The sequence below is a fragment of the Ruegeria sp. CDSA236 genome (genome assembly GCF_059611285.1).
The window spans coordinates 1-57,205 of the sequence record NZ_JBXWPG010000011.1 but is presented as its reverse complement, the minus strand read 5'-3'; the positions used below and the strand labels follow the sequence as shown (position 1 = coordinate 57,205).

The window sequence follows — 57,205 nt, the reverse complement described above, 5'->3', positions numbered from 1 at the left end:
ACGCCTCATCGGTGGCGGCGCTGATTGAAAACGTCGGTTCGGGTGCTGTGACCGCAACCTTTAACGAGATCGAAAACGCGGATGTGGCCATCATCATCGGGGCCAACCCGATTGAGAACCACCCCGTTGCGGCGACCTATTTCAAGCAGTTCACCAAGCGCGGCGGCAAGCTGATCGTGATGGACCCACGTGGTGTCGGCATGCGTAAATTTGCCGATGAGATGCTGCAATTCCGCCCCGGTGCCGATGTCTCGATGCTGAACGCGATCATGAACGTGATCGTAGAGGAAGAGCTGTATGACAGCCAGTACATCCACCGCTGGACCGAGAACTGGGAGGCCGAGAAGGAACACCTGCGCGCCTTCACCCCCGAAGCGATGGCCCCGATCTGCGGTATCGAACCCGATCAGTTGCGCCGCGTGGCGCGCATCTTTGCACAGGCCAAGGCCGGGCTTATTTTCTGGGGTATGGGTGTCAGTCAGCATATCCACGGCACTGACAATTCGCGCTGCCTGATCTCGCTGGCGTTGATGACCGGCAACGTTGGTAAACCCGGCGCGGGCCTGCACCCGCTGCGCGGTCAGAACAACGTGCAGGGCGCGTCGGACGCGGGCCTGATCCCGATGTTCCTGCCCGATTACAAAACGGTGACCGATGACAACATCCGGGCACAGTTCACCTCGGTCTGGGGATCTGAGGATTTCTCGAACGAAAAAGGCCTGACCGTCACTGAAATCATCGATCAAGCATATGCGGGCAATATCAAGGGCATGTATATTCAGGGTGAAAACCCAGCCATGTCCGACCCCGATGTTGGCCACGCGCGGGACGCGCTGGCCAAGCTGGAGTTGATGATCGTGCAGGACATCTTCCTGACCGAAACGGCGAACTACGCCGACATCATCCTGCCTGCCTCGGCGCTGTATGAAAAGAACGGCACCGTGTCGAACACCAACCGTCAGGTACAACGAGTGCGTCCGGCTGTGGCGCCTCCGGGCGAGGCGCGCGAGGATTGGAAAATCACCGTCGAACTTGCGCAGCGCATTGGTCTGAACTGGTCTTATTCGGATGTGTCCGAAGTGTTTGCCGAGATGAAGCTGACGATGGAGTCTCTCGACAACATCACCTGGGAGCGGCTGGAGACCGAAACAATCACCTACCCGTCGCTGTCTGAGACCGATCCGGGCCAAGCGATTGTGTTTGGTGATGGCTTCCCTCGTGCCGATGGGCGGGCCAAGTTCACTCCTGCCAGTGTGATCCAGCCGGATGAAGCGCCGGATGAGGAGTATCCGATGATCGCCACCACGGGTCGTCAGCTTGAACATTGGCACACAGGGTCAATGACCCGCCGAGCCACGGTGCTGGATGCGGTTGAACCAGAGGCCAACTGTTCGATGAACCCGCGCCAGTTGAAGCTGATGGGAATTGAACCGGGCGAGACCATTCGCCTGACCACCCGTCGCGGCTCGATCGAGATCATGGTGCGTGCCGACCGGGCGATTGCAGAGGACATGGTGTTCATCCCCTTTGCCTATGTTGAGGCGGCGGCGAATATCCTGACCAACTCGGCCATCGACCCTTATGGTAAAATCCCTGAGTTCAAATTCTCGGCCATTCGAGTTGAAAAGATCGAAGACGCAATCGCGGCTGAGTAAGAGTGTCGGAGTAGAATTTTTGAGGGCGGCCTTGCGAGGTCGCCCTTTTAGGTTTCCGCGACGTCAACGCGGAAATAGGCATTTCCCACTCAGCTTTGCGCCATTTGCGCCATATTTCTCTGGTTTCAGCAATTTTGAGCCTAAGAAAACGCCACCAAAGCGCCCATTTTGCGGTCGTCAGGTTAGGTCTTGATTGGGTTTGGAAACGAAATTGGGGAACCGATTGCGCAGGGCCCGAACCTGTGGGCAGTCGGGCCTAGGCGCCGAAGCCGAAATAGATGGTAGTAGCGCGATCAGAGCAACAAGGGCTGAATGAAACCGCAAGACGTGTATAACGATTTGAAACAGGCTGAGCTTTCGTTTGTTGTATTGCCGGGTATGTCGGTTGATGCGATCCTGAGCGAAGTCCTTAGTTTTTTCCTGTCCAGAAACTTCCTGATGTTTCTGCCTGCTTTGATGCTGCTGCTCATTGGTGCGACGCCGTCATTGTTTGCTGAACCGCTAAACGGGCTGGGGCGCACGATCTATTGGATGTGCGGATTGCTGGGGTATATGGGCTCGGTGGTGCTGATGTTGCTTTTTGAAGCATTCTGCAGCCGATATCTGGGCATCAAACGGTTTTTCACCCCGCTGACATGTTTTCCCATTGCGTATGGGGCGATGCAGTTTGCCCAATTCGCAACGACAATGGTTTTCAGTACATTTCTGTCTTTCAGCTTTGAAAACTCGCCGCTTTTGCTGCCTCAGTACTTTCTCGTCGTTGGAATTGAAGTGATCGTAATCGTTTGGGTTTTTCCACCTTATCTGGCCCGCCTGCGCGCCAGCGATCCGCAACCCGAGGACGAGCCGGATAGCAGAGTGGAATCCCGTGTTCCTGTGGCCAATGGTTTAGTGTCCGCCAATGGGCAAAATTTTTTGGCCAAGGACATTTTGTTCGTTCAGGCTCAGCAGCACTATGTCACCCTGCGTGTAGATGAAAAAGAAGTGCTGGTGCGTTCAACGTTCAAAGGCATCCTATCGCAAATGCCAGAATGCTATGGCCTACAGGTGCATCGGTCCTTTTGGGTTGCCAATCGGTGTGTGGATATTGCTCAAAGCCTGAATGAAGTCGGATATCTGGTTCTGGGCTGCGGCAAAAAGATCGCTATCGCCCGTAGTCGGCACGGCGCCGTGCGTGATTGGCTGTCCGAGATGGCGTCAGCGGAAAGCCCGGCAACAGTCAAAGCTTCACCACAACAAACCTGACATCGTTCGGCAGAAACATCCGGCTTATCGGTTCGTTTAGATAATCCACCTTCCCATCGCTACTGGGTACAGAATACGCAGTGGATGGGAAGGTGGACAGTTCAATATTTTTAGTAATGAAAAGACTTGAATTTTGATCTTTTGCTTTCCCCGATTTTGAGTTTTTCCCCCTCTATAATCAGGTCGTACTGGTCAACACGTCACTCGATAAAGGCGCCGCAAAACCAGGCGCTGCCTTCTTTTCCTGCATAGGCACGGACCTGGCAATGAAATTGGTACGAAACGTCAAAAATTCGAAACGAATGGCAATGAAAATTCGTGTCGCACGAAATGAATAGAGCGACTTGTGCATTCGCTGTCATGTTAAGAAGTTGATAGTTAAGGGGTTAATGAAATTCCCTGCCTTCCTGTGATTTGGCCCGAAACTGTTGTCACAGATGCAGAGTTTCGCGCAGGATTAGTAGTCGCGCTCGAAAAAGACACCCAATCCCGTTTCCCCCCGCCCGTCAACGGTTCCGCGCATGGTGATATTATCGGTGACGTCCAGATTGAGGTTCACTTCGGTATTTCCTTCGGTGTTCACGTTAAAGTCGGTATAGAGATTGTCACCCAGATACGCCCCGGCGCCCAAAATTCCGCCGCTTGACGTTGCTCCGATATCGACTGTGTCGACACCGGTCGACTCCCTCAGACCCTTGGTTGCATCTCCTCCTGCACCGCTGAGCTGCGCCAGCGATGCCGCCATCTGGGCAATGACAAAGGGCGACAGCTCAGAGAAACGATTGCCAAACAACAGCATGGCCAGCGCCTCTTCTGCTGGCCGTTCCGGATCCGAGAACACGTTGACTTCGGGGGCGTCCAGCGGCCCGGCGATTTCGATTGTAGCGGTCCCGTCCGAGGTGCTGTTTGAGGATTCAAATTCGATATAGGGTGTCAAGTCGCCTTGTAGGGTCACGATACCTTTTGTCAGGGCCAGCCTGCGGCCCAGAATGTCGAAATTGCCTCGGATTAGAGCGATCTGACCCGAAGGAATGATCGAGGTTGTTGTACCGCCTATGTACAGCTGTCCGCCGAGTTCGGCATTCACGCCTCGACCTCGGACAAACACGGCTTTGGGGGCGAGCAGAGCGATGTCCAGCGCAATACGGGAATCGCTTTGGGTGGCATCGTCCTGTTTTACCAAACGGGCACGTTCCCGAGTCCTATAGCTGGCCGCGTTTTCGTTGATATGTTCGATCTCTGGTATGGGCGCAGCGCCAACCGCACCCGAGGCGGCGGCGAGGTTAATATTGGTTTCCTCGAATGTAATTTGCCCGACTATTGTGCTGTTGCCCGCCAAAGCTCCGGTCATTGCGATTTGCCCGTTCAGGATCGTCTCGTACAAAAGCTGATCCGTCAGCACGAGACGATTGAGCGTGGTCGTAATTTGCGCATTGAACGGAGGCGTCAGGTCAATCGGGCCCGCGACGGTGAAATTACCCCCGGCGCGGGTTCCACCATTTAGGGAGATGTTGGCGCGGTTGCTGGCCAACTCGACCGCGCCGCTGATGCCGGTAATGGTCTGACCGGCACCCGGTATCGCCAACGAGGTTCCAGAGGTCGTGATCGACCCGCTGAGCGCCTCAAGCGAGGGTTGGCCATTCAAGCTAAGGTCGTACCGCGCAGTCCCGTCGATTTGGTTGGGGGTGATGAACAGGTTTGCGATACCGATATTAACCCCGCCTTGCGCATTCAGATCGGCGTTTCCTGTGGTTTCATCGAACGTGCCCGAGATTTCGCCGGTGATCTGTGCCGGACCCTGCGCCGAAGAGTTGATGGTCCAGACGCCTGCCTTGCGCTTTGCGGTCCCATTGGCGGTGATTGTACCTGGAAAGTCTGGGGCGAAACGCTCGACCTTGTTTAGCTCGGCGTCAAAGTCCAAGTCTGCCGATCCGTCAGAGCCGACCGACCCCGTCAGCGACGCGTATGAACTGTCCGGCCCACGCAAGCTGACTCTTCCTTCAAGGCCCGAAGCTGTTGGTGCGGCGTTGCCTTCCAGCGTCAGTGGTCCTGACAACGTCTTGGAAATCCGCGCCAGATCGTCCAGTTTTACCGAATAGCTCAGCCCGCCGGTCTCTTTGCTGACCTGACCCGAAGCGTCTGCGGTCAAGGCGGTGCCCCGCAGTTTGAAGTTTTGGACATTCAGACCCTGATCACTGTTCTCGGCATCGACACGCAGCGTCGTTCGACCTTCGATCAGTTTGTCGACGAGACTGATGCCAATCTGGACGTCCTGCGCATCGACATCGCCGGCTATGTCGAAGGTCTGGCTGGACAAAGCTCCGTTGCCATTGATATCCGCGGTAACCGACCCGGCAAGATCCCGGCCCGCGAGGTCCGAAAATAGCGAAAGATCAGGGACAGTCACCTGTGCCTGACCATCAAGAACCAGATTGCCGGTTGGGTCATTGATCGACGCGCTCACCTGTGCTGTCAGGGCCCGTCCGTTGATGGTGGCTTTGCGTATGTCGATAAGGTCTCCCGTTTTCGCACCATCCCAGGTGATCACGGTTTTGCCTGCAAGCAGAGGATCGACTTCGGACATACCTGTCTGCAGATCCTGCGTCGTAATGCTGGCCGTGCCATCAAACTCTTGCGTCTGCAGGGTGCCTTTGCCGTCCATTTGGGCGCTGAGCGACCCGCCCAGCTGCCGCTGGGCCAGCCCGGAAAAGACCGAGAGGTCGGGCGCGTTGAGGCTGGCCTGACCGTCGATTGTCAGATTGCCATCAGGCGTGGTCACTTCGCCACTTGCCTGTGCCTGCGCGGCCTGACCGTTCAGTTTGAACTCGCGTATGGATATTCCATCCGCCCCACGGCGAGCATCCAGAGCGATGGTGGTCTGGCCGGTGATTACGGGGTCGATATCGTTGCGGCCCGTAGACAGGTTGTTGCCCTGAACAACAATTTTGCCATCAAAGCTGCCCTCAAGCGGAGAGCCCTTGCCCTGAACCTCTGCCGACGCCGACCCTGCCAGTTCCAACTGGGCAAGGCCAGAGAACCGGGACAGGTCGGTAGCGTCCAGCGTTGCTTTGCCATCAACAGCCAATCCGCTGGTTAATCCGCTAATCAGCGTGTCCAGGGCCAGAGTGTAATCTGACCCGACCAGTTCGAAACCGGACAATGTCAGCGACTGGTCATCGCCATACTCAAATTGCCCGTCCAGCGTGATGCGGTCTCCGACGGCTGTGTTCAGGTTCGGATCGGTCAGATCTATGCCAGTGACGCTGGCCTGCAGATCGCCGTTCACCGTAAATCCAAGGGTCTGATCGAGCACGCCTTGCGCGATAATTTGCATGCTCTCAAGTTCGGCCTGGGGGGATTTGAACTTATCTGCTGTCAGGCTAAGATCCCAGAGATTGCCGTTCTTCTGATCAAACAAGGTCGAGATCTGCGCGGACTTGATCGTTTTGTCACCACCGCCAACCGGAAGCGTGACCGCCTGTCCCTGCGGCGGGGTAATGCGTCCCTGCAAGGCGGCAAACTGCAATGTGCCACCTTCGGCAAGGGCCAACTTCCCCTCAAGGTTTAGGGCCTGCGTTGCAAGCTGAAGATCGGACAGGTCCAGCGCCCCTTCGGGCAGGGTCTGACCCTGCACGAACAGCCGCGAGTCCGTCCCGAAAAACGGGTCGATGGCAGGGCCGACGAAAGGAGTCAGGTCTCCGTTCAGATCGGCGGTAAATGCTATGCCTTCCGCAGTGTCGTCAGGGGTCGAACCAAGCCGAACCTGCCCGGCCAGACGCTGCTGCCCGTCACTGCTCAGCCCGATATCGGCGGTGAAATCCGTCAGCGGTCCGGCGCCTTTTGCCGTCAGCTCGATCGTTGGGCTGTCGGGAATGTTCAAAGCGGTCGAAATAAGCCCGCCGGATGCCTCGGCCACGTTCAGGTCCAGATTGATCTCGCTTGTCGAGTTGTCAAACCCGGCGGTCAATGTGATCTCATCTCCGGCACGGTCCAGCCGCACCACGTCGAGATTGGTGTCCAGCGTTCCATCAGCAAGCGACAGATTTCCGGTGACGGATAAGTCGGCGGCCACCCCAATCAGCGGCTGCCCCAGCGACAACTGATCCACGCGGATTTCGCCGATTTCAACTGCGACAGGCAGCTCGGGCAGCTGGAATGTCTGGGTTTCCGCAGAAGGAGGAGGGGCATCTTTGGTTGTGGTGCCCGGCGCGCGGGCTACGTCGATCTCTTGCGCTGTCAGCGCATTGACCGAGAACCGCCCCCGTATCAGGGCCAGTCTGTTCCAATCCAGTTCGGCATCTTTGATGGTCAGCCAGACGCCCTCATCATCCGATACCGTGATCTCTGCGATTGTGGCCCGTGCGCTCAGCGCGCCTTGCAAGCCTTTGACGGTTACGTTCTGATCATCACCGGACAGGGTATCCTGCAGAAACTGCTCTAGCATACTGCCGCCTTCGTCCTGCGCCAGAACGGGGTACGGCACCCACAGCAGAACCGCCGCAACAACTGGATATGAGAAACGATGTGTCAAAATGCCTGACCAATTCCGATGTAAAACTGCAGACCATCTCCGGTGTCGCCCTGAACGGGAAGGGCCAGATCCAGACGCAGGGGGCCAAAGCCGCCAAGGTCGTATCTGATCCCAAGCCCGGCGCCGGAATGGCTCTCAGCGGCGCTGCTGACAAAAGAGGACGTGTCTACAACACCATAATCATAAAACCCGACCAGCGATATTGTCTCGGTGATCTTGCCGCGAACCTCGCCGGACAGCCCGAGGAAAGACTTGCCGCCAGCAACCTCATTGCCAACAGGGATGCCGAGGCTTTCATAGGGCTGACCGCGCACAGTGCCCGCACCGCCCGAAAAGAACAGGAAATCGGGTGTGACCCCGTCCAAGGCGGGTCCTACAATTGACCCAATCTGGACCCGTCCTGCCAGCACGAGACGACCTTGCGTCCGCAGACTGGTATAGGCACGCGCGTCCGCAAACATCCTGAGGCCTGTTTCTGTGTCGGACAGGCCGACAAATGGCATCACACGGGCATCCAGGTAATAGCCATTGGTGGCGCTGACCTTGCTGTCCCTTTCATCCCATTCTGATCGGAACGGCATGATAAAATAGCGGAACTTACGCCCGTCGCCATAGGCGTCATCTGCATCCGACCACTGAAACCCGGCGGATGCTTCGGCGTATAGGCGGTCTGAAAATGTGCGTCTTGCACCATAGGCCAGTGACGTCACCGTCACGTTGTAATTATCGGTGTTGCGACGTTCCAGAAGGGCGCTCCAGAACGTGCTGTCATCGGGGCCCAGCCGGTCAGGCTGATCCAGCCGCAGCCCGATGCGCCCGTCCAGATCCTCGGCCCCGCCAATATTGCGCAACGATGCCTCAAACCGCAGGCGTTGGGCGCGGCGGAACACGTTGCGATGCGTCCAGGTCGTCGACAGCTCCATCCCGTCGCGCGAGGCCACTTCCAAACCGAAGGTCAGGCGGCGTTTGGGCATGTCTTCAAGATAGACATCGAAATCCAGGGAGCCATCAGGGTTAGGAGTGTCGTGCTCTTCGATCGAGACAATATTAAACGTGCCGGTGCGGCGAAGCCGGGTTCCGACCTTTTGCACCTGCTGGGGGGAATACACCTCTCCGGTTGGGAAGCCGGCGATTTGTTCGACGGACCTGTGGCGAACATCGCTGTCGCCTTTGATGTACATTTTTCCAAAGCTCAGACGCGGTCCCGGGGCGAGGTCAATGCGGGAATCCAGCTTTGCCTGGGCGTGGCGGGCAATGACTTTCTGGCCGCTGACCTCGGCCTTGGCATGACCAGCGTCACGCCATCCCTGCACGCCTGCTGACGCGGCTTGCTGAATGGCGCCGGTGGTGGCCAGTTTGCCCGTCGCATAGTCTTCGGGAAGAACCGTTTCGGTCGCGATCGGCCGGACCACCGCCTGGCCAAATGTGAAGGTTGGGCCGGTTTTAACAGCAATCACGATTTTGTTGATCTGATTGGGCACGTTGAGTGAGCTGAGTTCCGCCGCCTCTTTCCCGTCCAGTTTAATGCTGACGACGGGACTGAAATAGCCTTCGTCATAAAGGATCTGAACAATGGTGGTATAGTCCGACAGGGCCGCTGACAAAAGTTCAAGCGGCGTGTCCAGCCCGCGGGATTCTGCGGTTGTCACCGATGCGGTATCTTCGATCCGTTCAACCAGCGCTTTCGGAGCGCCCGGTGCCGTGAGGACGGTTTCCAATGCGGCCAGCGACGTGGGTAATGTGGCGACGACTATTCCGAACAGACAATTTCTCACAAAGCTGCATTGTCTTATTCGCTGCATCTATTGGCTCCAGCTGCCCCAACTAGAAATTAATTTCGGCGCCTTTTCGGATGTGGCGGCCCCTTAAAGATAGTTAGAACATCTGTAATCGTGTAGGGGAAGCGTTTATCGTTTGGCCAAGAAAATTAGCGGAACAAGTGATGGCTCAGTGCCAGTTCAAAGGCCAGCATTGCGGAACCAGCGAATGATCGCCGCGCGATCTTCCGGTTCCATATAGGTGACATTTGCGGGTGGCATGGCGTGACTGACACCGGCCTGCAGGTAAATCTGTTTCGCATTGCGGGCGATGTCACCTTGGGTTTCCAGAAGAATGCCCTTTGGCGCCCACAGGATGCCGTCCCAAACCGGTTCGCGCGCATGGCACATGGAACAGCGCCCCAGAACGACATCATGTGCCTGTTCGAACCCGTCTGCTGCTGCGTATTTCTGTTCAAATGCGGTGAGCGGCTGCGCCTCGGCCTCCTCCAGAGGTTTGTACATAGGCGCGGTGGACAGCCACATGATGGCGATGAATAGCAGAGCGGTCACCAGCCAGGTCCAGGTCGGATCACCGGCGCGGGCGTGGCGTGTATTGAAGTAGTGACGGATTGTGACACCCATCAGAAATACCAGCGCCGCAATGATCCAGTTGTATTGGGTGGCAAAGGCCAGCGGGTAGTGGTTCGAAAGCATCAGGAAAACCACAGGCAAGGTCAGATAGTTGTTATGAGTCGAACGCAACTTGGCGATCTTGCCGTATTTCGGGTCCGGGGTGCGGCCATTCTTAAGGTCGTCTACGACGATGCGCTGGTTCGGCATGATGATGAAGAATACATTCGCTGTCATGATCGTGGCGGTGAATGCGCCCAGATGCAGCATCATCGCGCGCCCGGTGAATATCTGGTTGTACCCCCAGCCCATCACCACCAGCAGGACAAACAGCAGCACCATCAGTAATGTTGGGCGCTCACCCAGACCGGATTTGCATAGGAAGTCGTAGATAAGCCAGCCCATAGTCAACGAGGCAGCCGAGATCAGAATGCCCTGCCACAGCGCTAGATCGGCCTTTTGGGCATCAATCAGATAAAGCTCTCCACCAACCCAGTAGACGATCATCAACAGCGCAGCTCCGCTAAGCCAGGTGGCATAGCTTTCCCATTTGAACCAGGTCAGATGATCCGGCATCCGCTCGGGTGCGACGAGGTATTTCTGAATATGGTAAAAGCCGCCGCCATGTACCTGCCATTCTTCCCCGTCGGCGGGGCCGGGGATATCCCGATTCAGGCCAAGGTCCAGAGCGATGAAGTAAAAGGATGATCCGATCCAGGCAATAGCAGTGATTACGTGCAGCCAGCGCACAGCAAATGCCATCCAATCCCAGAACACGGCGAATTCAAACATGAGAGTTCTCTCCAGTAGGTTATCGTCACCCTAGGCAAACTGGCTTTTCTTCGGTATTCCCGTATATTGTCAAACTGTATCAAAAAAAACGATAAGATGTCCTATCTCGACAATATTCGCACCTTCGTTCGTGTCTATGATCTGGGCAGCATGTCTGCTGCCGGGAGGGATTTGCGTGTTTCACCGGCGGTGACTTCGGCGCGAATATCACAGCTTGAGGATCATTTGGGCGTGCGTCTGTTTCAGCGGACTACACGTAACCTCAGCCCGACCGAGCAGGGACGTGCGTTTTACCCCGGAGCGGTTGCGGTCCTGGATGCTGTAGATGAAGCCGAGGCGCAGGTTGTTCACCTGACCGAAGCTCCCCGCGGGTCACTATTCGTAGCCGCGCCTTTGGGCGTCGGGCGCAGGTTATTAGCCCCACATGTGCCGGATTTTCTCTCGGAATACCCCGAAATTGATGTGCGATTGCGCCTGACCGACAGGTCAGTGGACCTGACGACCGAAGGATTGGATCTGGCCTTTTTCATTGGTCAGCCCGAGGACAGCACCCTGCGTATTCGCAAGATCGCGGATTGCGCGCGGGTTCTGTGTGCCGCACCGGACTATGTAAAACGTAGGGGGATGCCGCAAAACGGAGCCGATCTTGTGTCCGACAAGCACGAGTGTCTTAACCTGCGGTATCCCGGTGCTGCAGAGTTTCAGTGGATGCTGGAAACTCCAGACGGGCCAAGACGTTATGCCGTGTCGGGCCGGTTTGAATGCGATGACGGAGACGTTTTGACCGATTGGGCGTTGTCAGGGCAGGGGATCGCGATGAAACCTGTGTTTGAGGCAGCGGAACATCTCAAGGCAGGACGTCTGGTGGTGGTTGCGAAGGAGACACCTCCTGTCTCTGTTCAGATGGCGTGTCTCTATACCCATCGACGTCACCAGGATCCCAAGGCGCGTTTGTTCATGGATTTCATGATCGCGCGAATTGGCAAGGTTGTTCAAAACTCGGACATCAACGGTTAGCAAAGGCTCCCGGCCGCGCGTAGCTTTTCTCGAAGGGCTGTAACCGTCACTATCCGCGCCGCGCCCAACGGGTGCGGCGCCCGGCTCAACAGGAGGAGGCCCGGCAGGGGCGATAGACGGGCGGAAGGTTCGCCCGGTCAGTTAGCTGCCACGATACGTGGAGTAGCTGTATGGCGAAAGCAAGAGCGGCACATGATAGTGGGCGTCTGCTTCAGACATACCAAACCTGATTGGAATCTCATCCAGGAACAGCGGTTCGTCATCCGCCTGGCCAGAGGCGCGCAGATAGTCACCCGCGCTGAAAACAAGCTCATATTCCCCGGTTTCAAAGTTTGCTTGCGGTAGTATTGGGCTGTCTGTTCGCCCGTCTGCATTGGTCAGCATCTCAGCCAGTTTGTGGCGTCCGTCCTGGGTAATCGCGTACAGAGCAATTTTCAGCCCCTCTGCAGGACAGCCTTTGGCGGTGTCCAGAACATGGGTTGTCAGGTATCCTGCCACGCGTTTCTCCTCATATTCCAATCACCGCAACGAGTGGCTGTTGAAAACCGCAAACTGCAATCGAGTATTGTTTGACGCAGTCTGGGGCGAAACCCGAGACTTTGGGAATGCCGAAAGAAAAGGAAACAGCGTTCGGATTGATTTGATAATACTGCTTCCAATTCTGCGGTAAAGCGTAGGTAGTGTAACACAACTGAGACGGAACATTCATGCAGCCCCCTCGCTATCCCCGTGACATGATCGGATACGGAGCCAACCCGCCAAACGCCCAGTGGCCTGGCGGAGCAAATCTGGCCGTTCAGATTGTGCTGAACTACGAAGAGGGTGGCGAGAACTGCGTGCTTCACGGTGATGCCGCGTCTGAGGCCTTTCTGTCCGAGATTGTCGGCGCAGCGCAATGGCCAGACCAGCGTCATTGGAACATGGAATCGATCTATGAATACGGGTCGCGGGCAGGGTTCTGGCGTCTGCACCGCTTGATGCAGGACTTGCCCATAACCGTTTACGGTGTTGCTTCGGCGCTGGCACGGTCGCCCGATCAGGTTGCCGCCATGAAAGACGCAGGTTGGGAGATCGCAAGTCACGGCCTGAAATGGGTCGAACATAAGGATATGTCTGAAGCGGAAGAGCGCGCTCAAATAGAAGAGGCCATCCGCCTGCATACCGAGGTCGTGGGGGAACGTCCCTATGGTTGGTATACCGGCCGGTGTTCCGAGAACACCGTGCTTCTGGTGGCAGAAGAGGGGGGCTTTGCCTATGTGGCGGACACCTATGCGGATGATCTGCCCTATTGGATGCAGGCCTCTGGCCGGGACCAGTTGATCGTACCATATACACTCGATTGTAACGATATGCGCTTTGCAACGCCGCAAGGTTTCAATTCGGGCGATCAGTTCTATTCCTATCTCAAAGACAGTTTCGACGCGCTTTATTCCGAGGGTGAAGCCGGTGCGCCCAAGATGTTGTCGATCGGTCTGCATTGCCGCCTGATCGGTCGTCCAGGTCGGGTCATGGCGCTGAAACGGTTTCTGGATTATGCGCGTGGGCACTCGGATGTCTGGTTCGCGACCCGTCTGGAGATCGCCCAGCATTGGGCAGCGCAGCACCCGCCTGTATCAGGTCCAAAGCCGTCAGAAATGGCGCGGGACGCTTTCGTTGCCGCTTATGGCGGGATCTTCGAACATTCGGCTTGGATTGCAGAGCGCGCCCATGGGCTGGAACTCGGCGCGGCTCACGATACTGCCGGCGGGTTGCATAACGCACTGACGCGCATGTTCCGTTCGGCCTCGGAAGAGGAGCGGCTGGGCGTGCTGACCGCGCACCCGGATCTGGCAGGCAAGCTGGCACAGGCCAAGCGACTGACGCAGGAAAGCACGGCGGAACAATCCTCGGCGGGGCTGGATGCGTTGACGGATGCCGAACGCGATGCCTTCACCGATCTGAATAGGCGCTATACCGACAAGTTCGGATTTCCCTTCATTATTGCTGTGCGCGATCATGACAAAGCCTCTATCCAGCAGGCGTTTCAGCGGCGGATAGATCAGGACCGGGACACAGAATTCGCCGAGGCCTGCCGACAGGTCGAGCGTATAGCAGAATTCCGCCTGAGGGATGTGTTGCCTTCATGAAACAGATCCGGACTGTTCCTTTAACGCCTGACGCTTTTGCCCCGTTCGGAGATGTGATCGAGGCATCGGGCGACCCGGACAAGATCATCAACCAGGGCCAGTGCGGGCGTTTTCACGACCGGGCGGCCCTTGATTTCGCGGGCGGCCGCGCCGGGATCAGCCTGTTTAACGCCAACCCCCGAACCCTGCCGTACCATTTGGATATGGTTGAACGGCATCCTGATGGCAGTCAGGCCTTTGTTCCCATGACCCATCAACCCTTTCTGGTCGTTGTAGCACCAGATGTTGACGGGCAGCCGGGCGAGCCGTGTGTCTTTGTCACCCGGCCCGGTCAGGCGGTGAATTATCATCGTGGGACTTGGCACGGCGTTTTGACACCGTTGCATGGCCCTGGATTGTTCGCCGTTGTTGATCGGATCGGCGATGGGCCCAACCTGGAAGAATACTGGTTCGATACCCCTTATCAGGTGGTGTCGTAGCCAAATGAAGCCGCAGCATAAGCGGTAAGACCCCCGTGAATCTGACAGAGAGGACAGTAACTCATGGCTGACACTTCAATAGGGACACCCGAACAACTTCGGGATCCAAATTATACCCCGGCGCTGCACAAGGCAGTTCCGCTGGGCATTCAACATGTTCTGGCGATGTTCGTTTCGAACGTGACGCCTGCGATCATCGTTGCAGGGGCCGCCGGGTTCGGGTTCGGTTCGAACTCCCCCGATTTTCCCGAACTGCTGTACCTGATCCAGATGTCGATGCTGTTTGCCGGCGTCGCGACCTTGCTGCAAACGGTGACGATTGGCCCGGTAGGAGCGGCTTTGCCTATTGTTCAGGGCACCAGCTTTGCCTTTCTGCCGATCATGATCCCGCTGGTTGCCGGCAAAGGCGTCGATGGTCTGGCCGCATTGTTTGGCGGTGTCATTATCGGTGGGGTGTTCCATGCCCTGCTGGGCACGGTGATTGGCAAAATCCGTTTTGCCTTGCCACCTCTGGTCACAGGCCTTGTGGTGACAATGATTGGTCTGGCGTTGGTCAAGGTCGGCATTCAATACGCCGCCGGAGGGGTTCCGGCCATTGGAACGCCCGAATACGGCTCGGCGCTGAACTGGTCGGCTGCAATGGTCGTCGTGGTCGTGACGCTGGGGCTCAAGTTCTTTACCCGCGGAATGCTCTCGGTCTCTGCCGTTCTGATCGGTCTAGCGGTTGGCTATGCCTATGCGCTGATGGTCGGGATGATCACCTTCGAGGCGATCGGAACCAGCTGGAGCCGTGCCGCAACCTTCGCCCTGCCTATGCCATTCAAATATGGTTTCGAGTTCTCATTCGCCGCCATCATCGGGTTCTGCCTGATGGCCTTCGTCTCGGCGGTTGAGACGGTGGGCGATGTCTCGGGCGTGACCAAAGGTGGCGCCGGGCGCGAAGCCACGGACAAGGAAATCACCGGCGCGACCTATGCGGACGGCTTTGGTTCGGCGCTGGCGGGCGTGTTTGGCGGCTTGCCCAACACGTCGTTCAGCCAGAATGTCGGGCTGATCGCCATGACCGGCGTCATGAGCCGCAATGTCGTCACCATCGGTGCCTTGTTCCTGATCCTGTGCGGTCTGGTGCCCAAGGTTGGCGCTATCATTCGCACCGTTCCGATCGAAGTACTGGGCGGTGGCGTCATCGTCATGTTCGGGATGGTTGTCGCCGCGGGTGTTTCGATGTTGTCCGATGTGGATTGGAATCGGCGCAACATGGTGATCTTTGCCATTGCGCTGTCAATCGGGTTCGGCCTGCAGCTTGAGCCGGGCGCGGTGCAACATCTTCCCGATACTCTGGGCATCCTGATGAAAAGCGGGCTGCTGCCTGCGGCTTTGATTGCCATCGTGCTGAACCTGATCCTGCCGGATGAGTTGGCGGATGAGGCAACCGAAGAGGTCTCGGGCGGCATGTCGGGGCACGGGTCGGGCAGCCTTCCCGGCAAGTAACCAAATGAAAATCGGCGGATCGCGTTAGATCGCGGTCCGCCTATGTGTCGGCCATCATACGAGCGACATCCAGCATGCGGGCTGAAAACCCCCATTCATTGTCATACCAGCCAAAAACACGAACCTGAGTTTCCCCGATCTGCCGGGTTTCTGGCCCTGCAATGATCAGAGATTCCGGCCGCGTCCGCAAATCGGATGACACCAGCGGCTCATCCGTCCAACCCAGAACGGGAGACTCTGCAACGGCTGCACGCAGGGCGGTTTCAAAACCCTCGGCAATCATCCCGCGTTCCAATGTCACGATCAGATCGATTGCCGAGACGCTTGCGGTCGGCACCCTGACTGCCGCGCCCGAGATGCGCCCGGCCAGATGGGGCAGGACTTCGTCTATCAAGTGCATAGCGCTGGTGGTGGTCGGGACCATCGACAGCGCTCCGGCGCGTGACCGTGCCAGATCACCACGCGGAGCGTCGATCATCGGTTGGCTGTTGGTGTAGCAGTGGATGGTGGTCATATGGCCCGACGCGACACCAGCGATCCCGTCCAGAACCTTGACCAGCGGAGCCAGCCCGTTGGTGGTGCAAGAGGCATTTGACACGATCCGCGCATTGCCCAGCTGATCCTCATTTGCACCCAGAACGATTGTGGCCTCGGTCGCGGGCGAGGGGCCGGAAATCAGTACTTTCCTTGCCCCTGCGGTCAGGCCCTGACTGGCAACATCCGATGTCCGGGCAACGCCGGTGCAGTCCATCAGGACATCTACACCGGACAGATCAACCCGGCTGAGGTTGGGGCTGTGTGTAACAGGAATAGCGTGCCCATCGACAACCAGTTGCGCAGTTCCCTGTTCCACTTTGCCCGGATAGGGCCCAAAAGTGCTGTCGTACTTGAACAGATAGGCGCAGGTCTCTAGCGGTGCGATGTCGTTGATCAGCACCAGTTCGATGTCGTGACCGAGCGGCATGGCCAGAAGCTGCCGCAAAATCGTGCGGCCGATGCGGCCGAATCCGTTAATTGCGAGTTTCATGTGCAAGCTATGGCAGGGGCTTGAATTAACCTCAATGCCAGTTTCCTGTCCGGGTCAGTTACAGCTGACCTGTGAAAAGAACTGGCCCGAGATGTTCTGGTACATGCTGGCCACAATCGGCTTGCACCCGGTTGCCTGCTGAATAGCCGCGATGGCCTGAATAGTGCGCAGCCGGGGCGGGGGGCCGAATGGGTTGAGATTGTTGTTATCACGTGTGGCACGGTATACGACCGGAGCTTCCGAAACCTGGGTAATGGCCCAGGTACGGCTCATGACGTTGACGGTATTCGTCTCTTTGGCGGTTGCAGGGTTCACATCCAGGGCCGTCAGGCCGATTGCAGCCGCCAGTGCCAGCGTTACATTGCGCAGTGCCATCGTACAATCTCCTGAACTAAAACCGTTTGTTATTCCACCAGATTACCGCGCTTGCCGAGTTCCGCCAAGGCCGAATTTATCCTAGCGCCCGCCTGGTGAAAGAGGCATCTGGCGGTTCACATCTTTGTACAGCAGATACCGGAACCGCCCGGGACCGCCCGCATAGCACGCCTGAGGGCAAAAGGCGCGCAGCCACATAAAGTCTCCGGCTTCGACCTCGACCCAGTCCTGATTCAGCCGGTAAACGGCTTTGCCTTCCAGCACATACAGCCCGTGTTCCATGACGTGGGTTTCGGCAAATGGGATCACGCCGCCGGGTTCAAAAGTCACGATGTTGACATGCATGTCGTGGCGCAGGTCTTGCGGATCCGCGAAACGTGTTGTGGCCCAGCGACCCTCGGTGCCCGGCATTTCGATCGGGGCGACCTCTTGTTCATTGGTGATGATCGGGTCCGGCTTGGGCAGGCCGGGCACTGCCTCATAAGCCTTTCGAACCCAATGAAACCGCGCTGGCTGCTCCGTATGGTTGCGCAACGCCCATTTGGAACCAGCGGGGATATAGGCATATCCACCAGTTTCCAAAACGTGAACACTTCCCTCAAGCGTCAATGTGACCGCCCCTTCGACAACGAACAACACCGCCTGCGCTGCGGGGTCCGTTTCGGGCGTATCGCTACCGCCACCGGGTTGGACCTCCATGATGTATTGCGAAAAGGTTTCGGCGAACCCGCTAAGGGGGCGTGCCAAAACCCACAGGCGGGTGTTTTCCCAGAAGGGCAGATAGCTGGTGACGATGTCGCGCATCGTACCCTTGGGTATAACGGCATAGGCCTCGGTGAACATGGCGCGATCTGTTAACAGGGTGTCCTGTCCGGGGTGTCCGCCATGGGGCGCATAATAAGTCGGGTGTGCCATCAAATGCCTCTGGTTCGTGTTTCGTGCACTATGCGAGGGACGCTCGGTATGGCCTAGCGTCAGAGTTGCAATAGGTTTCTTCGGGATAATTTGAAGGTTGCAGACTAGGGCTTGGCCCTGTGCCTTCCCGGGTATATCCTTGAATGTAAATTGGTTGCAGAATTGCGAGGCGGTATGAGAATTTGGGGATCACTATTAGTTGCAGGTGTTCTGGTGCTGAGCATTGGTGTTGCCGGCAGCGCGAAACCGCTGTCGCGCATCATCGCAGAGTCGGGGTTGAGCCCGGATGATTTCACATTGCTGAGTGCAACCACAGACACCATGCTGGGCAGTGGTTTGCCGCAGGTTGGTGCCGAAAGTGAATGGATCAGCACCGAGACCGGGGCCAAGGGCACCGTCCGTGTGCGCGAGGTCCGCGATAATTGCGTGCATCTGCAGCATTTTATCCGACCTCCGAGTGCCGAGCAGACCCGTGAGATCAGAACCCGCAGGTGCCAGGATGCCAATGGTAACTGGATTTTTACACCCTAATTGGGTTGCTATACCCGCGCGCGACGCAGGTTATTGACGGCTATACGGTCGCCAGTCTCCGGTTACTGCACCCGTTTAATCTCATATGGGGTGGGTGACGTCCCGTCACCCAACTGGACATCATGACGGTGGCTAAGTCATTCTCGGCCCAAAGGTAATGCCCGTGTGTCGGGGCGGAGGAGAAAACTCATGAACATGTCATTCGGCCTGCGCGAGGAAAACCGCGAATTGCTGACCCGCGTAACAGAGATGATCCGAAATGAAGTCATGCCGCTGGAAGAAGAGTTCCATGCTGAAATCAACAAAGGTGACCGCTGGCAATATACCGACCGGCAGGCGGATATCCTTGAAGGGTTGAAGGCCAAGGCCAAGGCGGCGGGATTGTGGAACTTCTGGCTGACCGACAGTGAAAAAGGGCTGGGTTTGACAACTGTGGAATACGCCTTTTTTGCTGAAGAAATGGGTAAGACCCCGCTGGGTGCCGAAATCTTCAACTGTTCGGCCCCAGATACGGGCAACATGGAAGTATTCGAGCGGTACGGGTCCGAAAAGATGAAGCAAGAGTGGCTCAAGCCGCTGCTCGATGGGCAAATACGTTCGGCCTATCTGATGACCGAACCGGATGTCGCCTCGTCTGATGCCACCAATGTTTCGATGTCCTGTGTGCTGGACGGCGAATCCTACGTTCTGAATGGCGAGAAATGGTGGGCCTCAGGCGCCGGTGATCCGCGGTGCAAGGTCTATATCGTCATGGTCCGGACTGGCGGTGATGACTTGCCTGTTCACAAACGCCAGTCGATGATCGTGGTGCCGGCGGGAACGCCCGGGATCGAGGTGCTGCGCCCGATGGAAGTCTACGGCCATGATGATGCGCCGCACGGGCATATGCATATTCGCTTTACCAATGTCCGGGTGCCTGCCGAGAATATCCTGCTGGGCGAAGGGCGCGGGTTCGAGATCGCTCAGGGTCGGTTGGGGCCGGGACGCATTCACCACTGTATGCGCGCTATTGGGCAAGCAGAGATGGCCCTGGAGCAGATGTGCAAACGGTCGCTGCAACGCGAAGCATTTGGCAAGAAGCTGGCGCAGCTTGGGGCGAATTTCGATATCATAGCCGAATGCCGGATGGAGATCGAAATGGCCCGGCTACTTTGCCTCAAGGCTGCTTGGTACATGGATCAGGGCGATGCGCGCGCGGCGGCCCCATGGATCAGCCAGATCAAGGTCGTGGCACCGCGGGTCGCATTGAAAGTGATTGATGAGGCGGTGCAGATGTATGGCGGGCAAGGGGTAAGTCAGGACACGCCGCTGGCGACCGCGTGGACGCATGTACGGACCCTGCGGCTGGCCGATGGGCCGGACGCGGTGCATCGTCGTCAGGTCGCACGGACTGAGCTGAAAAAGCATACACAGGAAAAGGTCTGAGGTCTCAAGTGGATTTGAAATCTGATATGTTCAGGTTGCCCTATTTCAGACTACGCGCGGATGGGGTTTTTGTCGGCAATGACCCGGCGCGGGGCCCGTGGTCTGCCGAACATTGCCATGCTGGTCCGGTCAGCGGTCTGATCGTGCGCGCCGCGGAATCTGAAATTGGTCCCGGTAAGATGCTGACCCGGCTGACGGTCGATCTGCTGCGCCCGCTGCCCCTGTCCGGGTTGCGGGTTGCGGCCGAGACGATGCGGCACACCAGAACGCTGGCGACCACTCGGGTTACTGTGCACGATCTGGACAACACTTTATGCGCCGTAGCCACAACTATGCACCTTGCCCGCCGCGACCTTGGCCCGGTTCCCAATGTCGCTCTCTCATCTCCGCAACTGGCGGACTCGGTGGACGGCCCATTTCCCATCGGCGAAATTCGGCACGATCTTCCTGGGTTCGCGACCTATTCCGATGTCCTCTATCCCAAGGGTGGAAATCAGGGCGTCGGTCCCAAAACGATCTGGATGCGCACGCCTCCGCTGCTTGGGGACGAGGTGCAATCTCCGATTCAGGCGCTGTGTCCACTGGCAGATTGCGGCAATGGCATTTCGTGGAATGCCCCCACAACCGAGATGGGGTTCATGAATACCGATTTGACGGTTCAGGTGCACCGCGAGCCGGTCTCGGATTGGCTGGCCTCCGAGTCTGTCTGCCATTGGCAGCCCTCGGGTATCGGCATGTCGCAATCGGTTTTGTATGACACCGAAGGGCCGGTTGGAACAGCCCTGCAGACCCTTGTGTTGTTCCCACCTGCCTGAGCCATCGGCCAGCTTCTGCGCGCCCGGCCCAAATGGGATTGCCGGGCGCAGGCCGACACCCTATCTTTCGCCCATGCGCTGGCTTGTGACCCTAGTGACCTGCTGTTTGCCGATCCCGGCGATGACGCACCCGCATGTCTTTATCGACACGGGGCTGGAATTCATTGTGGACGATTCCGGGCAGCTGACCCATGTCCGTGTGACCTGGGCCTATGACGAGTTCTACTCATTGCTTGTCCTCGAAGACATGAAGCTGGATCAGGATGGCGACGGTCTTCTAAGTGAAAGCGAACAGGATTTCCTGTCCGGGTTCGATGCACAGTGGGATCAAGGCTATAACGGCGATCTGGTCGTCTGGTCCGAGGCTGAGGTATTGCCGCTTTCTGGCCCACTGGAGCCGAAAGCATTGATGGAGGACGGGCGCATCGTGACCTCGCATCTGCGCAGTGTCGAAGGGGGGCCTGTACCGGCCACCGCCTTATCGGTGAAGGCGTTTGATGAGACATATTACACCGCATATGACCTGACGCGCCCGGTGACGGTTTCGGGGAGTAAGACCTGCCAGATTGACCGCTTCGAGCCGGATGTCGACGGACAGCTTGCCCAAATGCAGGCGTTTCTGCTGACGCTGGATGCCAATTACGACCTTGAGGAAAATGACATCCCGATGGTGGGCGAAAACTTTGCAACCGAGATCCGTATTTCATGTCCAAATACCTAATTGTCCCGTTTGTTCTGGCGGTCGGAGTTCTGCTCTGGTTCTGGTTCAGCGGCGGGTTTGACCAACTTGCGGCATGGGCTGCCGGTGAACAGCGTGCTTTCCAGAACCAGATTGCGCGGTCTCTGCGCGCTGCCCGCGCCGAACAACCTCAGGCGGTCATGACTTTGTTGACGGTGTGCTTCGCTTACGGGTTCTTCCACGCCATCGGTCCTGGGCATGGCAAAGTCCTGATCGGTGGCTATGGGCTTGGTCGGCGTGTGGCGTTCTGGCGGCTTTCAGCGATCAGTGTGTTGTCCAGCCTTGGACAGGCCGTAACCGCGATTGTTCTGGTCTATGCCGGTGTGCTGGTGTTCCAGATGTCTCGGGAAAGACTGGTCGACACAACGGAGCAAATCATGGCCCCAGTCAGCTATGGGGCGATCACTGCGATCGGGCTTTGGCTAGTGTTTCGCGCCTTGCGGAGCTTTGCCAAACGCAGCCGGGATCACGGCGCAGATCATCATCACCACGATCACGAAACCTGTTCGGATTGCGGCCACCGGCATGGTCCGTCTGCGGATGAGGTGGCGCAGGTCGGTAGCCTGCGCGAGGCGGCGTTGCTGATCGCTGGAATCGCCGCACGCCCCTGTACCGGGGCGCTGTTTGTGTTGATCCTGACCTGGCAGATGGGCATCGCCATCGTTGGCATCGCCGGGGCGTTCTGCATGGCGCTGGGCACTGCGACTGTCACCACTCTGGTAGGGTGGACCTCATTCGGTCTGCGCGGGGGGATGCTGGCCTCGGCCTCAGCGACGCGGTTTGCACAGGTGCTGGCCCCAACCATCGAGCTGGTCGCCGGGTTGTTGATAGCGGTGATAGCTGGCGGGTTGTTGCTGAGCGCGCTTTAGTCGAACACCGGGTTCGGATAGCCGACCCGCGCAAGATACAGCCCCTGTGGCGGGCAAACCGGCCCGCAGGCGGCACGATCCTCAGCTTGCAGCGCGTCGCGCACATCTTCGGGCGTCCAAGACCCGGCGCCGACACGTTCCAGCGTGCCAACAAAGCTTCGCACCTGATTGTGCAGGAACGAACGTGCCCGGACGTGGAAATGAACCTCGGGACCTGAAAAGCCCTGCACCTGTTCCACACGCAACTCATCCAGCGTCTTGACCGGGCTGGTCGCCTGACAGATCGAGGACCGGAACGTGGTGAAATCATGCCGTCCGATCAGCATATCGGCTCCAGCCTGCATCGCCTCAATGTCCAACGGTTGGCTGACCTGCCAAACCTGCCCCGCGTCATGGGTTGCAGGCGCGCGGCGCATCAGGATGCGAAACAGATATTGCCGTTCAAGCGCCGAGAACCGCGCATGCCAGTCATCGTCCACCCGTGCGGCTTTCACGATGGCCACTGGTTGCGGCTTGAGGTGATAGTTCAGCGCTTCGGACAGTCGGAAAGGGTCCCATTCCTTGATCAGGTCGCAATGGGCGACCTGTCGTAGCGCGTGGACACCGGCATCGGTGCGACCCGCCGCAGCGATCGTATGATCCCCCGGTTGTATCTGCGACAATGCCTCTTCGATCGCCCCCTGAACCGAGGGCTGACCTTTCTGCCTTTGCCACCCGGCAAACGGCTTTCCGTGATATTCGACTTTCAACGCGTATCTGGGCATGGGCCGCTGGTACCGTGCTGCGCGGCGGCGGGCAAGGGGCCGGAAAGCGCTGGCATGTCGGACGGTGGCTACCTATCTTGAGCGAAACGATAAAAGCGGGGCGACGGCTTGGTCATCTCATCTATGGCAGACAGTCTTGTGCGCGGCATGGAATCCGTGGGCGACAGCGTTTCCGAAGCTCTGTTCGAGCCGGTCATCCGCCTTGGTGTCACCGGGTTAGCGCGTTCGGGCAAAACGGTGTTCATCACCTCGCTTGTTGCAAGCCTGCTGGACCGTGGGCGAATGCCGGGCCTTGTTGCGCAGCATGAGGGACGGATCAACGCAGCTTACCTTCAGCCGCAGCCTGATGATACCGTGCCCCGGTTCGATTATGAAAACCATCTTGCTGCGCTGACCGGGCCAAACCCGCATTGGCCCGAAAGCACCCGCGCCGTGTCCGAGCTGCGCCTGTCGTTCAAGGTTCGCCCTGCCGGTCTGCTGTCTGGCCTGAAGGGGCCGCGAACCGTGCATCTGGATATTGTGGATTATCCGGGCGAATGGTTGCTGGACTTGGCCCTGCTGGACAAATCATATGACGACTGGTCAACCGAAACGCTGACCCGCATCACAGAGCGGGCCGAGGCACAAGAGTTTCTGGCGCAGGCCAAAGCGGTCGCGCCGGAGGCAAAACATGATGAGCCGGTGGCGCAATCTTTGGCGCAGGCGTTCTCGGGCTATCTGAACACGGCGCGCGATGCCGGGTTCTACGATTGTACGCCGGGACGGTTCCTGTTGCCGGGTGATCTGGCGGGATCACCGGTTCTGACCTTCGCGCCGCTGCCAGTCGAAGGGGTCGCCACCCGTAACAGCCTGCACCGCGAAATGGCGCGGCGCTACGAAGCCTATAAATTGCGCGTGGTCAAACCGTTCTTTCGCGAACATTTTGCCCGGATCGATCGACAGGTTGTTCTGGTTGACGCGCTGGGTGCGATTCACAAAGGGCCAAAAGCGGTTGAGGATATGCGCAAGGCGATGGGGGATATCCTGTCGGCCTTCCGTCCGGGGCGCAACGCGTGGCTCAGCCAGTATCTTCTGGGCAAACGGGTCGAGCGCATTTTATTTGCCGCCACCAAGGCCGATCATTTGCACCACCTGCAACATCCACGTCTGACCAGCATCATGGAGGCATTGACCCGCGACGCCCGTGACCGCGCCAGTTTTGCCGGGGCCGAGACCTCGGCTGTGTCACTGGCGGCTTTGCGGGCAACAACCGAAGAGATGCGAACCCATGAAGGAGTGCCGCTTGCCTGCGTGCGGGGCACTTTGCTTGACGGCAAGCAGGCGGCCTTCTACCCCGGTGAGTTGCCCGAAGACCCGGCTCATTTGTTGGGGGCAGCCCGCAGCGGAGCAGAAAGCTGGCTGGGCGAAGACTATGGGTTCATGAGTTTTGCGCCTGCGAACCTGACCCTGCGATCGGGTGACGGCCCGCCCCATATCCGACTTGATCGCGCGGCCCAGTTCCTGATCGGAGACCGGCTATGACCGTAACGCTCCGCCCTGCGCGCAGCACGGATGCTGGCGCGACGGGGAAAATCCTGCATGGTTTTGCTTGTGAAAATGAGTGGATGCCAGAGCTGCATTCCTGTGCCGAAACCATCGCCTTTTGCGGCGTGATGATTGATCGCGACTGGATCACCGTTGCTGAAAACGAGGATGGTGTAGTTGGTTTTCTGGCATTGAATGGTTCAGAGGTCCATTCGCTTTACCTGCGTGCGTCAGCGCGCAATCAGGGCATTGGGCAGCGCCTGTTGGATCAGGCGAAATCTGGCCGACAAAAGCTGTCCCTGTTCGCCTTTCAGGCCAACCATGGCGCGCGAAGATTCTACGAGCGCAACGGATTTGCCGAGATTGCCCGCGGTGACGGGGCCGATAATGACGAAAACCTGCCGGACATCAAATTTGTCTGGAACAGAGAAAGGGCTGCTGATGGCTAAGGGTCCGGTTCTGATCGATCTTGATCCCGAGGAACCTGTTGCGGATGTCGCTTTGGCACCGCCCGTTCCGGATGCGGGCGAACCACAGGGGAAGGCGATGCAGGCCGCCGCGCGTCTGGCTGCACGGAAACCGTCGGCCCTGTCACGCTGGTTCTGGGGACTGGCGGCGGCGGTCATCGGCGCGGTTGTCTCGGTGGCGGCATGGGATTTTGTGACCGCTTTGCTGTTGCGCGCGCCGGTTTTGGGATGGGTTGTAACTGGTCTGATTGGCGCGTTGCTGCTGGTTGCCCTGATCATCGCTTTGCGGGAACTTGCTGCGATCGGGCGGCTTTCGCGTGTGGATGGCATCCGTCGCGCCGCAGACACCGCGTTGGCAGAGGCGGATCTGACGCAAGCCCGCGCTGTAACCAACCGGTTGTTGGCATTTTACAACGGGCGCGAGGACGTTCGATGGGGCCGCGATAGGCTGGCCGAACGTATCGCCGAGCCTTTCGATGCCTCAGATCTGATGGCTCTGGCCGAGGATGAGCTGCTGGCCCCTCTGGATGCCGCGGCCAGTCGAGAAGTCGAGGCCGCTGCGCGTCAGGTCGCGACGGTGACCGCTCTGGTTCCTTTGGCTCTTGCGGATGTGGCGACGGCTTTGGCCGCTTCGCTGCGGATGATCCGCCGCGTTGCCGAGATCTATGGTGGGCGGGCCGGTTTTCTGGGCAGTTGGCGCCTGACCCGGGCGGTCTTTGTGCATCTGGTCGCAACCGGCGCCGTGGCAATGGGCGACGACTTGCTTGAACCGGTGCTGGGTGGGTCTGTCCTGAGCAAACTGTCGCGGCGGTTTGGCGAAGGCCTGGTGAACGGGGCGCTTAGCGCGCGCGTCGGCGTGGCCGCGATGGAGGTCTGCCGTCCTTTACCGTTCTCGGACCGTCACAAGCCCTCGACCCGGTCGATGATCAAGCGTGCGCTGGCGGGGCTGTTTTCGAAAACTTGACCTGAGACAAAGCGTTCCTGCCAGCCGCGCATCATAACAAAGCAGGAGGCACCCATGACAGACCATGGACACAGCCAGCAAGAAATCGCGGCACGTATCAACGCGCCGCCGGGGCGTGGCGTTTTGCGTGATGTGGTTTACGGCGGGATCGATGGATCAGTCACCACTTTTGCCATCGTTGCGGGCGTTGCCGGGGCGGGGCTGTCACCGTTCATCATCATAGCGTTGGGGCTGGCCAATGTGCTGGCTGACGGGTTTTCGATGGCGGCGGGGAATTACTCGGGCACCAAGGCTGAACTGGATAACATCCGGCGCATTCGCGCGATCGAGGAGCGTCATATACATCTTTACCCCGATGGTGAACGGAACGAGGTGCGCGAGATTTTAGCCCAGAAAGGACTGTCGGGCCGTGTGCTGGACGAAGCCACCGATGCGATCACGGAAAACCATGACAACTGGATCGACCTGATGATCGAGGGAGAATATGGCCTGGGCAGCGTCGATCCGCATCCGCGCAAAGCTGCGGTGGCGACGTTTTTTGCTTTTCTTGTGGCCGGCATGGTTCCGCTTTTGCCGTTTCTGTTTTCGGTGGACCGGGCATTTGCTGCTTCGGCCTGGATGACGATGGGTGTTTTCTTTGCCATTGGTGCCCTCAAAAGCCGCTGGTCGCTGGCTCCGTGGTGGCGGTCAGGGATCGAAACGCTGCTGATTGGTGGGGCCGCTGCCGCAATCGCCTATTTCGTCGGTTCACTGTTTCACCCCTAGCGGTCGGAATTGTCGCAGTTTGCCCGGTGCCGCAGACGGCTGCCGCTCGACCCGCTAGGTTGGGGCGCAACTTCAGCAGGTAAGGTGCCCGATGCAAGGTTCTGGGAAAAATATACTTGTTCTAGGCGCTTATGGGTTTATCGGCGCGGCGATGATGCGGTCTCTTTCGGATCGAGGTGCCAATGTATGCGGCCTTGTGCGCGATACAAACCTGGGTGAGAAAATCCTGCCCGGGATGTCTTTGGCTCAGGGAGATTTGCGCCAGCTCACGCACCCACACGATTGGCGGGAAATTCTGTCAGGTTTTGATTGTATCGTGAACTGCGCCGGGGCGTTGCAGGACGGACCAAAGGACGATCTCGAGGCGGTGCATCACACTGCGATTGCCGCCCTCGGGCAGGCCTGCGCCGCGCGCGGCATTGCCGTGATACAGATTTCTGCAACCGGAAGCAGCCCAGAGGCCGACACGGAATTTATGCGCACCAAAGCCTCCGGGGATTCCGCCTTGCAGGCCAGTGGTGTGCGGCTGTGGATTCTAAGGCCGGGCCTTGTGATCGGGCAGACTGACTATGGTGGAACGACCTTGTTGCGCATGCTGGCCGCAATTCCGCTTGTGCAACCGATCGCCTATCCGCAGACGCTCGTTCAATGTGTTGGAATGGCCGATTTGTGCAGCGCCGTGGCGGCGGCCGTTGATGAGACGTTGCCACAGGGAACCTATGATCTGGTCGAGGATCAGGCTCATTCGCTGTCCGAGGTTCTGGACGAAACCCGCCGTTGGATGGGGTTCCCTAAGGCACGTGTTCGGATAACGGCACCGGCTGTGGTTGCTAAGTTCGCCGCCGGTTGCGCCGATCAACTTGGGCGCTTGGGGTGGCGGTCGCCCCTGCGCAGCAACGCAATGACAGTCATGGCTAGCGGCGTGCTGGGCGACCCGGCCCCATATCGTAAGGTTACAGGTCAATCCATGCGCTCAATGCCCGAGATCTACCGCAGCATGGCCTGTTCACGCGAACACAGGTTGGCAGCACGAATATCGTTGCTGATGCCGTTGACGGTTGCAGCGCTCAGCCTGTTCTGGGTCCTCTCAGGTGTCTTCGGAGTGCTGGCCTTGTCGCAGGCCACACAGGTTCTGACCGTCGCAGGCTGGACCAGTGGTGCCGCTGTGGCCAGCGTGCTGTTCTGGTCATGTGTCGATATCGGTCTGGGGCTTGCGATCCTTTGGCGACCATGGGCAGAACGCGCCTGCATCGCTCAGCTTTGTGTGGCGGTATTCTACTTATTGGCGGCCTCAATTACGGCTCCTGCCTTGTGGCTCGACCCGCTTGGACCGCTTGTTAAGGTCATGCCCGCGATCATGTTGTCTCTGGTCACACTGCCAATGGTGAAAAGCCGATGATGGACCCGGATTTGATCTTGCGCTGGGTTCATTTGATCGGGGCATGCGTCTTGTTGGGAACCGGGGCCGGAATCGCATTCTTCATGCTGATGTCCCATCGGTCACGCGACCCGCGTTTCATCGCCCAGACGGCGGCAATCGTGGTGCTGGCCGATATGCTGTTCACCACAACCGCCGTTGTTTTGCAGCCAATTTCAGGTGGCTTGCTGGCCTTCAGATTGGGCTGGTCACTGGTCGAAGGGTGGGTGCTGCTGTCACTATTGCTGTATGTCTTGACCGGGGTCTTCTGGCTGCCGGTCGTCTGGCTGCAGATAAAGATGCGGAACCTCGCGCAAGAGGCGGCAGATCGCGATACTGCTCTGCCGCGTTCGTATTTCATATTGTTCCGGCTTTGGTTTGCATGTGGGATCCCCGCATTTCTGGCCGTTTTGGCCATAGTCTGGCTCATGATTTCCCGCCCTTCGATAGACCTGTTTTGATTTCAGGCCATGTCGCGGTATGCAGGACGGTATTCCGGACTGTTTCTACCTGATGCATCAGGTTAGCCTGCAGAGAATTTGATAGGAGAAACAGGTTGGAATCCCTTCTGGTCCTTCTTGCGTTGGTTGCGCTGGCTATTCCTTTGACCATTGTGCTGCTGCTTGTCAGTCAGGTTCGGTTGCGGCGGCGGGTCGTCCGGTTAGAGGCGGACATCCTGTCACTGAAACAAGGCATCAAAACTGAACCAGAACCCGCGACAGAGCCCGAGCCCAAGGCGCAGGATATTCCGACCAAAGCGCCTCCAGTGTGGCCGATAGCCGACCAACCTGAGACCGAACAGCCAATCCCCCCGCAATCTCCTCAAGAAGCACTGGTTTTCAGCTCTGACCGTTTCGCGTTGCTGCAGGAATGGCTGCAGGAAAACTGGTTCTATGTCGTTTCGGCACTGTCGCTGGCACTGGCGGGAATTTTCTTGGTGCAATACGGCGTCGAGAACGGGTTGCTGCCGCCGTCGGCACGTGTCGTTGCCGCATTGCTGTTTGGCGCGGCGCTGATTGTCAGCGGAGAGGTCATTCGCAGGCGCTATGGCGATGGCGTGGACTCCGCGAGCGCCTATTTGCCCTCGGTGTTCTCAGGCGCGGGGCTGGTCACACTGTTTGGCGGCGTTCTGGCGGCGCGGCAACTATATGGCTTGATCGGCCCTGAATTTGCGCTTGTCGCCATGATTGGCGTTGCATCTGTCGGGCTGGTTTTGGGCTGGTTCCATGGTCCGCTATTGGCAGCTGTCGGACTGACAGGTGCCTTTGCCGCCCCATTCTTGGTCGGTGGCTCTTCGGATGATCCGACCTGGTTATATGGCTACTTCCTAACCATAACGGTTCTGGGCCTGGGCATAGACACCGTCCGCCGATGGGCCTGGATTTCGGTTCTGACACTGGTCGGAGGTTATTCTTCGTGTCTGCTGCTGGTCCTGTCGGAACCGATGACAGAGCCGGGCTATCTGACCTGCATCACCGCCTTTGCGCTCATCACTATTGCGATTCCGGTCCGGCGAATTTGGCCTGATCACACCGGCCCGATGGTCAGCGAAATGATCCGACGCCAAAGCGGCGAGGCATGGCCCGAGTTTCCGACGCGTCTGGCATTCGGTGCGGTTGCGGTCAGCTCGGCCATCCTGGCGCTGCACTGGCCGGATTCCGCCGGTGAGTTCTGGTTGAGCCTGACGCTTTTGGCTGGTCTGGCCTTTGCGATGATCGTTTGGACAAGCGGGGCGAGGGCACTTCAGGACATCAGTGTTTTCCCGATTGTTGGCCTTGTCTGGCTTGTATTTCTCCAGGGGTGGGATCGGGGCAAAGTCGCACAGCGTTTTGCTGAGACCTATGCCGAAACCCCCGAGGCGGATTTTCCCTTTGTCGTGACATTGCTTGTGGCACTGAGTGCAGCCCTTTCGGTTGCGGCGGCGTGGCGGTCGATTCAGCAGGGGCGCCATGGCGTGGTCTGGGCGGCTGGGGCGGTAATAACCGCACCTATACTTGCCATCGCTCTTGAGATCGCTTGGCGCCCGGCCGAGGTTTTGGGCGCGTATTTCTGGGGGCTGCACGCTATGGCTCTGGGTGCCTTGATGGTGGTCTTTGCCGAACGCTATGCGCGCGTGGATGGTGAACAACGTATACGTCCTGCGCTGGCCACGTTATCCGCGCTGTCCTGTCTTGCATTTGCCTGTGTCATCGTGCTGAGTTCTGGCGCCTTGACGATTGCGCTGGTTGTGACCGTTGTAGCCGCTGCCGCGCTGGATCGTCGGTTCAACCTGCCTCAGCTCAGTTGGTTTATCTGGGCCGGGGTCTTCACAGTGACTGTGCGGCTGATCCTGAACCCGGGCCTGTACTGGGCCAATACGGTGCCGGTCGGTGAAATGACGTTGGTCTATGGCGCCGCCACCCTTGGATATGTTCTCGCCTGGGGCCTGATCCGGGGATTGAACCGCCCCGTGGCTATCTTGCTGCTGGAAAGTGCATCCTGGGCAACCGCGGGGATATTGCTGTCATTGCTGCTGCTGCGCTGGCTGGAAGGGTTCGGTCAAGGAGGGATGGAGGACAGCCATTGGGGGTTGGGCCTGATGGCGGTGATCTGGCTGCTGTTGGCGGCGGCACAGATACGGCGGTTCGCTTTGGGCGGGCCGTTGAACTATGTCCGCTATGGGCTGGCGGCGTTCTTTGCCGCCCATGCCCTGTTCCGACTTGCGCAAGCGCTGACCGAGGCAAATCCGGTTCTTTATTTGCACAGTGATCCCGTGTTGGGGCCTGCGCTGATGAACACGCTTGCCATAGCCTACCTTCTTCCTGCCGGGGTCCTTGCCATGTCAGCCTGGCGCGTTGAACCGATGCCGGTTTGGTTGCGGCAGGGCTGTTTCGGTCTTGCGGGTGCGCTTGCAGCATATTGGCTGGGTGCTTCTATTCGTCATTTCTGGCAGGGTCCCGGTGGCATGTATGTCGGGGCTGGGGTCAGCCAACCAGAGCTTTACACCTATACCTTGGCCCTTTTGATTGCAGGCGCGGCGCTATTTTATCAATCTTTGGCCCGTCGGTCCGACCTGTTGCGCAAAGTGGGGCTGGTTGTGATCGGACTGGCCGTGGCTAAGGTATTTCTGATCGACATCGCCGGGCTGGGCGGCCTGATCCGGGTCTTTTCGCTGCTGGCGCTGGGGCTTGCACTGGCCGGTTTGGCGTGGCTGAATCGCTGGGCAAAGCTGCGCCAATCGCCACAAGGGGCGGAACCTCTGGACCATTAGCTGTGGGCGTCCTATAAGCGCGGCCATGTATGCCCGTCTGGCCATCATTATTCGAATTATTTCCCCGGCGCTCTGACCACTGAGACGCCGGGCAAAGGTGTTTGAGAACTCGCACCGACCGCTTCGATCCCAATACGACCAGATCATCCAAAGGACGCCCCCAATGTGCGCCGACACGACCCAAACACCTGATTACAAAGACACGCTGAACCTGCCGAAAACCGATTTCCCCATGCGCGCAGGCCTGCCCAAACGCGAACCCGCATGGCTGGAACGTTGGGAAGAGATCGGTGTCTATGACCGCCTGCGTGAAAAACAGGGCCGCACGCCCTTTACCCTGCACGATGGCCCTCCGTATGCGAACGGTCACCTTCACATCGGTCACGCGCTGAACAAGACGATCAAAGACATGATCGTGCGCAGCCATCAGATGATGGGCCACGACGCGCGCTATGTGCCAGGATGGGATTGTCACGGTCTGCCGATCGAATGGAAGATCGAGGAACAGTACCGCAAGAAGGGCAAGAACAAGGACGAGGTGAACGTTGTCGACTTCCGTCAGGAATGCCGCAAGTTCGCCGAGGGCTGGATCGACATCCAGCGTGAAGAGTTCAAGCGTCTGGGCATCACCGGCAACTGGGCCGATCCCTACATCACCATGGACTATCACGCCGAGGCTGTGATCGCGGATGAGTTCATGAAGTTCCTGATGAACGGAACGCTCTATCAGGGGTCCAAGCCAGTCATGTGGTCGCCGGTTGAAAAAACCGCGCTGGCCGAAGCCGAGGTCGAGTATCACGACAAGGAAAGCTTCACCATCTGGGTGAAGTTCAAGGTTGTGAATGCGGGCGATCTGGATGACGCGTTTGTTGTGATCTGGACGACGACACCTTGGACCATGCCGTCGAACAAGGCTGTGGTCTATGGCAAGGACATCTCCTACGGGCTGTACGAAGTCACTGATGCGCCAGAGGAATGCTGGGCTGCTGTTGGCGACAAGTTCCTGCTGGCGGACAATCTGGCCGCTGACGTGCTGGGCCGCGCCCGCTTGAACGACGACCAGTGGACCCGCGTCCGTGATGTCACAGCAGATGAGCTATCATCTGTCCAACTGACCCACCCGCTGGCCGGTGCCGAGGGCGGCAATGGCGAATGGGACGACATCCGCGATTTCCGCGCCGCTGACTTTGTGACCGATACCGAAGGTACCGGGTTCGTCCACTGTGCGCCGTCGCACGGGATGGAGGAATTCGAACTCTATCGTGATCTGGGCATGCTGGAACAGGTCATCACCTATAACGTGATGGACGACGGCTCATTCCGCGCTGATTTGCCGTTCTTTGGCGGCAAATACATCCTGTCCCGCAAGGGCGGTGAGGGTGATGCCAACAAGTCCGTGATCGATAAGCTGGTTGAGGTTGGCGGGTTGCTGGCGCGCGGAAAGATCAAGCACAGCTATCCGCATTCCTGGCGCTCGAAGGCTCCGATCATCTATCGCAACACGCCGCAATGGTTTGCCTCGGTCGACCGCAAACTGGACGACGGCATGGGCGAAATGGGCGATAGCATCCGCGAACGCGCCCTGCGTTCGATCGACGAGCTGGTGAAATGGACCCCGCAGACCGGCCGGAACCGTCTGTATTCCATGATCGAGGCCCGGCCAGACTGGGTTCTGTCGCGCCAGCGCGCCTGGGGCGTACCGTTGACCTGCTTTACCAAGAAGGGCGCTTTGCCGACCGATCCCGATTTTCTGCTGCGCGACCCTGGCGTGAATGCGCGCGTCAAAGAAGCGTTTGAACAGGACGGGGCCGATTGCTGGTATCTTGACGGCGCGAAAGAGCGCTTCCTGGGCAATGACTATAACCCGGATGACTGGGATCAGGTGTTCGACGTTCTGGATGTTTGGTTCGATTCGGGCTCGACCCATGCCTTTGTGCTGCGCGACCGTGAGGACGGCACCGAGGACGGCATCGCCGATGTATATATGGAAGGCACCGACCAGCATCGTGGGTGGTTCCATTCGTCCATGCTGCAGGCCTGCGGCACCAAGGGCCGCGCGCCCTATCGCAACGTGGTGACCCATGGCTTTACGCTCGATGCCAAGGGCAACAAGATGTCCAAATCGCTGGGAAACACCATCGTGCCCGAAGAGGTCATCAAGCAATACGGTGCCGATATCCTGCGCCTGTGGGTGGCTCAGACCGATTACACCGCTGACCAGCGGATCGGACCTGAAATCCTGAAGGGCACCGCCGACAGCTATCGTCGGTTGCGCAACACCATGCGGTTCATGCTGGGCTCGCTGGCTGATTTTTCTGAGGCCGACCGGGTGGACCCTGCGGATATGCCGCGCCTGGAACGCTGGGTGCTCAGCCGTCTGGCCGATTTGGATGAACAGGTGCGAAAAGGATATGCGTCTTTCGACTTCCAGGGCGTATTCAGTGCGGTGTTCACCTTTGCAACCGTTGATCTGTCGTCCTTCTATTTCGACGTCCGCAAGGATGCGCTGTATTGCGACGGCGACAATCTGCGCCGTCGTGCCGCGCGCACCGTGCTGGATATACTGTTCCACCGTCTGACCACATGGCTGGCCCCAGTTCTGGTCTTCACTATGGAAGAGGTCTGGCTGGAGCGTTTCCCGGGTGACGACAGCTCGGTCCATCTGGTGGACTTCCCTGAGACGCCTGCCGACTGGCGCAATACCGAGCTTGAGGCTGGCATGGCCAAGATCCGCCGGGTCCGCCGCGCTGTGACTGCCGCGCTCGAAGTTCAGAGACAGGATAAGGTCATCGGTTCCAGCCTTGAGGCCGCACCGATCGTGCATGTCGAAGATGGTGAAACCCGCGATCTTCTGACAACGTTTGACGTCGATGACATGTGCATCACGTCCGGTTTGACCGTCACCGGAGATCCGGCCCCGGCCGAGGCGTTCCGCGTGCCGGAAATCGAAGGCGTGGCCGTGGTGTTCGAAAAGGCTGAGGGCGAGAAATGTCAGCGCTGCTGGAAAATCCTGCCTGATGTGGGGCGCCATGCACATGACGGCGTGTGCGGGCGCTGTAACGACGCGCTGAACTAGTCGACGTTCTGCGGCGGAGGGGGAGTCTTTTGCGAGGCTCTGCCTCGCGCTCCGAGGTATTTTTGGCCAGATGAAGATCCGGATCCGCAGAATTCGGGTTGTGATGCGCGCGGTTTCTGTCAGCCTGTTCGCATGGGAATGATTGCGGTTGAGACCCGTTTCGGGACTTTGGGTGTTGAAGGAACAGATGGCGCGGTGACGCGTCTGATCTGGAATGGCGGCAATCAGGGCGAAGTCACGCCCCTGTTGCAGGAGGCCGCCGCGCAGCTGCGCGCCTATGATCAGGGGCGGTTGGACAGGTTCGATCTGCCTTACCGTATCGAGGGGTCGGAATTCCTGCGTCAGGTTTGCGACCTGATGTTTGCCATTCCGCTGGGCGAAACCAGAACTTATGGTGATCTCGCGAAGGAACTCGGTCAGCCCCCGCAACCTGTGGGGCAGGCCTGTGGCGCCAATCCCATTCCGGTGATTATCCCCTGCCACCGGGTGCTGGCCGCAAACGGGCTGGGCGGGTTTTCAGGTGATGGCGGGATTGAAACCAAAGTCGCGCTGTTGCGCCATGAACGCGCCGCCGGTCTGCTGATCTAGAAAGCGGAATTCTGTTGCAATCCCGCTGGTTGATGCCCAATTTGTTTCAAATAGAGATTTCAAAGGATCGCATGGTATGACCGATCAACCAGACCTGGCAGCTCGTAAAAAGGCCATCATCGACCGCCTTATGTCACTTGAAGAGCAAGAGCTTGCGACCGCGCAGGCGCATTACGACGCTTTCCTGAAAGATTCGCAGCTTGATGACCGGGAAGGGCATGACAAGGATGACATCGCGGCCTCGCGTGAGAATGCCGATCTGGCAGCAGCCTTCGATGCGCCGGTTCATGCTCATCATGCCAAGATCGATGTGATCGAGAATACGGATTTTGATCTGACCGACAGGGTGCAACCGGGTGCGGTGGTCAAGTTCAACAACCGGCGCTTTGTGGTCTGCGTCTCGACCACGCGGTTCGAAGTGGACGGCAAAACCTATATGGGCATCTCAACCCAAAGCCCAATTTACCTGGCGATGGCTGGCCTGCAACAGGGTGATGTGTTCGCCCATAACGGAACCGAGTTCGAGGTGCAGGAGGTCCTGTGACCTTAAGCTTTGCGCGGCGGGATCACCTGCTGGGCAATTCCTGCGAACACCAGATACAAGCTGGTGATCACCAGACCCCAATGGGCCCAGCTTTCGGGGTGGAAATCGACCCAGGCAGCCCATCCGGCGAAGAAGGTCCAGGCAAATGCCATCGGCAATGAAACGTTGCGCCAGCGTTCAGTGCGCACTGGGTGGATGAACTTCAATGGCAGGAACATCGCCAGCGAAAGCAGCGTCACCAGCAGCAGGATAACCCAGAAATTGGGCTCGAGCGCGAAGATCACAATGACGAACATGTTCCAGCAGCCCGGAAAGCCGGAAAAGGAGTTGTCCTTCGTTTTCATCCGCGTGTCGGCGAAATACATGGCGCTGGCAAAGGTGATGACGATGATGGCGAACCAGCCGGTCCAGCCGTCCATCAAGCCCGATTTGAACAGGGCAAAGGCCGGGATGAACACATAGGTCAGGTAATCAATGATCAGATCCAAAAGCACGCCGTCAAATTCCGGGGCGTTTTTTTTGACGTGATAGTGCCGCGCCAAGGGGCCGTCGATACCGTCCACAATGAACGAGACGACCAGCCACAGATACATCAGGCTCCACTTCTCTTCGACGGCGGCCAGCATGGCGAGCATTGCAAATACGGCGCCGGTCGCGGTGAATAGATGTACGGAAAGAGCTTTGAATCTGTGTGTCATGGTGTCTCTTGAATGATGCGCGGGCCAGATGCAAACCAAAAGCCCGGTCAATGTGGATAGCGTTTGCTTAGGCTTTTGGGTGGGTGCGGTTGTAAACTTCCATCAGGCGCGCCGTGTCGACCGCAGTATATGCTTGGGTGGTGGACAGCGACGCGTGGCCCAGCAATTCCTGAATGGTGCGTAGATCACCGCCCGCAGACAGCAGGTGGGTCGCGAAACTGTGGCGCATGGCATGGGGTGTTACAGTGGAGGGCAGCCCAAGCTGCTGGCGCGCTTTGGCCATCACCCCCTGAATGGCTCGGGGGTTCAGGGGGCCTCCGCGAACCCCGCGAAACAGCGCCTTCTCCCTGGATTGGGTATGGGGGCACAGCTTTACATATTGATCTACAGCTGTTTGCGCGACCGGCAGGACCGGGACGACCCTTTCCTTGTTTCCCTTGCCGGTGATCCGCAGCGAGTTGGGCAAAGGAGTATCCGCTCCGGTCAGTGAGAGAGCCTCGGAAATACGCAAACCGCAGCCATATAAAAGAGTAACGACCGCAACGTCGCGGGCAGAAACCCAGTCGCTGGCGGATTGCATCTCGACCGTTTCAATCATCGCACGTGCGGCATCCTCGGCCATGGGTCGAGGGAGTTTTTGGGTAAATTTGGGGGCGCGCGTCGACAGAACTGCGGTCGGCTCAAACCCTTCACGCTCGGAAAGCCAACGGTAGAAGGTTTTCACAGCGGAAAGTTTGCGCGCAAGCGAGCGCGAGCCAACGCCGGATGCGCGCTGATCGGCCATCCATGCCCGCATGTCCGAGATTGTAATCCGTGCAATCGCCGCCATCCCCTGACTTTCGCTATGGTGCAGTGTCATGAAGGACAGAAATTCGGACACATCCCCCCGATAGGCGGTCAGCGTGTTTTCGGACCGGCCTGACAAGGCCCCCAGGCCATCAAGCCAGTTTCGCAGTGCGTCACGACAAGCCGGAGAAATAAGGCTCACGACAGCCAATGGCGCATCGACCGTTCGAAGACACCAGCAAAGAAAGTCAGAAGATCCGTGCCCAGCTTTGGCGTAAAGTGCCTGGGGTCTTTTGCGCTCATGATGATCATGCCAGGCAGGCGGCCTTCGCCCAAATCCAGCCTCAGACAAGCTTCGGAGCGCAGGTGATCCGCATCACTGCCGAATATCCTGTGCGCGGGGTGGATGATTTCACGCAAGACGACCTCGCGTGCTGGGCCGCTGTGGTCAAAGGTCAGATAGTTGTCGACGAAACCGGGTTCGACGATGGCCAGAACGCCTGCCAGTCTTGAGATTGCCGGGTCTTTCTGGACTGCCGTCGTTTCAAGAACCAGCGTAATGCGTTCGACACGCAGTATGTCAGCCACATCTGCACCAAGTATATGCAGGAATTCCTCAAATCCGACCGGTTCAAGTAGCCGAAGAATGGCCCGATGAACCTGATTTGTGCCGGCCAGATTTTCATAGGCTGCCGCAATGACCGAGCGGTGCGTATCCTCCAGCCGGTCCAGCCGGGCCTCGAGCCGTTGCATGGCTATGCCGCGCAGGTCGATGACGTTATTCCCGCGCGCCTGCTCATTTGCGGTGACGAGGGCCTGCATCAGGTCCTTGTCATCCAGAATGGCATCTGGTTCGGCCAGAATCGCCTCGCGCAAGGTGTCCTTGAGTATGGTGTTGCTGCTCATGTCCTGTCCGGTCTTTTTTATTTTTTGGCCTTATAGCACGGCTTGCCGGATCTGCCTCGGGAAAAATGAGCGTCAATTTGAATTTCGCGGGGAATGTGGTCGGGAAAACTCCGGTCTGCAGAGATCTGATCCGAGATCAGATTCAAAGCAGCTGGGCCGAGCGCGGCGCCAGGGGCGCCGCGCGGGTTCGCGCAGAATCAGAGGATTTTCTGACCCGTTTTGGCCCAATCGGACAGGAAAGTTTCAAGGCCTTTATCGGTCAGCGGATGATCGGCCAGCTTTTTGATCACGGCGGGTGGTGCGGTGATCACGTCGGCACCGATGCGGGCGCTGTCGGTCACGTGGTTCACCGTGCGGATCGAGGCGGCGAGGATTTCGGTCTCATACCCATAATTGTCGTAGACCTGACGGATATCGGCGATCAGGTCCATGCCATCTAGGTTGATGTCATCCAGACGCCCGATGAAGGGCGAGATGAAAGTTGCGCCGGCTTTGGCGGCCAGAATCGCCTGATTGGTCGAGAAACAGAGGGTCACATTGACCATCTGGCCTTCGTCACTAAGCGTTTTGCAGGTTTTCAGGCCCGCCCATGTCAGCGGCACTTTGACAGCGATATTCGGGGCGATCTTGGCCAGCTTGCGACCTTCGGCGATCATTTCGTCGGCTTCGGTTGCCACGACCTCGGCCGAGACCGGTCCGTCGACCAGATCGCAGATTTCCTTGGTCACTTCCAGAATATCGCGGCCTGACTTCAGGATCAGCGAAGGGTTGGTGGTCACACCGTCCACCATGCCCAGATCGTTCAGTTCGGCGATTGCGTCGATCTCGGCTGTGTCTACGAAGAATTTCATGCGGGCAGTCCTTTGATGGGTTGGCCTTGGTCGCGGATGGCTTTACCTCAAAGAGACCCATGCTGGAACCCCTTGCCAAGGATATGCATTGAGCACTCAGGAGTTTTTCGACCAAGGTGAGCTGGTGGCGGTGCTGACCGCCCAACCGCTGGACCGAACGCTTGACTATAAGGCGCCCGAGGGCGGGTGCTTTCTGGGCGCTTTTGTCGAGGTGCCGCTGGGCCCGCGCAAGGTCTTGGGCGTGGTCTGGGGGCCGGGGCAGGGTGGCTTTGACCTTGCCAAGGCCCGCTCGGTGATCCGGGTGCTTGAAGTCGCGCCGATGCGCGAAGAGATGCGCCTGTTTCTGGGGCGCGTCGCCGATTACACGCTGACTCCGATGCCAGCGATGTTGCGATTGGCGACGCGGGCGCCTGGGCTGGGCGACCCACCTTCAATGCGTAAAATTTATCGGCTTGGCGACAGGGACCCTGACAGGGTGACCGACGCGCGGACCCGTGTGTTGGAGGTGCTGCGCGACTACGGCGGGTTGGCCTTTACGCTGAAGGAACTGGCCGAACAGGCGGGTGTGACCTCTTCAGTCGTGAAGGGGTTGGTCAAACTCGGTGCGGTTCGCGAAGAAGACAGCCCGCGCGATCTGCCCTATCCACATCTGGATCCGGATCTGCCGGGCAAGGCGTTGACCGATGATCAGGCCGCAGCAGTGGAAACCCTGCAATCTGGTCTGCGAACGGGTGATTATGGCACGACCTTGCTGAAAGGCGTCACCGGCTCGGGCAAGACCGAGGTTTATCTTGAGGCCGTCGCCGAAGCGTTGCGCCAGGGGCGGCAGGCGCTGGTTCTGCTGCCCGAGATTGCCCTGACCGCCGAATTCCTGACGCGCGTTGAGGCACGTTTCGGCGCGCGCCCGGCAGAGTGGCATTCGGGCGCGACGATGACCGAACGCCGACGAGTCTGGCGCATGGTGGGGCAGGGCGATGCACAGCTTGTTGTCGGCGCGCGCTCGGCCCTGTTTCTGCCGTTTCGCAATCTTGGGTTGGTCGTGGTCGATGAAGAACATGACACTTCGTACAAACAGGAAGATGGTGTGCATTACAGCGCCCGTGACATGGCTGTGCTGCGGTCCGCCATTTGCGGCGCGCGCGTTATTCTGGCAAGTGCGACGCCGTCACTGGAAAGCTGGGCCAATGCCGAAGCAGGCAAGTATGAGCGGCTCGATTTGACTTCGCGCTTTGGCGATGCGGTGTTGCCCGAGATGAAGCCCATCGACATGCGGGCCGAGAAGATGCAGCCGGGGACGTGGATTTCTCCATCGCTGCGGCAGGCCGTCCATCAGCGGATCGAGCGGGGTGAACAATCCCTTCTGTTTATTAACCGCCGGGGATATGCGCCGGTCACCCTGTGCCGGGCTTGTGGCGAGCAGATTGCCTGTGATCACTGCGATGCGCGCATGGTTGAACACCGGTTTCTCAAGCGTCTGATGTGCCACCAATGCGGTGAGACCAAACCCATGCCCGAGGTCTGCCCCTCCTGTCAGGTCGAGGGCAAGCTGGCCCCGGTCGGGCCGGGGATCGAACGGCTGGCTGAAGAGGCTAAGGCAACATTTCCCGAGGCAAATATTGCCATGCTGTCATCCGATCTGTTTGGATCGGCGCGCGCATTGAAAGCAAAGATCGAAGAGATTGCTGCCGGTGACGCCGATATCGTCATTGGTACGCAGCTGGTGGCCAAGGGGCACAATTTTCCGAAACTGACATTGGTGGGTGTCATTGACGCCGATCTCAGTCTGCATGGGGCGGACCTGCGCGCCGCCGAACGCACATTCCAGCTGATGCGGCAGGTGGCTGGCCGCGCCGGGCGCGCGGATAAGCCCGGACAGGCGCTGTTGCAGACCTTTCAACCGGAACATCCCGTCATTCGCGCCATCCTTTCGGGCGATGAAGAAGGATTCTGGAAAGCCGAGGCCGCCGGGCGGCTGGCCGCCGGTGTTCCTCCCTATGGACGCATGGCCGGTATCGTTCTGTCTGGCCCCGAGGTCGGTCCCGTTTTTGACATCGGCAACGCCATGGCCCGCAACGACGCCCCGTTGCGGCAGATCGGTGCGCAGGTCTTTGGTCCAGCGCCTGCGCCCATTGCGCGTATCCGCGGGCGACACAGGGTGCGGCTGCTGGTCAAAGCCCCCAAAGGAGCGCCAATTCAGGATGCCATCGCCCGTTGGATAGCACCGCTGCGGCTGAAAGGTGACATCAGGCTGACCGTTGATATTGACCCGCAAAATTTCTACTGACCTCTGCATTCATGCAGAGCCAATGTGCGTGCCCTTCTTCCTACTCGCCAAAACCTGAAAATGGGCGTAGAGGGACTCTCATGCTGAAACCCATGCCACTTTCCGAGGCGCAAAGCCTTCCGTTCTGGCGCCGTCCCATCACGCTTTTATTCGTGATGGCACTGACCATGCCCATTGCTTTCAACGCATGGAGCGCGTTGTTGAACAATTTCGTTATTGAAGTGGCGAATTTCGACGGTGCCGACATCGGCCTGCTGCATACCGTGCGCGAGATCCCAGGCTTTCTGGCTGTAGGCGTAATTGCCGTGATCTTGTTTGTTCGGGAGCAGGTGCTGGCGATGATCTCGCTGATCATGCTGGGTGTTGCGACTGCGGTGACAGCGTGGTTCCCAAGCCTTGGTGGCTTGTTGTTCGTCACACTGCTGAGCTCGATCGGGTTCCACTATTATGAAACCGTGAACCAATCCCTTCAGCTGCAGTGGTTGCCTAAGGACCGAGCGCCGCAATTTCTGGGCTGGATGGTCGCCATGGGATCAGCTTCGACATTGGTTATCTATGGGCTGATTGTCCTGACGTGGGATCGTTTCGATCTGTCCTATAACACTGTATTCATGGCTGCGGGCGGGCTGACGGCTTTGCTGGCGTTGTTCTGTCTGGTCGCCTATCCGCAGTTCGACGCGCCGACTCCGCAAACCAAAAAAATTGTGCTGCGCCGCCGATACTGGCTGTACTATGCGCTTCAGTTCATGGCGGGCGCGCGTCGTCAGATCTTTGTCGTTTTCGCCGGTTTCATGATGGTCGAGAAATTCGGGTTTGAGGTCCACGAACTCACCGGTCTTTTCTTGATCAACCTGGTTATCAACATTTCGGTTGCGCCGATGCTGGGCAAAGCTGTGTCGGTATTCGGTGAACGTCGCACTTTGATTTTCGAATATGCAGGCCTCGCCGTTGTATTTGCAGCCTATGGCGGCATTTATTGGTTCGGTTGGGGCGTTGTTCTGGCGGCTACTCTCTATGTGATTGACCATGTGCTTTTCGCTCTGGCTCTGGCGCTTAAAACCTATTTCCAGAAAATTGCCGATCCGGCAGATATTGCGCCAACCGCAGCGGTTGCCTTTACGATCAACCATATCGCCGCGGTATTCCTACCAGCGCTTCTGGGCCTGCTCTGGGTGTACTCGCCGGGAGCGGTCTTTGCAGTGGCTGCAGCGATGGCGTTGATTTCGTTATCGCTGTCGCTGCTGATCCCGCGCCACCCAGAGCTTGGGAATGAGACGATACTGTCGAAATACGCGCCCGCTCCGGCGGAATAGCTGCCAATGCTTGACCTTCGCGGGCCCGCACCCTAGGCGCTGTGTCAGCTGACACAGGAGGCTCCCATGCCCACATTCACCGCGCTTACCACCCTGACCGGCAAAAAGTCCGCCGATGGTCTGGGCGAAGCCATGGAGCGTCTTGATCCCGAACCCACGGGCGTGGGCGTATTCGAAGTCGAAGATGGCTCGGGCCTGTGGGAGATTGGCGGTTACTTCACCGAAACGCCGGATGAAACGGCACTGGCGGTTCTGGCGGCTGCGTTCGGATCCAAACCCTTTGTAATCTCGGAACTGCCCGAAACCGACTGGGTCGCCCATGTCCGCCGTGAATTGGCGCCTGTCGAGGCCGGCCGCTTTTTCGTCTATGGCTGTCACGATGCCGACAAGCTGCCCGAAGGCCGTATCCCTTTGTTGATTGAGGCTGCAATGGCTTTCGGTACCGGGCATCACGGCACCACCCTTGGGTGTCTCAAGGCTCTGGATTTTCTGCTCGATCAGGGTTTTACCGCGACAAAAGTTGCAGATATCGGTTGCGGCACCGCCGTTCTTGCGATGGCCGCCGCTCGTGTTTGGGAGGGGGACATCATCGCCAGCGATATTGATCAGGTTGCTGTCGAAGTTGCTGAAGCCAACCTGAAGGCAAACGGCATGTCAGGGAAGGTTCAATGTGTCGAGGCTGCGGGGTTCGATCATCCGGAGCTGAAATCTCTTGCGCCCTATGACCTGATATTCGCCAACATCCTCAAAGGCCCATTGGTGGCCCTGGCGCCCGAAATTTCAGCGAATCTGCGGGTTGGGGGTAAGGCGATTCTATCGGGAATCCTTAACGAGCAAGCCGAGGACGTTGTTTCCGTTTATCTCCAAAATGGCTTCAATGCCTCTAGAAATGACCAAATTGGTGAATGGACGTCGCTAGTCTTAACCAAACAGGGCTAAAATCGGGCCATTTGCAGGAGTTTTGTAGAGTTTCGCCTCTTTTTTGTCGCAATCTGTTTTTACCGTCAATGACGTGGAATTGGGGGGCGGTTGATTTGGAGGCTGCCATGACTGGAAAACAAATTGAATTTGATCAGCGCGTTCATCGGCTGAACAAGAAACATTCGAAGATGACCCGTGGTTATCGTGCGACTATGCGCAAAGATGGCTTGGTTGTAATGAAACCACAGCGGGTTCAGTCCGCGGTGCCTGCAAAGGCTCTGCTGATCTGCTTGGCTGGGCTGTTCGCATTCAAAACGCTTTTGTTGACCAGCTTGGGGTCGTCGGCCTACCAGTATCGTGTCGATAGCCTTGCGCAAGGGACCGAAGTGGAGAAGGCGGGGGCATGGATCATGCAGATCGACCCGGTATCACAGGCCCTCTCGTCTCAACTCAGCAAAGTTCTCCGCTAAGTTTCTTCCGCTTTGATTAGAAACGCCGCGTATCCGGGGATACGCGGCGTTCTTCTTTGCCCCGAGGGAGAAGGGGAAAATCAACGGTAGGTTTGCTTTGCCTTAACGGCGGCCTTCCACGACGATTTCAATGTCGCCACGGCACAGGCCGATATCTTCCAGCTCGCGGTCCGACAGACCGCTCAGCGCGTTGCGTGTAACGCGGGCATCATTCCATTCGACAACGGCGTTTACGACCATTGCGAAAGTCGTACCGATACGGCCGACGAGGCCAAATGAGCCAGTGGTGGTGCGGGTTGTGTCCAGTGCAGCCATATCCTGTTTCCTTCCGGTTTGTGTTAAACTCTGATCTTGCGATCTGACGGGCATTTAGGGATGGTTTTCTGACTGCACAAGCATAGAAATTGCATGTGTCCTATGCGTTTTTTGCAATGCTCGAAAAACATGGAAACGCCTTAATTTATTGGCAATTTTGCCTTCATCAAACTGGTCGAAACCCGACATTTTCCGGTCGTAATCAGCTCATTCTGTCGGAGACAGGACGACCGTGTCGCAATCTGACCATCAGTCAATTCGCTTGGAAAATGTTCTTGTTTCGTGCTAGTCGGTAAAAAAGAACACACAAACCCGAGCAGGCCGAGGCTATATATGCGAATTCTGGGCATTGATCCGGGGCTACGGACCCTGGGATGGGGCGTCATCGAATCACATGGCAGCCGTCTCAGTCATGTTGCCAATGGGTTATGTAAATCGGACGGGGATGATCTGGGAGAGCGGTTGCTATCGCTCCATAATCAGATCGTCGAAGTGATTGCCGAGCATCAGCCCGATCAGGCCGCCATCGAACAGACCTTTGTGAACAAGGACGGGGCCGGTACGCTTAAGCTGGGTCAGGCACGAGGTGTAGCACTGTTGACGCTGGCGCAGGCCGGGTTGCCGGTGGGGGAATATGCGCCCAATCGAGTCAAGAAAACGGTTGTGGGCGTGGGCCATGCCGAAAAGGAACAGGTTCTTCATATGGTCAAGTTGCAACTGCCGGGCTGTCAGCCCAAGGGCGCGGATGCCGCGGATGCGCTGGCGATAGCGATCTGTCATTCCTTTTACGGGGCAACGCCACAGTCGCGGATGAAACAGGTGCGGGCATGATTGGCAAGCTGACAGGCCGGTTGGATTACCGCGCGGCGGATCACGTGCTGATCGACGTGCGTGGGGTCGGCTATCTGGTCTATTGCTCGGACCGTACGATGGCTGTGCTGCCGGGCGTCGGTGAGGCGATCTCGATCTACACCGACATGGTGGTGCGCGAGGATTTGATGCAGCTTTACGGGTTCCTTTCGCTGGTCGAGAAGGAGTGGCATCGCCTGCTGTGCTCGGTGCAAGGGGTCGGGGCCAAGGTTTCGCTAGCAATCCTCAGCGCCTTGGGCCCCGATGGTGTCAGCAGGGCGATTGCTCTGGGCGATTGGGGGGCGGTCAAGGCAGCCAAGGGCGTGGGCCCAAAAACCGCGCAGCGGATCGTGCTGGACCTCAAAGACAAGGCGCCCGGCGTTATGGCCATGGGCGGCACGGTGACCGAGGCAATGGATGGCCCCGCGCTGGATGTGGTGGAACTGACTGAACCGACACCTGTGCCAAAGCGGCCCACCATAAGCGCATCAGGTAATGCAGCAGCATCTGCCGGGGCATTGTCGGCACTCTCCAATCTGGGCTACGGCCCGTCCGAGGCCGCGTCAGCCGTGGCCGAAGCCGCGGCAAGCTTGCCCGAAGCGGGTGAGGCGGACCTGATCCGCGCTGCGTTGAAACTATTGGCTCCGAAAGGGTGATTGAATGGTAGATGCCGATCCCACCCTGCGCCCCGAGCCGTTGCCGGAAGACAATGACCGCGCCTTGCGCCCGCAGGGACTGGACGAATTCATCGGTCAAGCCGAGGCGCGCGCCAATCTGCGTATCTTTATCCAATCCGCTCGCCAAAGGGGTGAGGCAATGGATCATACGCTGTTCCATGGCCCTCCGGGTCTGGGCAAGACCACGCTGGCGCAGATCATCGCGCGTGAGTTGGGCGTGAATTTTCGGATGACATCTGGCCCGGTTCTGGCAAAGGCGGGCGATCTGGCGGCGATCCTGACCAATCTGGAAGCGCGCGATGTGCTGTTCATTGACGAAATCCATCGATTGAATCCAGCGGTCGAAGAGGTCCTGTACCCGGCGATGGAGGATTTCGAGCTGGATCTGGTGATTGGTGAAGGCCCGGCCGCGCGCACGGTGAGGATCGAGTTGCAGCCGTTTACTCTGGTCGGGGCCACAACCCGGATGGGGCTGCTGACCACGCCGCTGCGCGACCGCTTTGGCATCCCGACACGCCTGCAGTTCTATACCGTTGATGAATTGCACGAGATTGTCACCCGCAACGCGCGCAAGCTTGGAGCACCGGCTGATGACAGTGGTGCCCGAGAGATCGCGCGCCGGTCACGCGGAACGCCTCGGATCGCCGGGCGCCTGCTGCGGCGGGTGGTGGATTTCGCAATCGTCGAAGGCGATGGACGGATCACCCGCGATTTGGCTGATGGGGCGTTGACGCGGCTGGGGGTCGATCATCTGGGGCTGGACGGCGCGGACCGCCGGTATCTGAAGCTGATCGCCGAGAATTACTCGGGCGGGCCGGTAGGTATCGAAACCTTGTCGGCAGCTTTGTCGGAAAGCCGGGACTCGCTGGAGGAGGTGATCGAACCCTTCCTCTTGCAGCAAGGCCTGATCCAACGCACACCGCGTGGCCGGATGCTGGCGCAGAAGGCGTGGACGCATCTGGGCATGGCCGCACCCAAGGGGCAAAACGATCTGTTTGGTTGAAGCCGCGCGTGTGAGCTTTTAAGGGTTCCGCCAAACAATGTCCGATTGCCGAGGATTGCGCGTGACACCCGAAGACATTCAAGCCCTGTTCACCCGCGAAAGCGGAGAGTTCCTGTTTGCGCGCTGGGGCCGCCCCATCGTGCCGATCGTCTTTGGGGTCGAAGATGAAAGTTTGGCCACGGTCAAAGGCGCGTTCGAGGCAGTGGTAACACTGGCAGGGCATCAGATGGCAGAAACCGACCCCGAGCTTGGCGCCAACTGCATGGTCTTTTTCTTCCGCGACTGGAAAGAACTGACAGAAGTGCCCGATCTGGACCGTTTGGTCCCTGATCTGGGGCCGTTGGTTGATCGGTTGATCGCGGCCGATGCCAACCAGTACCGGATATTCCGTTTTGAAGAAGACGGCGCCATTCGTGCGGCCTTTGTGTTTTTGCGGATGGACAATGAATTGTCGCAAGTCCCCGCTGAAACGCTTGCGCTCAGCCAGGTGGTGCAAACGGTGCTGCTCTGGTCCGATACCGCTTTTCGCAACCAGTCGCCTTTGGCAGTGGCGGGTGACGCGACGATATTGCGACCAGACATTGCCGGGTTGATCCGGGCGGCATACGATCCTGTCCTGCCGGGCGCGGCGCAAGATGCCTCTCATGCGCTGAGATTGTTTGCCAGATTGGATCAACCGCAATGAAGCACGTCTATTCCGCTAAAGTATATTACGAAGACACCGATATGGGCGGCGTGGTCTATCACGCTAACTATTTGAAATACATCGAACGCGCCCGGTCGGACTATGTGCGGCGCCTGGGCAATGACCAGAATGCCATGCGTGACGCGGGTATCGTCTGGGTCGTACGCCGGATCGAGGCGGAATACCTGGCCCCGGCCAAATTTGACGACGATCTGGAGATCGAGACCGAAATCAAGTCTCTGTCCGGTGTCCGTCTGATCATGGCGCAAGTGGTCAAACGGGGCGAAGAGGAGATTTTTCGCGCCATCGTTACCGCCGTCTGTATGAATGCGCAGGGCAAGCCCGTACGCCTTCCGGCAGAGATTCGCGCATTGTTGTAACAATTTGCAGGGCCCGGGTGGTTCTGTTGGCAATTCGCCCCCATCTGCGTTAGCGTTTGACAAAACAAGGCCGTAAGGCTGTCAGGCAAAACAAAGAGCAGGTTCATGGAAGCTGAAACGCTGGCGCTGGCGCAGGAGATCGATTTCTCCATGTGGGGGCTTTTTGCCCGCGCGACTTTTATCGTTAAACTGGTAATGCTGATGCTGATTGGCGCATCAGTCTGGTCCTGGGGGATCATCATCCAGAAACTGATCAATTACCGTGCTGCAAGGCGTGAAGCTCAGGTTTTTGATGAGGCTTTCTGGTCCGGGAACCCCCTGGATGAACTGTTCGAGCAGATCGGTACCCAACCCGATGGCAGTTCGGAGAAGATATTTGCCTCGGGCATGATCGAATGGCGCCGCTCGCACCGCACTGATGGCGGGCTGATAGCTGGTGCCACTGCACGCATTGATCGGTCGATGGATGTGGCCATCGCGAAAGAGGCCGAGGCGCTGCAAAAGGGCCTGCCCATTCTGGCCACTGTCGGCTCAACTGCACCCTTCATTGGTCTGTTCGGAACGGTTTGGGGTATCATGAATGCGTTCATCGAGATTGCCGAGCAGCAGAACACCAACCTGGCTGTTGTCGCGCCCGGTATTGCCGAGGCGTTGCTGGCCACCGGCCTGGGCCTGTTGGCCGCGATTCCGGCGGTGATTTTTTATAACAAACTCAGCGCAGATAGTGATCGGATCGTTGGAGGCTATGAAGCCTTTGCCGATGAGTTCGCCACCATTCTGTCGCGCCAGCTGGACAGCTGAGATGGGGGCTGCGGTACAGCAATCCTCGGGCGGGAATGGACGCCGGCGGGGTCGGCGTCGCGGTCGCGCGCAGCCGATGGCTGAGATCAACGTCACACCCTTTGTGGACGTTATGCTGGTGCTGCTTATCATCTTCATGGTGGCTGCGCCCTTGCTGACTGTTGGTGTCCCGGTTGATCTGCCTAAAACGGCGGCCAGTGCGCTGCCCGGCGATAACGAGGAACCTTTGACCGTCACGCTGACCGCGGATGGCAGGGTGCAAATCCAAACCACGGATATTCTGCGCGAAGAGCTGATTGGAAAACTGCGTGCCATCGCAGCAGAACGCAGTAGCGACCGAGTGTTTTTGCGCGCGGATGGTGCGATCCCTTATGCGCAGGTGATGCAGGTAATGGGCGCGCTTAATGCGGGTGGGTTCTCCAATGTGGGGCTGGTGACCGATACGGGCGGCCCGACACTGGACGACGGTGGAGAGTGAGGCCGCACGGTGGATACCGGCACCAAGATCTCGGCGATTGCCCATGTCAGTCTGATTGGTTGGGCATTTTTCGGCGGCACCTTCCGGTCCGAACCATTACCTATGGCCGTGCAGGATGTCTCGGTCATTTCGGCTGAGCAATTTGCGGCAATGACCGCTCAGCGGGATGCGCCCGAAGTGCCGACGCCAACAGCGCTGCAGCCGCCTGAGGCCCCAACAGAAGAGGATCCAGCGTCGGAACCGGTAGTGGAGGAGCAGCCTTCGTTGCAAGAGGCGGAACCTGCTGAACCCGACCCGGACCCGGATCCTGAGCCTGAACCGGTTGAGCCGCCGCCAGAACCGGTGGTGATTGAACAGCCACCGGTGTTGGACACTCCCGCCCCCGAGACCGTCGACCTTACGGTGCCTTCTGGGCCAGAAGCACAGCCCAGCCCGGCCGAGAATGTTGCGCCGGTGCCGGTTGCGCCGCCTCCGCCCGAGGCCGCGCCTGATGAAATCGAAACCCCGGCCGTATCTTTGGACGAGGGAGCCGAGACCCAGCAGGAACAGCAGGATCAGACCGCCCCCGAGGAAAAGGCTGACGAGATTGTGACCGAAGCGGAAGAGCCCAAAGAAAACGCTCCCCGAACATCGCCGCGCCCGCGGATCCGTCCCAACCGCCCGACGCCACCGGTCGAGCCCGAAGTGGCGGAGACGCCCGAGCCCGAACCCACAGAGCCCGCGCAGACGGAAACAGCCATCAACGATGCGCTGGCCGAGGCGTTGGGACAAGGGAGTGAACCCTCTGGTCCGCCCTTGACCAGCGGCGAAAAGGACGCGATGCGATTGGCCGTTTCCCAATGCTGGAACGTCGGGTCCTTGTCCACGGATGCTCTGCAGACAGTTGTTGTTGTCGGATTTTCGTTGACCCCTGATGGCAAGGTGGTTGGCGGCAGCTTGCGCATGATCGACAGCTCAGGCGGTTCTGACGGCGCAGCCAGACAAGCCTATGAGGCCGCTCGACGTGCCATTTTGCGCTGTGGAGCCAAAGGATATGACCTGCCAACCGATAAATACGAGCATTGGCAGGATATTGAGATTACATTCAATCCCGAGAGGATGCGGATCAAATGATGAGACTTCTGACCAGCCTGTTGCTTGGCCTGACACTGGTGTCGGCACCCGTTCACGCCCAAAGTGGGCCGCTCCGCCTGGAGTTGGATCAGGGGATCATCGAACCCTTGCCCTTTGCGGTTCCAAGTTTTGTTCCCGATAGTACGGCGGCAGCCCAATACGCCCAGGATATCTCGCGGGTTGTGGCGGCGGATCTGACCGGAACGGGGCTGTTTCGCGAAATTCTGTCTGATGCTTTCATCAGCCAAGTGGCCAGCTTTGAAGATCCCGTTCGGTTTGCGGATTGGAAAGCCATCAATGCCGAGGCTTTGGTGACAGGTGCTGTGAATGTGTCGGGCAATCGCCTGACGGTGCGGTTCAGGGTCTGGGATGTGTTTTCTGGGCAGGAGCTGGGCAACGGTCTGCAGTTTGCCGGGACGACTGAAGGGTGGCGGCGCATGGCCCATAAAGTGGCGGATCAAGTCTATAGCCGTGTAACGGGCGAGGGCGCCTATTTCGACAGTCGCGTTGCCTTTGTCTCGGAAAGCGGCCCCAAAAACCAGCGCCTGAAACGGCTGGCGATCATGGATTATGATGGTGCGAATGTGCAGTACCTGACCGACAGCGCCGCCATTGTTCTGGCACCACGCTTTTCACCTGCCGGTGATCAACTGCTCTATACCAGCTACGAATCCGGTCAGCCGCGCATCTATGTTCTGGATATCGAGCGGGTCAGGCGGACTGAGTTGAACACCCAGGGCGGCACGATGAGCTTTTCGCCCCGGTTTTCGCCGGATGGACGGTCGATCGTCTATTCGCTTATTCAGGGCGGCAATACGGACCTGTGGAAAATGGATCTGGCTTCCGGGCAAAGCGTGCGGCTGACCAATACGCCCGCGATCGAAACCGCCCCCAGCTATTCGCCAGACGGTTCCCAGATCGTGTTTGAAAGCGACCGTTCGGGCACGCCACAGCTTTACATCATGCCCGCAAACGGGGGCGAGGCGACGCGGATCAGCTTTGGTCAGGGCCGTTATGGAACGCCGGTCTGGTCCCCCCGTGGCGATCTGATTGCGTTTACCAAGCAGAACAAAGGCCGATTTCATATCGGTGTCATGCGAACAGATGGCAGCGAAGAGCGTTTGCTGACCTCGTCGTTTCTGGACGAAGGACCGACATGGTCCCCTAATGGTCGCGTGATCATGTTCACCCGAGAAACCCAGGGCGCAAGTGGCCGGGCGACGCTGTATTCGGTTGATATCTCGGGACGCAACCTGCGCCCGATCCGCACCCCGGATGGGGGCAGCGATCCGTCATGGGGTCCACTGCAGAATTGATCACGGCTGCTGGCAGGAAAAGTTCACAAGGAACCTGCACTATGCTACAGAGACGGCAATAAAGAGAAAAAACAACGAGGCACCTGAGATGAACGTATTGGGCAAAATCCTAGCACTAGGTGTGTTTGGCGCGTTGGCGGCCTGCACCAATAACGATCCGTCTGCGCTGGGCGGCGGCTTTGGCAATGGCGCAAATGGCGGGCTGGCCGCGGGCTCTCCAAGTGATCCGCGCTCGCCTGCATATTTCCAGCAAACTGTTGGTGACCGGGTTCTGTTTTCGGTCGATCAGTCGACGCTGACACCGCAGGCGCAGTCAGTGCTGCAGGGGCAGGCCGACTGGCTGATGGCCAACCCCGACTTTGTGGCAACGATCGAAGGCCATGCGGATGAGCAGGGCACGCGTGAGTATAACCTCGCACTGGGTGCGCGCCGGGCAAATGCCGCCCGCGAGTTCCTGATTTCCCGCGGAGTAGCGGGCAACCGGCTGACAACTGTCAGCTTTGGCAAAGAGCGTCCGATCGAGATTTGCAGCACCGAGGACTGCTATTCGAAAAACCGTCGTGCAGTCACGGTGCTGACCGGATCAACTTTGGGATAAGACGATGAAACTAGCAGGATGGGTTCTGGCCGCAGTTTTGGCGACCGCTGGTTTGGCACAAGCACAGGATCAGCAAACCTTGGCGGATATCCGGCAGGAACTGACGGTGCTGCATGTGGAAATTCAGCGGCTCAAGCGCGAGTTTTCAACAACCGGCTCTCCGGCCCCGAACCTGTCCGGCAGTTCGATACTTGAACGCGTTGATGCCATAGAGGCCGAATTGCAGCGCCTGACGCGCCAGACCGAGCAGTTGAACCAGCGTGTACAGAATATCGTAACCGACGGCACTAACAGGATCGGTGATCTTGAGTTTCGCTTGGTCGAACTGGAAGGCGGTGACCTGAGTACGCTCGGTGATACAACAACTCTGGGCGGAGAAACGGACATCACATCCGTAGCCCCTGCTGCTCCGACAGGGCCAACCGATGCCGACCTGGGTGAGTTGGCAGTAGGCGAGCAAGCGGATTTCAATGCCGCTGCTCAGGCGCTGGCCGATGGAAACTTCCAGGCCGCCGCGGATCAGTTCGCAGTATTCGATACATCATATCCCGGAAGCCCGCTTGCGCCCGAAGCACACCTAAAGCGCGGACAGGCGTTGGAGGGCATTGGCGACACCCGCGAAGCTGCAAGGGCTTTTCTGGCCAGCTTCACGGGTGATTCCGAAGGCGCCTATGCGCCTGAGGCTTTGTTCGAACTGGGTGCTGCGCTGGGCCGTCTGGGACAGACCGAACAGGCGTGTATCACACTGAGCGAGGTTAGCGTCCGGTTCCCGGCCTCGGCATTGGTCTCCAGCGCCACGCAGGAAATGACGTCACTGGGTTGTACTTGACCACACAAGGCACACTCCTGAAATCCGAACTCCGCGCGCGATTGCCGGAAAACCTTCCGCGCCGTCTAGGTGTTGCGGTATCCGGTGGCGGTGACTCAGTTGCTTTGCTGAGTTTGTTGAAGCACATCGCCCAAGAGGAACAGGTTGAGCTGTTTGTCGCCACGGTGAACCACAATCTGCGCCCCGAAGCGGTGGCGGAGGCAGATTGGGTGGCGCAGCTTGCCCAGGGTCTGGGCCTTCCACATGAGACGTTGCACTGGCAGGGGTGGGACCAGACAGGTAACCTGCAGGATAGGGCGCGGCAGGCCCGGTACCAGTTGCTGTCAGACTGGGCGCGTGACAAGCAGATCGGCGCGATTGCCCTGGGACACACCGCCGATGATCAAGCCGAAACCATGCTGATGCGATTGGCGCGCGCTGCTGGTGTGACGGGATTGTCCGGCATGCCCGCAATGCGGAACTATCAAGGGATCATGCTGCTGCGACCGATGTTGGGGATTACCCGGCAACAACTGCGCGATTATCTTGCCGAGATTGGGGCAGATTGGATCGAGGATCCATCGAATCACGACCGGCGGTTTGATCGTATCAAGGCGCGCAACGCGTTGACCGGCTTATCCGAAATTGGGATTTCGGTGCATTCTCTGTCCCGCGTTGCTGAAAACCTTGCTCAAGCCCGTGAAGCAGTAGAGCAGATTACGCAGGAATCCGCCCGTCAGGTCCTGAGTGTCGATGGCGGCGATATCTGTGTCAATCGCGCGCGATTTTCCACTCTGCCTGCGGAAATCCGACGTCGTCTTCTTATAGGTTGTGTCCGCTGGATTGCGGGCCGCGGATATCCACCGCGTCAGGCTGCAACAGACCGGGCGCTGCTCGCGATTGATCAGGGTGAGGCGGCAACGATTGGTGGATGCCTCTTGATCCCAAAAGCCGATAAAATGTGGATTTGCAGAGAGCTAAATGCCGTTGAGAGCGCACCCGGCGCACCCGGTCAGATTTGGGATGGACGGTGGATCCTGTCTGGCCCGGCGATTCCCGACGCGCAGGTTCACCCGTTAGGTGCGGCTGGTTTGCAGGCCGTGCCAGATTGGCGTGCACTTGGAAAACCGCGCGCCGCGCTTCTGGCGTCTCCGTCCGTCTGGAGTGGAGAGGTCTTGGTATCTGCACCTATGGTGGGTTTCTCAAATGGTTGGCTTGCAGAACTGACGCCAGAAGAGCCCGAGTTTCACTCTTCGGTTTTATCGCATTGAACCTGCTTGAATCATCTCTATTTTAAAGATCAACCCGGCAGATCCCCATCTGCCGAAATCTTTTGGGAGATTTTTCTTGGGCAACGCTCGTAACATCGCCTTTTGGGTCGTTCTGTTTTTGCTGATCCTTGCACTGTTCAATCTGTTCAGCGGACCAGGTGGAACGCTTCAGAGCAATGAAAGAACCTATTCTGATTTCGTGACCGCTGTTGAAGGCGGCGAAGTCAAAAACGTGACATTGGATGGCGAACAAATTCGCTATACCACGCAAAGCGGCGCAAGCTATGTCACGATCAAGCCCGGCGATGCCGAGGTGACCAAACTGCTGATCGATGAAAGCATCCCGGTTCAGGCTGTGAAACAACAGCAATCGGGCATTCAGTCTTTCCTGGTCACTCTTCTTCCTTTCCTGCTGCTGATCGGTGTCTGGGTCTACTTCATGAACCGGATGCAGGGTGGCGGCAAAGGTGGCGCGATGGGCTTTGGCAAGTCCAAAGCCAAGATGCTGACCGAAAAGCATGGCCGTGTAACTTTTGATGATGTCGCTGGCATCGACGAGGCCAAGGAAGAATTGGAAGAGATCGTAGAATTCTTGCGCAATCCGCAGAAATTCAGTCGTCTGGGTGGCAAGATTCCAAAAGGCGCTTTGTTGGTGGGCCCTCCGGGGACCGGTAAAACGCTGCTGGCCCGCGCCATTGCGGGTGAGGCGGGTGTGCCCTTCTTCACCATTTCGGGTTCGGACTTTGTTGAGATGTTCGTCGGTGTCGGTGCATCCCGTGTCCGCGACATGTTCGAACAGGCCAAGAAAAACGCTCCCTGTATCGTCTTTATTGACGAGATTGACGCCGTTGGCCGCCATCGTGGTGCCGGTTATGGCGGGGGTAATGACGAACGTGAACAAACGCTCAACCAGTTGCTCGTCGAGATGGACGGGTTCGAGGCCAATGAGGGCGTGATTATCCTGGCGGCCACCAACCGTAAGGACGTTTTGGACCCTGCGCTGCTGCGTCCGGGCCGTTTCGACCGCAACGTGACTGTCGGCAACCCCGACATCAAAGGCCGCGAGAAGATCTTGGGCGTTCACGCACGCAAGACGCCTCTCGGACCTGATGTCGATCTGCGCATCATCGCGCGCGGGACTCCGGGCTTCTCGGGTGCTGATCTGGCCAACCTCGTGAATGAGGCCGCGCTGATGGCCGCCCGCGTCGGTCGCCGCTTTGTTACCATGGAAGATTTCGAGAATGCCAAGGACAAGGTGATGATGGGTGCCGAGCGCCGCTCGATGGTGCTGACCCAGGACCAGAAGGAAAAGACTGCCTATCACGAATCAGGGCATGCCGTTGTTGGTATGACGCTGCCGTTGTGTGATCCGGTCTATAAGGCAACGATCATTCCGCGTGGTGGTGCGCTGGGCATGGTGGTGTCACTGCCAGAAATGGACCGCCTAAACTATCACCGCGATGAGTGTGAGCAAAAGCTGGCCATGACCATGGCCGGTAAGGCGGCTGAGGTGATCAAATATGGCGAGGACCATGTCTCGAACGGTCCGGCGGGCGATATCATGCAGGCCAGCCAACTGTCGCGGGCGATGGTGATGCGCTGGGGCATGTCGGACAAGGTCGGCAATATCGACTATGCCGAAGCGCATGATGGCTATTCTGGCAACACTGCCGGGTTCTCGGTCTCGGCCCATACCAAGGAACTGATCGAGGAAGAGGTCAAGCGCCTGATCCAGCAAGGATATGAGCGTGCGCATCAGATCCTGTCAGAACAGAACGAGCAATGGGAACGTCTGGCCCAAGGGCTGCTGGAATATGAAACCCTGACCGGTGACGAGATCAAACGCGTCATGAATGGCGAGCCGCCCAGCGAAAGCGATGACGAGGGCGACAAACCTGATGAGGGCAGCGCCCCCAGCGTGACAGCCATTCCGAAAACCAAGGTTAAGAAAACTCCGCCCGATGGCGGGATGGAGCCGGAACCAACGGCTTAAACTTTCAAAGACCCGGGCCTGTCCCGGGTCTTTTTTCTTTTCAATCGCGAAGGTTTGCCCTTTATACCGCATCAGATGTCAGTTCTGAAAAAGGGATAAATATGCCGGTATTGCGCGAAACCGAATTCACGGGCGAAGTTGTTTGGTTGGGCCACGTACCAGCAGGTAAAACTCTCCGGGCCAATTCCGTGGACAGTCTGGATTTGGGTTTCTCGGGTGATCAAGGCGCGCGTCACGAAGGGGTGAATCGTACTTCTTGTGTGCGGGTCAAAAACCTGTACCCGGTAGGCACCGAAATTCGCAATGTGCGGCAGTTATCGATCCTGTCCGCAGAAGAACTTGATGCCATCGCGCAGGAAATGGGCTTGGGTAAGCTGGACCCGTCCCATCTGGGTGTCAGCATTGTCTTGCGCGGCATTCCGGATTTCACCCATATTCCGCCCTCGTCTCGTTTGCAGGTGGAAAATGGCCTGACGCTGACGATCGACATGGAAAACCGGCCCTGTATCCTGCCAGGGCGCGAGATCGAGGCTGACTTGCCCGGATATGGTGCTGCCTTCAAGCCCGCAGCGCAGGGACGGAGGGGGGTCACGGCTTGGGTCGAAAGACCCGGAGAGCTGAATCTGGGCGATGAGCTTACACTGTTTGTCCCCGATCAGAGAGCCTGGACACCATAAGGGACCGCAATTTCCGATCGGAAGGTGCCGATGTGACGCTACGACGTTTCAAGGCGCAATTATGTCGGAATCCATAGCCACCAATTTGGTACACAACGGTATGGAGTGAGCAGCGCCGGCGTTCTGCGTCGGGTTTGCACGGAATTCAATCAGGGACCGAAACCCAATGAGCTATAAATCTGACATCGAAATTGCGCGTGAGGCGAAGAAGAAGCCGATTCAGGAGATTGG

At 58.3% G+C, this 57,205-nt stretch carries 52 protein-coding genes (1 of these 52 cut by a window edge); 39 read left to right on the top strand and 13 right to left on the bottom strand.

Annotated features, from left to right (window positions below; translation table 11 throughout):
• Both fdhF and AC2FLB_RS16390 read left to right on the top strand, forming a co-directional pair.
• On the top strand, positions 1–1,655 hold the 3' portion of the coding sequence (fdhF, locus tag AC2FLB_RS16395; RefSeq protein WP_496692310.1) for a formate dehydrogenase subunit alpha. Its footprint begins 1,129 nt before the window's first position; 1,655 of the gene's 2,784 nt are visible here — the last part of the coding sequence; the start codon falls outside the window, past its left edge; it ends in the stop codon at positions 1,653–1,655.
• A 312-nt stretch (positions 1,656–1,967) separates the two neighbouring features.
• Positions 1,968–2,900 carry a LytTR family DNA-binding domain-containing protein gene (locus AC2FLB_RS16390; RefSeq protein ID WP_496709661.1) on the top strand — a complete coding sequence of 311 codons (933 nt, stop codon included), beginning with the start codon at positions 1,968–1,970 and terminating at the stop codon, positions 2,898–2,900.
• Between the two features lie 457 nt (positions 2,901–3,357).
• Here the strand turns inward: AC2FLB_RS16390 and AC2FLB_RS16385 are convergent, their stop codons facing one another.
• The 3 genes from AC2FLB_RS16385 to AC2FLB_RS16375 all read right to left on the bottom strand — a co-directional run bounded on the left by AC2FLB_RS16385 (position 3,358) and on the right by AC2FLB_RS16375 (position 10,613).
• On the bottom strand, positions 3,358–7,431 hold the full coding sequence (locus AC2FLB_RS16385; RefSeq protein WP_496709660.1) for a translocation/assembly module TamB domain-containing protein: 4,074 nt from the start codon (positions 7,429–7,431) through the stop codon (positions 3,358–3,360).
• Positions 7,428–9,233, bottom strand: a complete 1,806-nt coding sequence (locus tag AC2FLB_RS16380; RefSeq protein ID WP_496692313.1) for an autotransporter assembly complex protein TamA — start codon at positions 9,231–9,233, stop codon at positions 7,428–7,430. Before AC2FLB_RS16380 ends, AC2FLB_RS16385 begins: the two co-directional genes overlap by 4 nt.
• Positions 9,234–9,389: 156 nt before the next feature.
• Positions 9,390–10,613 carry a urate hydroxylase PuuD gene (locus AC2FLB_RS16375; protein WP_496692314.1) on the bottom strand — a complete coding sequence of 408 codons (1,224 nt, stop codon included), beginning with the start codon at positions 10,611–10,613 and terminating at the stop codon, positions 9,390–9,392.
• A 96-nt stretch (positions 10,614–10,709) separates the two neighbouring features.
• Here AC2FLB_RS16375 and AC2FLB_RS16370 point away from each other — a divergent pair, with 96 nt between their 5' ends.
• Entirely contained in the window at positions 10,710–11,630 is a 921-nt protein-coding gene (locus AC2FLB_RS16370; protein ID WP_281973831.1) for a LysR family transcriptional regulator, read from the top strand.
• A 141-nt stretch (positions 11,631–11,771) separates the two neighbouring features.
• Here the strand turns inward: AC2FLB_RS16370 and uraH are convergent, their stop codons facing one another.
• A complete protein-coding gene (gene uraH, locus AC2FLB_RS16365) occupies positions 11,772–12,128 on the bottom strand; it encodes a hydroxyisourate hydrolase (protein ID WP_142640109.1) in 357 nt (118 codons plus the stop codon).
• Between the two features lie 209 nt (positions 12,129–12,337).
• On the opposite strand from uraH, the gene puuE reads away from it, so the two are divergent.
• From puuE to AC2FLB_RS16350, 3 genes are all read left to right on the top strand, one after another.
• The gene (gene puuE, locus AC2FLB_RS16360; RefSeq protein ID WP_496709659.1) at positions 12,338–13,756 is read left to right on the top strand and encodes an allantoinase PuuE; all 1,419 of its coding nucleotides are present in this window, start codon (positions 12,338–12,340) and stop codon (positions 13,754–13,756) included.
• A complete protein-coding gene (locus AC2FLB_RS16355; protein ID WP_496692317.1) occupies positions 13,753–14,235 on the top strand; it encodes an ureidoglycolate lyase in 483 nt (160 codons plus the stop codon). Before puuE ends, AC2FLB_RS16355 begins: the two co-directional genes overlap by 4 nt.
• A 63-nt stretch (positions 14,236–14,298) precedes the next feature.
• Positions 14,299–15,726 (top strand): uracil-xanthine permease family protein, encoded by a 1,428-nt coding sequence (locus AC2FLB_RS16350; protein WP_496709658.1) that lies wholly within the window; start codon positions 14,299–14,301, stop codon positions 15,724–15,726.
• Positions 15,727–15,766: 40 nt separating this feature from the next.
• Here AC2FLB_RS16350 and AC2FLB_RS16345 read toward each other — a convergent pair whose 3' ends face one another.
• From AC2FLB_RS16345 to AC2FLB_RS16335, 3 genes are all read right to left on the bottom strand, one after another.
• Positions 15,767–16,753 carry a type I glyceraldehyde-3-phosphate dehydrogenase gene (locus AC2FLB_RS16345; protein WP_496709657.1) on the bottom strand — a complete coding sequence of 329 codons (987 nt, stop codon included), beginning with the start codon at positions 16,751–16,753 and terminating at the stop codon, positions 15,767–15,769.
• Between the two features lie 54 nt (positions 16,754–16,807).
• A complete protein-coding gene (locus tag AC2FLB_RS16340; RefSeq protein WP_496709656.1) occupies positions 16,808–17,128 on the bottom strand; it encodes a hypothetical protein in 321 nt (106 codons plus the stop codon).
• Between the two features lie 81 nt (positions 17,129–17,209).
• Positions 17,210–18,043, bottom strand: a complete 834-nt coding sequence (locus tag AC2FLB_RS16335) for a bifunctional allantoicase/(S)-ureidoglycine aminohydrolase (protein ID WP_496692319.1) — start codon at positions 18,041–18,043, stop codon at positions 17,210–17,212.
• A gap of 174 nt (positions 18,044–18,217) precedes the next feature.
• Between AC2FLB_RS16335 and AC2FLB_RS16330 the strand changes: the two genes are divergently transcribed.
• From AC2FLB_RS16330 to AC2FLB_RS16310, 5 genes are all read left to right on the top strand, one after another.
• Positions 18,218–18,574: a hypothetical protein gene (locus AC2FLB_RS16330; protein WP_496701077.1), complete on the top strand. Its 357-nt coding sequence runs from the start codon at positions 18,218–18,220 to the stop codon at positions 18,572–18,574.
• Between the two features lie 189 nt (positions 18,575–18,763).
• Positions 18,764–19,999, top strand: coding sequence for an acyl-CoA dehydrogenase family protein (locus AC2FLB_RS16325; RefSeq protein ID WP_496694652.1), 1,236 nt, complete (start codon positions 18,764–18,766; stop codon positions 19,997–19,999).
• Positions 20,000–20,007: 8 nt separating this feature from the next.
• Complete coding sequence (locus AC2FLB_RS16320) at positions 20,008–20,814, top strand: thioesterase family protein (protein WP_496692322.1); 807 nt, start codon at positions 20,008–20,010, stop codon at positions 20,812–20,814.
• A gap of 73 nt (positions 20,815–20,887) precedes the next feature.
• Positions 20,888–21,535 carry a DUF1007 family protein gene (locus tag AC2FLB_RS16315; protein WP_496709655.1) on the top strand — a complete coding sequence of 216 codons (648 nt, stop codon included), beginning with the start codon at positions 20,888–20,890 and terminating at the stop codon, positions 21,533–21,535.
• Positions 21,520–22,422, top strand: coding sequence for a nickel/cobalt transporter (locus tag AC2FLB_RS16310; RefSeq protein ID WP_496709654.1), 903 nt, complete (start codon positions 21,520–21,522; stop codon positions 22,420–22,422). Before AC2FLB_RS16315 ends, AC2FLB_RS16310 begins: the two co-directional genes overlap by 16 nt.
• Here the strand turns inward: AC2FLB_RS16310 and truA are convergent.
• Entirely contained in the window at positions 22,419–23,186 is a 768-nt protein-coding gene (truA, locus tag AC2FLB_RS16305; protein WP_496709653.1) for a tRNA pseudouridine(38-40) synthase TruA, read from the bottom strand. The genes AC2FLB_RS16310 and truA overlap by 4 nt on opposite strands.
• A gap of 108 nt (positions 23,187–23,294) precedes the next feature.
• Between truA and AC2FLB_RS16300 the strand changes: the two genes are divergently transcribed.
• The 10 genes from AC2FLB_RS16300 to AC2FLB_RS16255 all read left to right on the top strand — a co-directional run bounded on the left by AC2FLB_RS16300 (position 23,295) and on the right by AC2FLB_RS16255 (position 35,781).
• Entirely contained in the window at positions 23,295–24,707 is a 1,413-nt protein-coding gene (locus AC2FLB_RS16300) for a YcjX family GTP-binding protein (RefSeq protein ID WP_496709652.1), read from the top strand.
• Positions 24,704–25,159, top strand: coding sequence for a GNAT family N-acetyltransferase (locus AC2FLB_RS16295; protein WP_142640138.1), 456 nt, complete (start codon positions 24,704–24,706; stop codon positions 25,157–25,159). The genes AC2FLB_RS16300 and AC2FLB_RS16295 overlap by 4 nt, the downstream gene beginning before the upstream one ends.
• On the top strand, positions 25,152–26,141 hold the full coding sequence (locus AC2FLB_RS16290) for a YcjF family protein (RefSeq protein WP_496696951.1): 990 nt from the start codon (positions 25,152–25,154) through the stop codon (positions 26,139–26,141). Before AC2FLB_RS16295 ends, AC2FLB_RS16290 begins: the two co-directional genes overlap by 8 nt.
• Positions 26,142–26,195: 54 nt before the next feature.
• Complete coding sequence (locus AC2FLB_RS16285; protein ID WP_281973820.1) at positions 26,196–26,906, top strand: VIT1/CCC1 transporter family protein; 711 nt, start codon at positions 26,196–26,198, stop codon at positions 26,904–26,906.
• Between the two features lie 91 nt (positions 26,907–26,997).
• Complete coding sequence (locus AC2FLB_RS16280; RefSeq protein WP_496709651.1) at positions 26,998–28,305, top strand: SDR family oxidoreductase; 1,308 nt, start codon at positions 26,998–27,000, stop codon at positions 28,303–28,305.
• On the top strand, positions 28,305–28,784 hold the full coding sequence (locus AC2FLB_RS16275) for a DUF2269 family protein (RefSeq protein ID WP_281996071.1): 480 nt from the start codon (positions 28,305–28,307) through the stop codon (positions 28,782–28,784). The genes AC2FLB_RS16280 and AC2FLB_RS16275 overlap by 1 nt, the downstream gene beginning before the upstream one ends.
• A 95-nt stretch (positions 28,785–28,879) precedes the next feature.
• On the top strand, positions 28,880–31,573 hold the full coding sequence (locus AC2FLB_RS16270) for a DUF2339 domain-containing protein (protein ID WP_496709650.1): 2,694 nt from the start codon (positions 28,880–28,882) through the stop codon (positions 31,571–31,573).
• A gap of 163 nt (positions 31,574–31,736) precedes the next feature.
• Entirely contained in the window at positions 31,737–34,649 is a 2,913-nt protein-coding gene (gene ileS / locus AC2FLB_RS16265; protein WP_496709649.1) for an isoleucine--tRNA ligase, read from the top strand.
• 132 nt (positions 34,650–34,781) lie between these two features.
• Positions 34,782–35,237, top strand: a complete 456-nt coding sequence (locus AC2FLB_RS16260; RefSeq protein WP_496692328.1) for a methylated-DNA--[protein]-cysteine S-methyltransferase — start codon at positions 34,782–34,784, stop codon at positions 35,235–35,237.
• A 76-nt stretch (positions 35,238–35,313) separates the two neighbouring features.
• On the top strand, positions 35,314–35,781 hold the full coding sequence (locus AC2FLB_RS16255; protein WP_142640155.1) for a GreA/GreB family elongation factor: 468 nt from the start codon (positions 35,314–35,316) through the stop codon (positions 35,779–35,781).
• A gap of 2 nt (positions 35,782–35,783) precedes the next feature.
• On the opposite strand, the gene AC2FLB_RS16250 is transcribed toward AC2FLB_RS16255, so the two are convergent.
• From AC2FLB_RS16250 to fsa, 4 genes are all read right to left on the bottom strand, one after another.
• On the bottom strand, positions 35,784–36,479 hold the full coding sequence (locus AC2FLB_RS16250; RefSeq protein ID WP_271952286.1) for a CDP-alcohol phosphatidyltransferase family protein: 696 nt from the start codon (positions 36,477–36,479) through the stop codon (positions 35,784–35,786).
• A gap of 67 nt (positions 36,480–36,546) precedes the next feature.
• A complete protein-coding gene (locus AC2FLB_RS16245; protein WP_496705383.1) occupies positions 36,547–37,467 on the bottom strand; it encodes a tyrosine recombinase XerC in 921 nt (306 codons plus the stop codon).
• Complete coding sequence (locus AC2FLB_RS16240; RefSeq protein WP_496690474.1) at positions 37,464–38,171, bottom strand: DUF484 family protein; 708 nt, start codon at positions 38,169–38,171, stop codon at positions 37,464–37,466. Before AC2FLB_RS16240 ends, AC2FLB_RS16245 begins: the two co-directional genes overlap by 4 nt.
• A 197-nt stretch (positions 38,172–38,368) precedes the next feature.
• A complete protein-coding gene (gene fsa, locus AC2FLB_RS16235) occupies positions 38,369–39,022 on the bottom strand; it encodes a fructose-6-phosphate aldolase (protein WP_496705381.1) in 654 nt (217 codons plus the stop codon).
• Between the two features lie 88 nt (positions 39,023–39,110).
• Between fsa and AC2FLB_RS16230 the strand changes: the two genes are divergently transcribed.
• From AC2FLB_RS16230 to AC2FLB_RS16215, 4 genes are all read left to right on the top strand, one after another.
• Positions 39,111–41,306 carry a primosomal protein N' gene (locus AC2FLB_RS16230; protein WP_496709648.1) on the top strand — a complete coding sequence of 732 codons (2,196 nt, stop codon included), beginning with the start codon at positions 39,111–39,113 and terminating at the stop codon, positions 41,304–41,306.
• A gap of 80 nt (positions 41,307–41,386) precedes the next feature.
• Entirely contained in the window at positions 41,387–42,619 is a 1,233-nt protein-coding gene (locus tag AC2FLB_RS16225; protein WP_271952281.1) for an MFS transporter, read from the top strand.
• Positions 42,620–42,685: 66 nt separating this feature from the next.
• Positions 42,686–43,558, top strand: coding sequence for a 50S ribosomal protein L11 methyltransferase (locus tag AC2FLB_RS16220; protein ID WP_496709647.1), 873 nt, complete (start codon positions 42,686–42,688; stop codon positions 43,556–43,558).
• A 107-nt stretch (positions 43,559–43,665) separates the two neighbouring features.
• Positions 43,666–44,010 carry a hypothetical protein gene (locus AC2FLB_RS16215; protein ID WP_142640171.1) on the top strand — a complete coding sequence of 115 codons (345 nt, stop codon included), beginning with the start codon at positions 43,666–43,668 and terminating at the stop codon, positions 44,008–44,010.
• Between the two features lie 102 nt (positions 44,011–44,112).
• Here AC2FLB_RS16215 and AC2FLB_RS16210 read toward each other — a convergent pair whose 3' ends face one another.
• Positions 44,113–44,325, bottom strand: coding sequence for a DUF1127 domain-containing protein (locus tag AC2FLB_RS16210; protein WP_496692332.1), 213 nt, complete (start codon positions 44,323–44,325; stop codon positions 44,113–44,115).
• 333 nt (positions 44,326–44,658) lie between these two features.
• Here AC2FLB_RS16210 and ruvC point away from each other — a divergent pair, with 333 nt between their 5' ends.
• From ruvC to AC2FLB_RS16140, 14 genes are all read left to right on the top strand, one after another.
• The gene (gene ruvC / locus AC2FLB_RS16205) at positions 44,659–45,156 is read left to right on the top strand and encodes a crossover junction endodeoxyribonuclease RuvC (protein WP_142640175.1); all 498 of its coding nucleotides are present in this window, start codon (positions 44,659–44,661) and stop codon (positions 45,154–45,156) included.
• Entirely contained in the window at positions 45,153–45,830 is a 678-nt protein-coding gene (ruvA, locus tag AC2FLB_RS16200; protein ID WP_496709646.1) for a Holliday junction branch migration protein RuvA, read from the top strand. The genes ruvC and ruvA overlap by 4 nt, the downstream gene beginning before the upstream one ends.
• 4 nt (positions 45,831–45,834) lie before the next feature.
• Positions 45,835–46,854, top strand: a complete 1,020-nt coding sequence (gene ruvB, locus AC2FLB_RS16195; RefSeq protein ID WP_496692333.1) for a Holliday junction branch migration DNA helicase RuvB — start codon at positions 45,835–45,837, stop codon at positions 46,852–46,854.
• Positions 46,855–46,915: 61 nt separating this feature from the next.
• On the top strand, positions 46,916–47,539 hold the full coding sequence (locus tag AC2FLB_RS16190; RefSeq protein WP_496703806.1) for a hypothetical protein: 624 nt from the start codon (positions 46,916–46,918) through the stop codon (positions 47,537–47,539).
• Positions 47,536–47,919, top strand: a complete 384-nt coding sequence (gene ybgC / locus AC2FLB_RS16185; protein ID WP_496709645.1) for a tol-pal system-associated acyl-CoA thioesterase — start codon at positions 47,536–47,538, stop codon at positions 47,917–47,919. The genes AC2FLB_RS16190 and ybgC overlap by 4 nt, the downstream gene beginning before the upstream one ends.
• A 105-nt stretch (positions 47,920–48,024) precedes the next feature.
• Positions 48,025–48,720: a protein TolQ gene (gene tolQ / locus AC2FLB_RS16180; RefSeq protein WP_142640185.1), complete on the top strand. Its 696-nt coding sequence runs from the start codon at positions 48,025–48,027 to the stop codon at positions 48,718–48,720.
• 1 nt (position 48,721) lies between these two features.
• On the top strand, positions 48,722–49,198 hold the full coding sequence (gene tolR / locus AC2FLB_RS16175; RefSeq protein ID WP_142640204.1) for a protein TolR: 477 nt from the start codon (positions 48,722–48,724) through the stop codon (positions 49,196–49,198).
• Positions 49,199–49,207: 9 nt separating this feature from the next.
• Entirely contained in the window at positions 49,208–50,311 is a 1,104-nt protein-coding gene (gene tolA / locus AC2FLB_RS16170) for a cell envelope integrity protein TolA (protein ID WP_496709644.1), read from the top strand.
• The gene (gene tolB / locus AC2FLB_RS16165; RefSeq protein ID WP_496705371.1) at positions 50,308–51,627 is read left to right on the top strand and encodes a Tol-Pal system beta propeller repeat protein TolB; all 1,320 of its coding nucleotides are present in this window, start codon (positions 50,308–50,310) and stop codon (positions 51,625–51,627) included. Before tolA ends, tolB begins: the two co-directional genes overlap by 4 nt.
• A gap of 88 nt (positions 51,628–51,715) precedes the next feature.
• Positions 51,716–52,225 carry a peptidoglycan-associated lipoprotein Pal gene (gene pal, locus AC2FLB_RS16160; RefSeq protein WP_281973807.1) on the top strand — a complete coding sequence of 170 codons (510 nt, stop codon included), beginning with the start codon at positions 51,716–51,718 and terminating at the stop codon, positions 52,223–52,225.
• 4 nt (positions 52,226–52,229) lie between these two features.
• Entirely contained in the window at positions 52,230–53,054 is an 825-nt protein-coding gene (gene ybgF / locus AC2FLB_RS16155; RefSeq protein WP_496709643.1) for a tol-pal system protein YbgF, read from the top strand.
• Positions 53,051–54,304: a tRNA lysidine(34) synthetase TilS gene (tilS, locus tag AC2FLB_RS16150; protein WP_496709642.1), complete on the top strand. Its 1,254-nt coding sequence runs from the start codon at positions 53,051–53,053 to the stop codon at positions 54,302–54,304. The genes ybgF and tilS overlap by 4 nt, the downstream gene beginning before the upstream one ends.
• Before the next feature lie 76 nt (positions 54,305–54,380).
• Positions 54,381–56,297, top strand: coding sequence for an ATP-dependent zinc metalloprotease FtsH (ftsH, locus tag AC2FLB_RS16145; protein ID WP_142640196.1), 1,917 nt, complete (start codon positions 54,381–54,383; stop codon positions 56,295–56,297).
• Positions 56,298–56,398: 101 nt separating this feature from the next.
• The gene (locus AC2FLB_RS16140) at positions 56,399–56,974 is read left to right on the top strand and encodes an MOSC domain-containing protein (protein ID WP_496692340.1); all 576 of its coding nucleotides are present in this window, start codon (positions 56,399–56,401) and stop codon (positions 56,972–56,974) included.
• Positions 56,975–57,205: the final 231 nt, after the last annotated feature.

What these genes read in the sequence shown, in the direction of transcription:
- AC2FLB_RS16390 (WP_496709661.1), top strand. Translation starts at nt 1,968, where the DNA reads ATGAAACCGCAAGACGTGTATAACGATTTGAAACAGGCTGAGCTTTCG.
- AC2FLB_RS16380 (WP_496692313.1), bottom strand. Translation starts at nt 9,233, where the DNA reads ATGCAGCGAATAAGACAATGCAGCTTTGTGAGAAATTGTCTGTTCGGA.
- AC2FLB_RS16375 (WP_496692314.1), bottom strand. Translation starts at nt 10,613, where the DNA reads ATGTTTGAATTCGCCGTGTTCTGGGATTGGATGGCATTTGCTGTGCGC.
- AC2FLB_RS16370 (WP_281973831.1), top strand. Translation starts at nt 10,710, where the DNA reads ATGTCCTATCTCGACAATATTCGCACCTTCGTTCGTGTCTATGATCTG.
- puuE (WP_496709659.1), top strand. Translation starts at nt 12,338, where the DNA reads ATGCAGCCCCCTCGCTATCCCCGTGACATGATCGGATACGGAGCCAAC.
- AC2FLB_RS16355 (WP_496692317.1), top strand. Translation starts at nt 13,753, where the DNA reads ATGAAACAGATCCGGACTGTTCCTTTAACGCCTGACGCTTTTGCCCCG.
- AC2FLB_RS16350 (WP_496709658.1), top strand. Translation starts at nt 14,299, where the DNA reads ATGGCTGACACTTCAATAGGGACACCCGAACAACTTCGGGATCCAAAT.
- AC2FLB_RS16345 (WP_496709657.1), bottom strand. Translation starts at nt 16,753, where the DNA reads ATGAAACTCGCAATTAACGGATTCGGCCGCATCGGCCGCACGATTTTG.
- AC2FLB_RS16340 (WP_496709656.1), bottom strand. Translation starts at nt 17,128, where the DNA reads ATGGCACTGCGCAATGTAACGCTGGCACTGGCGGCTGCAATCGGCCTG.
- AC2FLB_RS16335 (WP_496692319.1), bottom strand. Translation starts at nt 18,043, where the DNA reads ATGGCACACCCGACTTATTATGCGCCCCATGGCGGACACCCCGGACAG.
- AC2FLB_RS16330 (WP_496701077.1), top strand. Translation starts at nt 18,218, where the DNA reads ATGAGAATTTGGGGATCACTATTAGTTGCAGGTGTTCTGGTGCTGAGC.
- AC2FLB_RS16325 (WP_496694652.1), top strand. Translation starts at nt 18,764, where the DNA reads ATGAACATGTCATTCGGCCTGCGCGAGGAAAACCGCGAATTGCTGACC.
- AC2FLB_RS16315 (WP_496709655.1), top strand. Translation starts at nt 20,888, where the DNA reads ATGCGCTGGCTTGTGACCCTAGTGACCTGCTGTTTGCCGATCCCGGCG.
- AC2FLB_RS16310 (WP_496709654.1), top strand. Translation starts at nt 21,520, where the DNA reads ATGTCCAAATACCTAATTGTCCCGTTTGTTCTGGCGGTCGGAGTTCTG.
- truA (WP_496709653.1), bottom strand. Translation starts at nt 23,186, where the DNA reads ATGCCCAGATACGCGTTGAAAGTCGAATATCACGGAAAGCCGTTTGCC.
- AC2FLB_RS16295 (WP_142640138.1), top strand. Translation starts at nt 24,704, where the DNA reads ATGACCGTAACGCTCCGCCCTGCGCGCAGCACGGATGCTGGCGCGACG.
- AC2FLB_RS16290 (WP_496696951.1), top strand. Translation starts at nt 25,152, where the DNA reads ATGGCTAAGGGTCCGGTTCTGATCGATCTTGATCCCGAGGAACCTGTT.
- AC2FLB_RS16285 (WP_281973820.1), top strand. Translation starts at nt 26,196, where the DNA reads ATGACAGACCATGGACACAGCCAGCAAGAAATCGCGGCACGTATCAAC.
- AC2FLB_RS16280 (WP_496709651.1), top strand. Translation starts at nt 26,998, where the DNA reads ATGCAAGGTTCTGGGAAAAATATACTTGTTCTAGGCGCTTATGGGTTT.
- AC2FLB_RS16275 (WP_281996071.1), top strand. Translation starts at nt 28,305, where the DNA reads ATGGACCCGGATTTGATCTTGCGCTGGGTTCATTTGATCGGGGCATGC.
- ileS (WP_496709649.1), top strand. Translation starts at nt 31,737, where the DNA reads ATGTGCGCCGACACGACCCAAACACCTGATTACAAAGACACGCTGAAC.
- AC2FLB_RS16260 (WP_496692328.1), top strand. Translation starts at nt 34,782, where the DNA reads ATGGGAATGATTGCGGTTGAGACCCGTTTCGGGACTTTGGGTGTTGAA.
- AC2FLB_RS16255 (WP_142640155.1), top strand. Translation starts at nt 35,314, where the DNA reads ATGACCGATCAACCAGACCTGGCAGCTCGTAAAAAGGCCATCATCGAC.
- AC2FLB_RS16250 (WP_271952286.1), bottom strand. Translation starts at nt 36,479, where the DNA reads ATGACACACAGATTCAAAGCTCTTTCCGTACATCTATTCACCGCGACC.
- AC2FLB_RS16240 (WP_496690474.1), bottom strand. Translation starts at nt 38,171, where the DNA reads ATGAGCAGCAACACCATACTCAAGGACACCTTGCGCGAGGCGATTCTG.
- fsa (WP_496705381.1), bottom strand. Translation starts at nt 39,022, where the DNA reads ATGAAATTCTTCGTAGACACAGCCGAGATCGACGCAATCGCCGAACTG.
- AC2FLB_RS16225 (WP_271952281.1), top strand. Translation starts at nt 41,387, where the DNA reads ATGCTGAAACCCATGCCACTTTCCGAGGCGCAAAGCCTTCCGTTCTGG.
- AC2FLB_RS16220 (WP_496709647.1), top strand. Translation starts at nt 42,686, where the DNA reads ATGCCCACATTCACCGCGCTTACCACCCTGACCGGCAAAAAGTCCGCC.
- AC2FLB_RS16215 (WP_142640171.1), top strand. Translation starts at nt 43,666, where the DNA reads ATGACTGGAAAACAAATTGAATTTGATCAGCGCGTTCATCGGCTGAAC.
- AC2FLB_RS16210 (WP_496692332.1), bottom strand. Translation starts at nt 44,325, where the DNA reads ATGGCTGCACTGGACACAACCCGCACCACCACTGGCTCATTTGGCCTC.
- ruvC (WP_142640175.1), top strand. Translation starts at nt 44,659, where the DNA reads ATGCGAATTCTGGGCATTGATCCGGGGCTACGGACCCTGGGATGGGGC.
- ruvA (WP_496709646.1), top strand. Translation starts at nt 45,153, where the DNA reads ATGATTGGCAAGCTGACAGGCCGGTTGGATTACCGCGCGGCGGATCAC.
- ruvB (WP_496692333.1), top strand. Translation starts at nt 45,835, where the DNA reads ATGGTAGATGCCGATCCCACCCTGCGCCCCGAGCCGTTGCCGGAAGAC.
- ybgC (WP_496709645.1), top strand. Translation starts at nt 47,536, where the DNA reads ATGAAGCACGTCTATTCCGCTAAAGTATATTACGAAGACACCGATATG.
- tolQ (WP_142640185.1), top strand. Translation starts at nt 48,025, where the DNA reads ATGGAAGCTGAAACGCTGGCGCTGGCGCAGGAGATCGATTTCTCCATG.
- tolR (WP_142640204.1), top strand. Translation starts at nt 48,722, where the DNA reads ATGGGGGCTGCGGTACAGCAATCCTCGGGCGGGAATGGACGCCGGCGG.
- tolB (WP_496705371.1), top strand. Translation starts at nt 50,308, where the DNA reads ATGATGAGACTTCTGACCAGCCTGTTGCTTGGCCTGACACTGGTGTCG.
- pal (WP_281973807.1), top strand. Translation starts at nt 51,716, where the DNA reads ATGAACGTATTGGGCAAAATCCTAGCACTAGGTGTGTTTGGCGCGTTG.
- ybgF (WP_496709643.1), top strand. Translation starts at nt 52,230, where the DNA reads ATGAAACTAGCAGGATGGGTTCTGGCCGCAGTTTTGGCGACCGCTGGT.
- AC2FLB_RS16140 (WP_496692340.1), top strand. Translation starts at nt 56,399, where the DNA reads ATGCCGGTATTGCGCGAAACCGAATTCACGGGCGAAGTTGTTTGGTTG.